Origin of the sequence: Ensifer sp. KUDG1 (assembly GCF_050434285.1) — a bacterium.
In the GTDB taxonomy this organism is placed as follows: domain Bacteria; phylum Pseudomonadota; class Alphaproteobacteria; order Rhizobiales; family Rhizobiaceae; genus Ensifer.
Window position 1 is genome coordinate 888,783 of record NZ_JBNDIG010000002.1, and the last position, 55,079, is coordinate 943,861.

Sequence of the window (55,079 nt, forward strand, 5' to 3'; positions counted from 1 at the left end):
TCTCGGAACCACCGTCGTCTTCGCGCATGAATTCGAGATAGCGGCGAAGGGCCTCGGCTTCCGAGCGCTCCGGCAGACGGCCGTCGGCCGTGGCCAGCATGAAAGAGAGGGGCAGGGCGCCTTTGGTCTTGGGGATCGAGACCGGCGTCAGCTTGGGCTCTTCGGTGCGCCGCGCCGAGAGCAACGTGATCGCTTCGTCGGTCGGACCATCGCCACGCACGCGTACAGACGGCTTCAGCGCTTCCGCCGCATAGGCCGCCGTCGTTGCGGATACAGTGACGATCTGAGTCACGTCTTTCCTGCCTTCCCGTTAGCAATCCATTCTTGTCGCTCAGTTTCACCTGAAGGCGGGTAAAAACTGGTGGTTGCATTTTAGGAAAACTCTAACGATGGTCGCCGCGACCCGTGCGGAGCGAGCCGGAACATTACTAATACTTGCGCGATCGCTAAAGTTAAAACACACTCGTTCTAATAGAAACGGGGAGGCTGTGATGACCGAGCGAAGCATGCTGGAATTCAGGGTGCGGGCCCTTTATCTCGCCCGTAATGTCAACGACCTCGACACGATGATGGCGCAACTCGATCCGGACTTTAGCTTCCGCATCGTCGGAAGCGGCAGGCTCGGCACGATGGCGCTGGCGGTCAACACACCGGAAACGGTGCGCGACAGTTTCACGGCGCTCGTCAACAATTGGGACCTGAGTGAGATGGAGATGGTCGGCTGCTATGCAGACGGCGATACCCTCGTCGTCCACCGCGCCGGCTTTGTTCGCTTCATCCCGTCGCAGTCCCGCGAGCGAACCGAAATCATCGACAAGTTCACGTTCCGCGACGATCGGATCGTCGACCTGACGGAGTTCGTCGATACCCTATTTGTCGCCGAAACGATCGGGCTGCTGAACGAGCCGGCCGTCGCCTAGTCCTCTTCGGCGCGCGACAGGATGAGCTTTTGAACCGCCGGCTCCTGGGAGCGAATGGCGTTCATCAACACGGTCAGTCGGCCACGCAGGCTGTGGACCTGGTCGAGCAGCCGCATGGCCACGTCGACGCCGTCGTCATTGACGCCCATGGGGCCCGTCAGATCCTGGATCAGCCGCGCGCGCGCAAGATCGGCATCCTCAAACAGCCAGCCGGCGTCGGCCTCCTGGGGCATCAGCCAGCGCTGCTCGACCCAGATGCGCAAAACCTTGACCTCGATATCCAGATGTTCGCAGAATTCACGGTCGTTCATAGGTCATCCTCCCATGCCCTTGCGCGCATCTTCCGTCTTGCCGGCGGCCCAGCCTTCGACGAAGGCGGAAAGCGCCGGGTCCGGGGCCTGCGGCAGCACGATCTTCAGGCTGACATAGGCGTCGCCATGGCCGCCGCCCGGCTTGTGCAGTCCCTTGCCCTTCAGCCGCAGCGTCTTGCCGCTGTTGGTGTGCGGAGAAATCGACACGTTGACGGCACCATCGATCGTCGGAACCCGGATCTTGCCGCCGAGCACTGCCTCGCTCAGCGATATCGGCACCTCGTAGCGCACGTCGTCACCATCGGTGGCAAAGAGCGGATGCGGACGGACGCGAATGTCGATCAGTGCGTCGCCGGCCGGTGCGCCGTCGCGACCCGGCTCGCCCTTGCCGCGCAGCCTCAGCGTCTGGCCGTCGCGCGTGCCGGGCGGAATGGTCAGGTCGAGCGCCGGTCCGCCGCCGGGCAGGGTGATCTGGGTCTTGGTGCCGTTCGCCGCGTCGAGAAATGCGATCTCCATCGAGAAATGGGTATCGCGACCGCGCTGGCGCTGCTGCTGTCCGCCCGCACGCCGCGAAAAGAAGCTCGAAAAGATATCGTCGGCTTCGGCAAAATCCGAAAAGCCATGCGCACTTTCGTAGCGTGCCCCCGTATCGCCGGATTGGGCATAGTCGCGGTAGTAGTGCCGGGGCGGCGTTTCCGCTCCGGTTTCGTCGATCTCTCCGCGATCGTATTTTCCGCGTTTGTCCTCGTCGCCAAGCACGGCATAGGCCGCTGAAACCGCCTTGAAGCGGTCCTCCGCGCCCTTGTCTCCCGGGTTGAGATCCGGGTGCAGCTTCTTGGCAAGCTTGCGATAGGCGCTCTGGATGTCCTTTTGCGTCGCGTCGCGGCTGACACCGAGCGTTTCGTATGGGCTCGTCATGCGATCTCCTTTGGGCGAGCGCGGATCGACCACGTTTGCCGTGCCTTGCCGGCGCATGCGTCTTCAATCGCTCGCCTAAGAGCATAGAGCAGATTTGCGCCCGCGACAGGGGCGAGACGCCGCGCGACTCCACCATTTCGCGAAAGAGGGCGGTCTGCTACAATCGGTCGCGCAAATGAGCGCTTAAGGGGCGGAACGCCCCGAAGCTTCGGGAGGTCGAAATGTCCGTCCGCCTGCAACTCGCGATCATGGTCGGCCTGATGGTCAACGCCATCCTGTTCGCCATCGGGATCCTCATCGTTCTTTCGGTGCCGGCCCTCACGGCCAACGCCAAGTATGCGATCCCGGTCGTGGTCGTCAGCTGTTTCCTCATCACGCCCTTCATCGCCTGGATCATGGCGCCGCGACTTCGGCTGCAATACTGGAGAGAGCGCGAACAGACGAACCGGCAGCATCCGATCTAGCGGCCCATTCATCCATTGTTGACCGTGTCCGGATTGTCGCCCCTTGGCGGGCGGCGGTCGATGCAGATTGCATCTTCAACGATCATACATTTTGTTATACCACCATTTTAGTACTTGTTTTCTAACCGGCTCCGCCGCAGATTCTCTCAAGTCTCAAGGACATAGCCGGAACGCAGGCCAGAAGGGGACCGACTTCATGAGAACGATCGTATTGCTGCTCACGCTCACCACGCTGGCCGCCTGCTCGCAAACCTACAATGGTCCGCCCCGGGTGGTCGGCGGCGATGGCGACTACTACCAGGGCATCGTTGCGCCGCGGTAAGTTCGATCGTTCCAATCGATCATTTAGGGTACCGCTCCCTAGGCGCGCGTCCGTCAGATGGCGCCCTTAACAAGGGCGCCGCATTCGGTGACCTCGGCTTGGGTCAAGTCCGCTCGTCGGTCCACGTCCAGCTACCATCCTCCCGGCAATCCAGCAGGGCACGGTAGAGGTCGCGCGTATCGCCTTCCTCGCCGTTGTTGATGCAGGTGATGGAACGCTCACAGAGAAGCCTCAGCGTATTGCGGAAGGTCTCGCGTCCAAGCGTAGCCTCGATCCGGTCGAGAAAGACATAGCGCGGCCTGGAAAGAAGCACCTTGGCGACCGCCAGGAGTTGCTGTTCGCCCAGGGACATCTCCCGATCCTGCTCCTTCTCCAGCCCCTCGGCGCCGTCGGCGAGCTCGTCGAGACCGAGGCTGCGCAAGACTTCCAGCACCTGGCGGTCGGAGAACCCGTCAGGATTTTCAGACGGCACCAGATACTGCCGAAGCGTACCCGGCGGCAGATAGGGCCGCTGCGGCAGAAACATCAGGTCGTCCGGGCGGTCGATCCGCCCGGCGCCGACGGTCGGAATCCCCGCAGTTGCCCGGAAGAGCGCAGCACCCGCAGTGGCATGCGGGCCAGAGATCAGCACCGGCGTTCCCATTGGGATCGACAGCGACAGATCTCGAAGAACCGTGTGGCCCGACGGTCCCAGCGTCACATGGTCGAAAACCAGATTTCCGTCCCGTTTGGCCAGTTCGACGCCGGAGACGCTGTGTTTTCGGCTCCGTTCGATCGCCTCGAGCAAGGCGCTCAGCCGCGAAACGACGGCGGCGAAATTCGAGATCGAGTTGAACTGCCGGACGATCAGCGAGAAGGCGCCGACAAGCATGGCAAAGGCCGCTCCGGACTGGGTGATGACCCCGAATTCGATTTCACCGCGCATGAAGGCCGGCGCGATGATCAGATCCGGGATGATCTGGATCATCCAGTTGTAGCCGCTGGTGAAATAGGCGAGGTTCCGGTTGACCGCAGTGATGATGCGGATGTTGCCAACCAAGTCATCGAGACGATGCAGCAGCCGCGTCTTCTGCTGCCCCTCGACGCCGGTCACCATCACCGCTTCGGCGTTTTCGCGCAGATGCATGAGGCTCGACCTGAAGCTCGCCTCCTTGTCGAGCCGCTCATAGTTCAGGCCGATCAGCGGACGCCCCAGCACGATCGTCATGTAAGAGCCGCAGGCGGCATAGAGCACGGCAACGGCAAACAGCAGCGGACTGATGGACCAGAGCACGCCCGAGAACGTCACCACCGTCAGCGTGCTGCTGAACAGCATGATGATGTAGGAGAGCGTGGTGACCGTAAAGGCCTGGATGTCCTCGGATATCCGCTGGTCCGGATGGCTCAGCGTGCCTGAGACCTCGAGCCGGTAGTAAGCCTCGTCTTCCAGATAGATGTCGACGGCGCGGCGGGTCAGGAATTCGCGCCAGAGCAACGCCAGCCGTTCCTCCACGAAGCGCGCAATGACGCCGACGACGGTCAGCACAGCAAAGACGCAGACATAGAAGACGGCTTGCCGGATGAATTCGTTCATCTGGCGCTCGGCGATCGCCGTCATGAAATTGCGGCCGACATAGTTGTTGACGACGTTGAGGCCGTTGAGGCCGAAGAGCAGCAGCATGATCCCGAAGAACATCAACCGGGCGCGGCCGCCAACTTCGGAGGTCAGGAAGATTCGGACAGCCCGTGCAAAGCGAAGTGCGGTTGTTCTGATCGGCACTGGCTGGCTGTCCATCAGAGTACCTTTGTTGCTTTGGCCGTCAGAGCCAGCCGCCGGAAAAGCCCGCCCGCCTTAGGCCCACCACCAACGGCTCACAGCGGCGCATGATGTTCCAGAGCAGCCCGGTCCTGTAGTTCTCGATCATCAGCACCACCGGCCCCTGGTCGATGCCGAAGTGGTAGGGGCTGACCCACCAGCCGGATTCGGTTCCCTCCACCGGAAAGCTTCTGTTGAAGGAGGGCTTGAAGCCGTAGAGCTTGGTCATGCCGAGGTTCATGCGGGCGCAGTTCCAGACCGTCGGGATGACGATCTCCGGCGCGAAGGGCAGGGAGGCGACCACCGCCCAGGGCGACACCGTGCCGTCATCCGGACCAAAGGGTGCGCCGCGGGCGATGTAGTCGAAGAACTCCCGCTCGACGCCGTTCACCATGCCCTTTGTCCAGCCCGGACCATCGCTTGCGGTGAAGCCCCAGCAATGTTCGCCGTAGCCAACGAAATTCAGCGGGTTGCGGATGGCATATTCCTGCTGGACGAAGGTGGCATGGCGACTGTTCTGGAAATAGTCGCTGTTGTGCTCGCGCATGAATTCGTCGCGGATGCCGCGGAAGTCGATCCACATGTGCGAGAGCTGGTGGGTGAAGAGCGGTCCCGAATAGAGCAGTTCGCGCCCGTAAAGGTTCCGCCAGTCGTAGCTTGCGGTGTAGGCGGTGTAGGCTTCCGGTGGCAGTGGATGGGTCGGCGAGCCGAGGCCGAGGATGTAGAGCAGCAACCCTTCGTCGTAACCGCGCCAGCGGTAGGGGATGAAGCCGTTTTCCGGCCGCCAGCCATGGGTCAGCGTCAGTCCGTGGTCGCAGGCCCAGTTCCAGTCGGCCCGTTCATAGAGCGCGTTGGCCAGTCGGCGAACTTCAGCTTCCTCGGCGCTGTCACCGTCGAAATAGGCGGCGACCGTCAATGCGCCGGCAAAGAGGAAGGCAGAATCGATCGTCGACAGTTCGCACTCCCACACCCGCCGGCCGGTCTCGATGTCGAGGAAGTGGTAGAAAAAGCCCTTATAGCCGGAAGCGTCGGGTTCCGGTCCTTGCGGGCATTCAAGGAGGAACTGCAGCCGTCGACGCGCGATCTTGGCGGCAAACTTGCGGATGACGATGCCGCGCTCGACCAGCACCGAGATCGTCGCGAGCGCCATGCCGACTGCGGCGATGCTTGCGGGTGCGTCTTCCTGCGTCTTGTCACGAACCAGGCCGTTGTCCGGGTTGGTGCAGTGGAGATAGTAGAGCAGCGTCGTGAACTGCAACCGGGCAAGATCCTGCTCGGTCGGCATCCGGTTCAGTTCGGGATCTGTCGACAGCAATTCCGACATGGCAGCCAGCCGCAATGACGATGAAGGTTCGTGTCACACGCGCGAGACGCTCCTTGCGGAGCGGTTCGCAGGCCCAGACGAGCCGGGCAGGGTGATTGTCAGCCCGGCCCACGCGCAAGCCTAGACGTTATCCCCTTCGGTCGATGTGCCAGCCTTGGCAGGCTGCGCCCCCTTGACGCCCCATTTCCAGCCGCTGATCGAAGGCATGTCGTCGCCATGTTTCTCGATGTATTCGCGGTGCTCGATCAGCTTGGCCTGGATCGCCTGCTTGAAGTAAGCCGCCCGCGCGCCGAGATGCGGCAGGCGGTCGATAACGTCGCCGGCCAGATGGAAACGATCGAGCTCGTTCAGCACCACCATGTCGAACGGTGTCGTCGTCGTGCCTTCTTCCTTGTAGCCGCGCACATGCAGGTTGCCGTGGTTGGTGCGGCGGTAGGTGAGGCGATGGATCAGCCAGGGGTAGCCGTGGAAGGCAAAGATGATCGGCTTGTCCCTGGTGAAGATGCCGTCGAAGTCGCGGTCCGAAAGGCCGTGCGGATGTTCCTCCGCCGGCTGCAGCTTCATCAGGTTGACGACGTTGACGACCCGGACCTTGACCTCCGGCAGGTGCTCGCGCAGCAGCTGGACGGCAGCAAGCGTTTCCAGCGTCGGAATGTCGCCGCAGCAGGCCATGACCACATCCGGCTCGCTGTTGGCGTCGTTGCTCGCCCAGTCCCAGATGCTCACACCCATGCTGCAATGGCGCACGGCCTGCTCCATCGTCAGCCACTGCGGCCCCGGCTGTTTGCCGGCGACGACGACGTTGACGTAGTTGCGACTGCGCAGGCAATGATCGGTGACCGACAGCAGCGTGTTGGCATCCGGCGGCAGGTAGACGCGGACGACCTCCGCCTTCTTGTTGACCACGTGGTCGATGAAGCCCGGATCCTGATGGCTAAACCCGTTGTGGTCCTGCCGCCAGACATGGGAACTCAGGAAGTAGTTGAGCGACGCGACCGGCCGGCGCCAGGGGATCTCGTTGCAGACCTTCAGCCATTTGGCGTGCTGGTTGAACATGGAGTCGATGATGTGGATGAAGGCTTCGTAGCAGGAGAAGAAGCCGTGGCGGCCGGTCAGCAGGTAGCCTTCGAGCCAGCCCTGGCATTGATGCTCGCTCAAGACCTCCATGATCCGCCCGTCGGGTGAGAGGTGATCGTCCTCCGGATAAATTTCGGCCATGTAGCAGCGGTCGGTAACCTCAAGCACATCCTGCCAGCGGTTGGAGTTGTTTTCGTCCGGGCTGAACAGCCGGAAGTTCTTCGCATCCATGTTGTTCTTCATCACGTCGCGCAGGAACTTGCCCATCACGCGCGCCGCTTCCACGGTCGTTGCACCCGGGCTCGGAACGTCGACGGCATAGTCCCGGAATGCCGGCATCTTCAGGTCGCGCAAGAGCAGGCCGCCGTTTGCATGCGGGTTGTCGCTCATGCGGCGATGTCCCGATGGCGCGAGCGCCGCAATCTCCGGCTTCAACCGGCCTTCGTCACTGAAGAGTTCTTCCGGACGGTAGCTCTTCATCCATTGTTCGAGGACGCGGATGTGCTCGGGCTTGTCCATCTCCCCCATCGGCACCTGGTGCGAGCGCCAGTAGTCCTCGCATTTCTTGCCGTCGATTTCCGGCGGGCAGGTCCAGCCCTTGGGCGTGCGGAAGATGATCATCGGCCAGGCCGGGCGCTTCAGATTGCCCCTGATGCGGGCATCGTCCCAGATCTGCCGGATTTCGGCCATCGCCGTATCGAGCACGTCCGCCAGTTGCTGGTGAACCTTTGCCGGATCATGTCCTTCGACGAAATAGGGCTTGTAGCCCATGCCCTCGAAGAACTTCTTCAGTTCGTCGTGCGGGATGCGGGCGAGGAAGCAGGGATTGGCGATCTTGTAGCCGTTCAGATGCAGGATCGGCAGCACGCAGCCGTCGCGGGCAGGGTTCAGGAACTTGTTGCTCTGCCAGCCGGTCGCAAGCGGCCCGGTCTCCGCCTCGCCATCGCCGACGATGCAGGCAACAACGAGATTGGGATTGTCGAAGGCGGCGCCATAGGCGTGGCTGAGTGCATAGCCGAGTTCGCCACCTTCATGGATGCTGCCGGGCGTTTCCGGCGCCACATGGCTCGGGATGCCGCCGGGAAAGCTGAACTGCTTGAACAGTCGCTGCATGCCTTCGGCGTCTTCGGCGATGTTCGGATAAAACTCCGTGTAAGTCCCTTCCAGGTAGGCATGTGCCACCAGAGACGGTCCGCCATGGCCAGGGCCGATGATGTAGATCATGTCGAGGTCGTCGCGCTTGATCACCCTGTTGAGGTGAACATAGAGCATGTTGAGGCCCGGCGACGTGCCCCAATGGCCGAGCAGGCGCGGCTTGATGTGCTCACGCTTCAGCGGCTCGCGCAGGAGCGGATTGTCGAGCAGATAGATCTGTCCGACCGACAGATAGTTCGAAGCGCGCCAATAGGCGTCCATCAGGCGGAGTTCGTCTGATGACAACGGTGCTGCTGATTTTCCGGATGCCGTCTCTTTCATCGATGCTGTTTCAGGCGAAACCATCTGAGCCTCCCGGTCAAAAGGACCTATGCTGAAATTCCCTCCAGCTTGCCGTCGCGCAAGCCATCGCAGTCTCTCGAATTCGCTACGGTCGTTGCTGTTTTTTCTGCGGCGGGCAGGATGGTGGAACGCTTGAAGTACGAACGACAGCAGCAGGAATACGCTTGCAGCGCCGCGGACACTTGCCGCGGCGGTCTCGACGCACATGTTATTGCGGATAGGGCTCGGCGTAGTGTTCGACCACGCCGCGGACACCACGCACGTTCTCAGCCAGAATGCGCGCCGCCTTGCGGCAATCGGCAGTCTCCACATTGCCCCAGAGGTGCACGATGCCGTCGGTGACGGCGACCTTGATATCCAGGCCCTCAAGGCCGGTGTTTTCGCCGATGCGCACCAGGATGCTGCGCCGGATGGCTTCATCGCCCGCCGCCGTCTCGTCCTGCTTTGCCGACAACACAGCCTGCAGCAGGTCGGCGCGGCTGACGATACCGACGACAAGGCCGTTCCGCAGAACCGGTATGCGCTTGATCCCGCGCTCCTGCATCACCGCCGCGACCCGCGCGACGGAGGCGTCCTCGTCGATGGTCACGGGATTGGCCGTCATGGCGTCACCGACCCTCCAGGAGGACCGGCGCACATAGGCGCTCGCCCGCTCGTCCGCGGCCCCGCTCGGGTCGGCGACCGGAATGCCGCCGCCAAGCTCGCTCCGGCGAATGAGATCGCCTTCGCTGATGACGCCCACCAGGGCTCCATCACCGTCGACCACGGGGAGGCCGCTTACATGATTGTCGAGCATGATCCGGGCTGCCTGCCTGACGCTGTTGTCAGGGGACAGCTTGACGACCGACGTCGTCATTACATCTTTAACGCGCATGTCGATCCCGCTCCCCAAAGGACTTGGCACCGTCATTACGCTGCGTAAGTTAGTCCCATCTCGTCGGTTCGACAACTAGTGGGTGGCAGAAAAGAGAGTGGCGGACAGGGTGGGATTCGAACCCACGGTACGGTTTCCCGTACGCTGGTTTTCAAGACCAGAGCCTTAAACCACTCGGCCACCTGTCCTTGCCTGAAGCAACGCTCGACGGCGCGCTGGGCACGGCGTTATTGCGCGAAGCCTTGGCGCTTTGCAAGAATTAACATGCATCGCTGAAAGATTTTCTCGAGCGCTTCGAAGAGCAGGCGCGGGCAGGGACCGCGTTAACCAGCCATAAACCATAACAAGCGAAATGCGGCGCCAGCCTGTGGATGAGTTCGCATTTTCGCCTTGATGATGTCATGAATACACACCTGTTCCGTTTCGGGACGCCGAGATTTCCGCTGGGGGTAAGCGGAAGGTTTCGAGTACGGCTTTATCGATCGATGTTGTGGGACAGATGACCTCCAGTAAAAATGCGGCATTTCTGGTCAAGGGATTGCGCCTTGCGGCTATTCCGGCGCTGTGCGTCGCGCTTACCGCCTGCGGCTCCACGTCGAACGTCAAGAAAACTGCGCGGAGCAAGGAGTACTTTCCTGAATCCGTCTATGGCGTGAAGGCAAGCCCCCGCGTTGCCACCGGCAACAACATCCCGAAGGGCGGCGGACGCTTTCAGGTTGGCAAGGCCTACCAGGTCAAAGGCAAGTGGTACCAGCCCAAGGAAGACTTCGGCTATAACAAGACGGGTATGGCATCCTGGTACGGCTCGGCCTTCCACGGGCGCCTGACCGCCAACGGCGAAGTCTACGACAAGGCGCATCTGTCGGCTGCCCATCCGACCTTTCCGCTGCCGAGCTACGCCCGCGTCACCAACATGGAAAACGGCACCTCGGTCATCGTGCGCGTCAACGATCGCGGCCCCTACGAATACGGCCGCATCATCGACGTCTCCTCGAAAACGGCAGACCTGCTCGACATCAAACGCAAGGGCAGCGCGCAGGTGAAAGTGCAATATGTCGGCCGTGCGCCGCTCGAAGGCAACGACATGCCTTACCTGATGGCGTCCTATGTCGAGAAGGGCCAGCGCGGCCCGAGTGTCATGCCAGAAGGCCAGATCGCAACCGGCGTGATGGTTGCGTCGAACGAGCCGTTCCGCAAGCAAAGCCTCGGCACGATCACCGTCCCGGCCAAGGCGTCGCTCGACGTCAGCGAACCGGTGACGGCAATGGCCGCCCCCGTGCCGCAGTTTGCCCAGCAGCCGGCGTCGTTCAACGAATTCGTCATGCTGCCGGAAATCGGCCCGATCCCGCGGGAGCGGCCGGAGTACATTCCGATGCCCAACGGCAACATGGCCTATGCGGCTGCCTATTACGAAGTTCGCGTCAGCGACGCCGAATCGCCCTTCGAAGCGATCATGGTCGACAAGAAGCAGCTGACGCCGCAAGTCATCGTCGACTACGCCAAGCGCCAGAAAACCAACGGTTCGGCCCGTTAACAGTTCTCGGCGTTGTGCCAAAATGACCACGCTGCTATGCCCGAGGGGAAACCGGAGTTTCCCATGCGCATGAAGATGCTTTCGGCCGCATTCCTGGGCCTTGCGTTGTTTGCCGGCGCCGCATTCGCGCAAACGCCGGCACCCGCCTTCGACACCAAGGCAAAGCAGATCTTGCTGGTCGATGCCGAAACCGGCACGGTGCTTTTCTCGCGTGCCGAAAACGACCCAATCCCGCCCGCTTCGCTTGCCAAGCTGATGACCATGGAGGTGGTCGCCGAGGCGCTCGGCAAGGGCGAGATCTCGCCCGAGACCCTCTACGACGTATCGGAACATGCCTGGCGGACCGGCGGCGCACCGGCCGGCACTTCCACGATGTTTGCCGCTCTGAAATCGCGCATCCGGGTCGCCGATCTCCTGCAGGGCGTCGCGGTTCAGCTTGCCAACGATGCCTGCATCATTCTCGCCGAGGGCATGACCGGGAGCGAAGGTGCGTTTGCCGAACGCATGACGGCGCGCGCACGTGAACTCGGCATGCCGGTTGCGACCTTCCGCAACGCGACCGGGCTGCCCGATCCCGGCAACAAGATCACGATGAGCGAACTGGTGACGCTCGTCCGCCATCTGCATGAGGCGCATCCCGATCTCTACCGGCTCTATGCGCAGCCGGAATTCGAATGGAACAAGATCCTCCAGCGCAACAAGAACCCGCTGATCTCGGCCAATATCGGCGTGGACGGCCTGGCGACGGGCTTTGCCGAAGGTTTCGGCTTTTCGCTTGCCGCATCGCTGCAGCGCGGCGACCGCCGCGTCTACCTTGCGATGGGTGGCCTTGAGACAGACAAGGAGCGCATCGAGGAGAGCCGCAAGGTGCTTGATTGGGCGATGACCGCCTTCGAGAAGAAGCGGATCTTCACCGATGGCGAAGCGATCGGCGAGGCGGCCGTCTATGGCGGCGATGCATCTCACGTCGCGCTGGTGGCCGGCGGCCCGGTCGACGTGCTGCTGCCGGTCAACAATCCCGAGCGGCTGACGGCGCGTATCGTCTATAAGTGGCCCTTGCGGGCGCCGGTATCGGCCGGCACGGAAGTCGGCGTCGTCAAACTGTGGAACGGCGAGAAGCTTTTGCGCGAAGTCCCGGTCAAGACGGCCGGCGCGGTGGGGCAGGGAACCCTGACGAGCCGCGCGGTCGACGCCCTGCAGGAACTGCTTTTCTTCTGGCTTTAGGCCGTGGGCGCAATGCCGGCGCAGCAATGCGTCTGCCAAATCGTCACCTGACGGTTTCGCCCGGAGAACCAATCGGCTAAACAGGGCCAAATCGCATGCCGATACGGGAAAGCATGGTGTCGCTGAAAAAAGGTCTGTTCGTTACATTCGAAGGTGGGGAAGGTGCCGGCAAGTCGACGCAGCTCCGCCTTCTGGCCGAATCCCTGCGCGCGCGCGGCTACGAGGTGCTGACGACGCGGGAGCCCGGGGGCTCTCCCGGCGCCGAGGCTGTGCGTCACGTGCTGCTTTCGGGGGCTGCGGAAGCCTTCGGGGTCAGGATGGAAGCGATTCTTTTTGCCGCAGCCCGCAGCGACCATGTCGAAGAGGTCATCCGGCCGGCGCTCGACAAGGGCACGATCGTGCTTTGCGACCGCTTCATGGATTCCTCGCGTGTCTATCAGGGAATTACCGGCAATCTCGAACAAAGCTTCGTCGAGAGCCTCGAGCGCGTGGCGATCAACGGTGTCGTGCCGGACCGCACGGTGATCTTCGACCTGCCCGCCAGTGTGGGCCTCGAGCGGGCGCAACGCCGCGCCGGCGACGACAATCCAGATCGTTTCGAAAAGGAACAGCTGGAGACCCACGAGAAGCGGCGCGACGCCTTTCTCGACATTGCCAGCCGCGATTCCGAGCGGTGCCGGGTGGTGGACGCGACGCAGCCGGTCGAGGCGATCGCCGCCGAGGTGCTTTCTCTTGTCGAAGCGCTTCTGCCGCACGGCGACGGCACGGATACGTCCGCCGAGGAAGTCGTGTCATGAGCGAAAGAGCCGGCGTCCTCGATGGTGCCATTGCGCCCGCGGAGAACAATCGCCTGTTCGGCCATGAGCAGGCGGAAGCCTTCCTGGCGCAGAGCTACCGCTCCGGCAAGGGGCACCACGCGATCCTGATCGAAGGACCGGAAGGGATCGGCAAGGCCACGCTTGCCTTCCGTTTTGCCTACCACATCCTGAAACACCCGGAGCCGGCCGATGCGCCAGAAGCACTTGCCGACCCGGACCCGAGCTCGGCGATCGGCAGGCAGCTCGCCTCCGGCGCCTCACACAATCTCCTGCACCTGACCCGCCCGATCGATGAAAAGACGGGCAGGGCGAAGGGGGCAATCACCGTCGACGAGGTTCGGCGCGCCGGCAAGTTCTTCAGCCAGACCTCCGGCACGGGCAATTGGCGCATCGTCATCATCGATCCGGCCGACGATCTCAATCGCAATGCGGCCAACGCCATCCTGAAGATCCTCGAGGAACCGCCGCGCCGCTCGCTGTTCCTGGTGCTGACGCATGCGCCCGGGAAACTGCTGCCGACGATCCGCTCGCGCTGCCTGCCGCTGCGGTTGAAGCCGCTCGACGCAGCACCGCTCGGCCAGGCATTGGCGCATCTCGGTTTCGATCTCGAGGGCGAGAATGCCGGGCGCATCATCGCTGCCGCCAGCGGCAGCGTCGCCGAGGCGCTGAAGCTGATCAATTATGGCGGCCTGGAAATCGCCGCGACCTTCGAGGGCATCCTTGCGGGGCAGGGACCGGCTGTCCGAAAGGACATGCACAAGCTCGCCGACGCCCTCGCCGGCAAGGACAGCGAAACGATCTTCGATTTCTTCCAGGCCCTTGCCAGCGACCGCATCATGCGCGAGGCGCGCGACGCGGCCGTTTCCGGCGACATCATGCGCGCCGAGCGCTTCGCCCGGCTGTCAGCCACCGTAACCGAACGGCTGACCGTCAGCGACGCCTATAATCTCGACCGGAAGCAGACCATCCTGTCTTTGCTCGACGATATGAAGGCGGCGCTATAGCGTCGGCTGAAAACGCCATTTGCGCTCGATCGCCGCGTGAAGGTCGAGCTTGTGATGCTGCGCGAAGAGCAGCACATGCCCGAGAAGGTCGGCGGTCTCGTCGGCCATCTGTGTCCGGAGATCGTCCGGAGATTTCCCCTGGGATCGGCCGCGGCCGCTGAGCTTGTTCCACGCCTGGGTCAGTTCACCCATTTCCTCCTGCATCTTCAAGATGAACCAGTCGGGATCGCGCTCGATCCCGTGCGCGGCGGCATAGCCGGCCGACGCGGTTTCAAATTGGCTGCCAAGTTGATCCAGCACGACTCATCCCCTCCCAAATTGTTTCCGTTTTGTTCTATGCCCTGCACGCGAAGCGCGCAAGGAGAGGGCGCTGTCGGCGCTTGTTCCGGCCGGGCTTTTCATGGATCGCATGTTTCTTCCTTCAAGCGTATGCGCTAAGAGCGTGCGTAGCTTAATCCGAGATAGATCGAATCCGCCTATGAGAGACACGTCCCCCTTCTACATCACGACAGCGATTTCCTACCCGAACGGCAAGCCGCATATCGGCCATGCCTATGAACTGATCGCGACGGATGCCATGGCGCGCTACCAGCGCCTCGACGGACGTGAGGTTTTCTTCCTGACCGGCACGGACGAGCATGGGCAGAAGATGCAGCAGACGGCCCGCAAGGAAGGCGTGACGCCGCAGGAGCTTGCCGACCGTAACTCGTCGGAATTCCAGAAGATGGCGGTCGCCCTGAACGCATCCAACGACGATTTCATCCGCACGACCGAGGAGCGCCACCACAAGGCGTCGCAGGACATCTGGATCCGCATGGGCGCGGCGGGCGACCTCTACAAGGACTCCTACGCTGGCTGGTACTCGGTTCGCGACGAAGCCTACTACCAGGAAAACGAGACCGAGCTGCGCGCCGACGGCGTGCGCTACGGGCCGCAGGGAACGCCGGTCGAGTGGGTCGAAGAGCAGAGCTACTTCTTCAAGCTGTCGGAATACCAGGACAAGCTGCTGAAGCATTACGAAGAGAACCCGGACTTCATCGGTCCGGCAGAGCGCCGCAACGAAGTGATTTCCTTCGTGAAATCCGGCCTCAAGGATCTCTCGGTTTCGCGCACCACCTTTGACTGGGGCATCAAGGTGCCGAACGATCCCAGCCACGTCATGTATGTCTGGGTCGACGCGTTGACGAACTACATCACCGCCACTGGTTATCTCGACGATCCGAAGGGCCCGCGCGCCAAGTTCTGGCCGGCGAACATCCATGTGATCGGCAAGGACATCATTCGCTTCCACGCGGTCTATTGGCCGGCGTTCCTGATGTCGGCCGGCCTGCCGCTGCCCAAGCGCGTCTTTGCGCACGGCTTCCTGCTCAACAAGGGCGAGAAGATGTCGAAATCGCTCGGCAACGTCGTCGACCCGTTCAATCTCGTCGAGCATTTCGGCCTCGACCAGATCCGCTACTTCTTCCTGCGCGAAGTCTCCTTCGGCCAGGACGGCAGCTACAGCGAGGAGGGGATCGCCACCCGCATCAACTCCGACCTCGCCAACGGCATCGGCAACCTTGCCAGCCGTTCGCTGTCGATGATCGTCAAGAACTGTGACGGCCAGCTGCCCGTGTGCGGCCCCTTGACCGACGAGGACAAGGCGATGCTGGCGGCTGCCGACGCGCTGCACGAAGTCACCCGCGACGAAATGGGCAAGCAGATGATCCACCGGGCTCTGGCGGCGATCATTGCCGTCGTTTCCGAGACGGACCGCTACTTCGCCGGCCAGGAGCCCTGGGCGCTGAAGAAGACCGATCCGGCCCGCATGGGCACCGTGCTTTACGTGACGGCCGAAGTCGTGCGCCAGATTGCCATCCTGCTGCAGCCGTTCATGCCGGAATCCTCGGCCAAGCTGCTCGATCTGGTGGCTGCCCCGGCCGACAAGCGAGACTTTGCGGCACTCGGTGAGGCGGGACGCCTCGTCTCGGGCACGCCGCTCGAGGCGCCGAAGCCGGTCTTCCCGCGCTACGTGGCACCGGAAGCGCAGTAAGGCATTTTGAGCATGCTGATCGATACCCATTGCCATCTGGACTTCCCCGACTTCGAAGCGGAGCGTGATGCCATCGTCGCGCGGGCGCACGAAGCCGGTGTCGAGCAGATGATCACGATCTCGACCCGCGTAAAGCGGTTCGAGACGATCCTCGCGATCGCCGAAAGCTATCCGAACGTCTTCTGTTCCGTCGGTACCCATCCGCACAATGCGGACGAGGAACTGGATATCACAACCGAGGAGCTCGTCAGGCTTTCGGCCCATCCGAAGGTGGTGGCGATCGGCGAGGCGGGTCTCGACTATTTCTATGACAACGCACCGCGTGAGGCCCAGATCGAAGGCCTGCGCCGTCACATAGCGGCCGCCCGCGAGACCGGGCTGCCGCTCGTCATTCACAGCCGCTCGGCCGATGACGACATGGCGGCGATCCTGACCGAGGAGACCGGGAAGGGGGCCTTCCCTTTCCTTCTGCACTGCTTCTCTTCCGGTCCGGAGCTTGCCCGCATCGGCGTGGAACTCGGCGGTTACGTGTCGTTCTCGGGCATTCTGACCTTCCCGAAATCCGAAGAGCTGCGCGAGATCGCCAAGACCGTGCCGCATGACCGGATGATCGTCGAGACTGACGCGCCGTATCTCGCGCCCAAGCCGTTCCGCGGCAAGCGCAACGAACCGGCTTACGTCGCCCATACGGCCGCCGTGCTTGCTGAGACGATCGGCGTGACCACCGAGGAGATTGCAAGGATCACCACGGAGAATGCTTTCCGCGTCTTCTCCAAGATGCCGAGGCTCTGACGTGGCGTTCCGGCGCGCCTTCACCATTCTCGGCTGCGGCTCGTCACCAGGCGTGCCGCGTATCACCGGTGACTGGGGCGCCTGCAATCCTGAAAACCCGAAAAACCGGCGCATGCGCGCGGCCTTGCTGGTCGAGCAGATCGCGCCCGACGGTGGCAGGACGAGCGTCGTCATCGACACCGGACCGGATTTTCGCGCGCAGATGGTCGCAACGAATGTGCGCCACATCGATGCGGTGATCTATACCCATGCCCATGCCGACCATCTGCATGGGATCGACGACCTGCGCGGCTACGTCATCGAAAACCGGAGGCGGGTGCCGATCTGGGCCGATGCCTATACGATGGGCCGCATTCGCGAAGGGTTTGGCTATTGCCTGGAATCGCCGCCAGGCAGCGGCTATCCGCCAATCGTCGAGCCGCACATCATTCCCGATGACCTGTCGCCGGTGGTGATATCGGGCGCCGGCGGGCCGATCGCGTTCCGGCCGCTGATGCAGTTTCACGGCAACATCCACTCACTCGGCTTCCGCATCGGGGACTTTGCCTATTGCAGCGACGTCAGCGATTTTCCCGCAGAAACCGTCGCCAAGCTCGGTGGCCTTGATCTGCTGGTGATCGACACGCTGCAATACAAGTTCCACCCGAGCCATCTGTCGCTGGTGCAATCGCTCGGCTGGATCGAGCGCCTCAAACCGAAGCGGGCGGTGCTGACGCACATGCACGTGCCGCTCGACTACGACACGGTGCAAGGCGAGACGCCTGATCATATCGAGCCGGCATACGACCTGATGCGGCTCGAATTCGATGTTGACGATCCTGCGTTCAGCGCCTAATTCAGATTAGAATAAATATCTAATATACTGATTTATTTCGCGAAATATGGTGTCAGGTTGGCGCGAATGCGATCCAGAACCGTCGCACCCGACAGATCCGGAACAAAGCGCTGGCCGGTGATCTTCTCGAAGGCTTCGATATAGACCGCCGAGGTCTGCTCGATGAGATCGACAGGGATTTCCGGGATCGCATCCTTGTAGGGATCGCAGCGCGCGGTGACCCAGGCGCGCACGAAATCCTTGTCAAAACTCCTGGGACGTTCGCCGCGCTCGAAGCTTTCCTGGTAGCTGTCAGCGATCCAGTAGCGGCTGCTGTCCGGCGTGTGGATCTCGTCGGCGAGAATGATCGTGCCGTTTTCGTCGGTTCCGAACTCGTACTTGGTATCGACGAGGATCAGGCCGCGCTCGGCGGCGCGCTCTTGGCCGCGGGCAAACAGTGCGAGCGCATATTGCCAGACGGTGTCGAGTTGCTCCTTCGTCAGCAGTCCTTGCTCGAGGATCGCCTCAGTCGAAAGCGGCTCGTCATGGCCGCCGTCGAACGCCTTGCTGGTGGGCGTGATAATCGCCTGGGGCAGTTTCTCGTTGTCGCGCATGCCGTCCGGCAAGGTGATGCCGTACATCTCGCGCTCGCCGTTGCGGTACTTGGTCAGGATCGAGGTGCTGGTGGTTCCGGCGAGATAGCCGCGCACGACGACCTCGACCGGCAGAATGTCGAGCCGCTTGCCGATGACGACGTTCGGGTCCGGATAGCTGACCACATGGTTCGGGCAGATGTCGGCGGTTTCCTCAAACCAGTAGCGCGCCGTCTGGGTCAGCACGTGACCCTTGTTCGGGATCGACGTCAGGATGACGTCGAAGGCGCTGAGGCGGTCCGTCGCGATAATGATGCGATTGCCATCGGGCAGGTCGTAGTTTTCGCGAACTTTGCCTTTGTAGCGGTTTGGCAGTTCCGGAATGAAAGCATCTGAAAGAACGCGCAATTCGCTCATCGCATCTGGCCTTGAAAATGAGGTGTTCGGTGCAGGAACGCTAAGCAGGCTAGAAAGGCTGGGTCAAGCTCGCCAAGGCAACGTTACGCCGCAATCCATGCTTTCCGGCACATACGTTAGTTCCATAATCTATCTTATGTGATCTTTGTATGTAGCCGCAAAGTTAAAGTGTCCTGATCCTGCAAAGTTGAAATATAGCTCCCCCGGGTTTTGGATGAGATGGCTCTAACGGTTGGCCCCGCATGGGGAGTTCGTTCCGTATCGCGCGTGGAACTGCAACATCTTCTGGACACTGTTTATCTCTGTCCTCGCGACTTTGCCTTTCTTGAAGGAAAGAAGCGCGGCTGGTTTTCCCGTGCAGTTTCTACGGACCGCTTTCATCACAGGACCATCGATGAAAACATAATGGTTCAGATCGACACAGTTGGCGGATGCCGAAACTATGAAGTTGCCTTCGCTGTCGCAGCTTTCCGTGTAACGATAATTTTTGGCGGTCGCTTTCAGGCGATCCAAAGCTGCCGCCTCGCTGAAAGTATCCCAGAAAACGTAACCGCCAACGGCCATGAACACGAAGAGCGTGCTTAGCCTTAGAAGGCCTCGAGCGACCGTCGGCGATTCTTCATCCTCGTGCATTCATGCTCCCAGCGCTTGCCCAAAGCGCGCCCTCATCACTTGCGTCACGTCCCTGTCTCTCGGGCCGCTTCGAAAGCGGTACGCTCTTCCATGTAGGCCGATGGGTAGGTCTTTCATCATCGTCTTTCGCCAGGCTTCCTGCTCGGCGTTGATCAGCGCCAATTCCCAAACACAGGCAATGACCGGTCTCCGTGTCGCATCCATTGGCTCAGAAGCCGAATAGAGCTTGCGATAATTGTGCTGACACAGGACCGAGCCCTGTATCCACCAGTGCGCAGAGATGGAGATACCGAGGCTGCCGGGATGGATGATGACAAAGCCGAGGCCGTTGCTGTCGCCCTCAGCCGCCACGCGCGGAATCACGTCCCGTCGGACGAATGACTGAGCGAGCACCACCATCGCATCATCGACGTGGCGGCCATCGGCTGCCAGACCATAGGCTTTGAGCTTGAGACCGCCGATGTCCCAATCGCCCAGGTTGGAAACATCACGTGGGCGGTAAACCTCGATCGTTCCGGCATTCATCGGCACGCTCCCATCGATACATTTGTCTCCCACCACCTTGGGTGGCGACATTCAGGGAAAAACGACGAGCTGCCAAGGGGGGCAGCAAATAGTGGCAATGCATCGCGTGGAGACGCTCAACCGGGCAACCTACCCCGGCTCAGCTCCTTTCAGTTCCTTGACCAAGCGTTCCGCCGGACCAAAGTCGGTTATCTCCATCCCGGCGGATTGGAACCCCAAGGACCGATAGAAGGAAATCGCATATCCGCCGGATGTCACCCACATCTTGAGCGCGCCCGCACTGGACGCACGCTGCTCCGCTTCCGCCAGCAGCAGCTTGCCGATGCCGCGTCGCCATGCACTCGGATCGACAAAGATAGCGTCCAGCTCTGCAGATTCGCTGGACATGGGCAGCACAGTACAGAAGCCGATGACCTCACCGTTCGCTTCGGCAACCAGCGAATTCGGGAGATGTTCCTCGGCGATCCCGAAGACATCAGGATTGTCGAGAAGTTCCTTGTGGTGATCGCCGGTTGCCAGCGAAGCAAGGCGCTGCACCTCTTCGAGGCGATCGTGATCGGCTTTGGTTGCCTGGCGAAGTGTTGGCCGCATGACTGGTCCCATTGAAGTGAGCCTGAATGGTTGGAAGGCTCTGCATAGCCGAAATCGTGCATGCTACGCGGGCACTCAGCGCCCCCTACCCGCATTAGGCGCCATGATCGCCTTGACAACAAAAATTGTCAAGGCGATCATGGCCGCATGCTCGATCTCGACGTCATAGATGCGCCGGCCGCTGCCGCGCTTGCCCTGGAGCCGATCAAGGCCCGTTTGCTGGCGGAACTTGCCGCGCCTGCATCGGCTGCTGCGCTGGCTGTGCGGGTGGGCCTGACGCGCCAGAAGGTCAACTACCACCTGCGTGCGCTTGAGGAGCACAAGCTGATAGAACCGGCTGAGGAACGCCGCTGGGGCGGGCTGACCGAGCGGCTGATGGTCGCAACCGCCACATCCTATGTGGTTTCGCCGGCGGCGCTGGGGCCGATCGCCGCCGATCCCGGGCGCAGCAACGATCGGCTGTCTGCGAGCTATCTGGTCGCACTGGCGGCCCGCATGGTCCGCGAGGTCGGCGGGTTGTTGCGCTGCGCCCGGGCGCAGGACAAGCGGCTGGCGACGCTGTCGATCGACACCGTCATCAATTTTCGCTCGCCCGCGGAGCGCGCCGCCTTTACCGCCGATCTCGCCCAGGCGGTGAGCACGCTTGCTGCACGCTACCACGATGAAAGTGCTCCGGGAGCCCGGCCGCACCGGCTCATCATCGCCTCCTACCCTGCGCCAAGAGATGACGGCGCAGCCAACGGCGACCCCAACGACACCAACTCCTGAAAGGATATCCCATGCCTATCAAGAAGGATGGCAGCGGAAAGCGCTGGGTTGAAATGGAACTGATCGTGCCCGGCTCACCCGAAAAGGTCTGGCAGGCGATCGCAACCGGCAGCGGCAACAATGCCTGGTTCACCAAGACGGAAATCGACGAGCACGTCGGAGGCAGGATCGCCTTCGACTTCGGTCCGAACGGCGCCTCGACCGGTGAGGTGACGCATTGGGAGCCACCTGCCCGCTTCGCCTATGTGGAGCGCGAGTGGAGCGAAGGCGCGCCGCCGGTTGCAACCGAAATCACCGTCACGGCGCGTTCCGGCGATCGCTGCGTGCTGCGCATGGTGCATTCGCTGTTCACATCGAGCGACGACTGGGACGACCAGTTGGAAGGGTTCGAGGGCGGATGGCCGGCGTTCTTCGAGATCCTGAAGATCTATCTTGCGCATTTCGCCGGCGAGACGGCGGCCAGCAGCTTTGCCATGGTTTCCAGCGGGAAACCGGAGGCCACGGTCTGGGCACGCCTGACCGAAGCACTGGGGCTTGTCGGCGCCAATGTCGGCGAGGAGCGCAGCACGCCACCAAAGCCCGAACGCCTTGCCTGCATCGTCGAACGGGTGCAGCAGGACGCCAAGCAACGCTATCTGCTGCTGCGCCTGAAGGAACCCGGAGCTGGCATCGCGCTCATCGGGACCTATTCGACCGGCGATGGCACAAACGCCAGCATCGCACTCTATCACTATGGAGACGATGCCAAGGCGCGGGCAAAAGACAGCGAGCCGAAATGGCAGGAATGGATGGCGACGACCTTCAGCTAGGTCGACTTCCCCGGCGGTTGGCGCTCCGCTCGTTTGCACATTGGCAACGGGCGCCTCGCCGCCGCCGGCCCTATGCAAGCCGTTTTGCCAGACATCACTAACTTATGATTCCTGATGTAATACTTTCATATATAGAAATAATACCTTGATTTAAACAGTTTATATAAACCAATCGGATGCATTATTCGAAACGGCAACCAATGCTCCTGTTTCCAAAAGCCGTGACTGTCCTAGTCTTCCATTGCAGCTATGGAGATCGGCGATGTTCAGGAGCTTTGCAATCACACTCGGCATGATGGCGCAACTGGCAGCCGTGACCGCGGCGCGCGCGGACGAACCCGTCGATACGGCGCGGACAATCATACGAGAACAGATCGCTGCCTTTCTGCAGGATGATGCGGAAACCGCCTACTCCTTCACCTCACCTGCGGTGCGCGGCAAATTTCCCGACAAGGCAAGCTTCTTCGAGATGGTGAAGCGCGGCTACCAGCCCGTCTATCGGCCTGGCAACTTCGCGTTCGGCCGATCGAAGGTGATTGGCGACCAGGTGCTGCAGGAAGTTCTGATCTCGGCGCCCGACGGCAAGGATTGGACAGCAGTCTACGAACTCGTGAAGCAGCCGGATGGCAGCTACAAGATCAACGGCGTGATGATTTTGCAGTCGGCGTCGGGACCGGCGATCTGAGGCACCGGTCCGTTGGCGGCCATCAGACGGGGGGAAGGTCCCCTCGCCGCCAAGTTTCCTGGGTTTCGGCCATGAAGTCGGCGAAGCGGCCTTCGTCGATCGCCAGCCGGATGCCGGCCATCAGTTCCTGATAGTAGGCCAGATTGTTCCAGCTGAGCAGCATGCCGCCGAGCGATTCGTTCGAGCGGATCAGATGGTGCAGGTAGGCACGCGAATAGTCGCGCGTTGCCGGGCACGAGGACTGCTCGTCGAGCGGGCGCATGTCTTCGGCGTGGCGCGCGTTGCGCAGGTTGATGCGGCCGTGGCGCGTGAAGGCAAGGCCGTGGCGTCCCGAGCGGGTCGGCATCACGCAGTCGAACATGTCGATGCCCTCACCGACCGAGCGCAGGATGTCGTCAGGCGTACCGACGCCCATCAGGTAACGGGGCTTGTCCACCGGCATGATCGGGCAGGTAATGTCGAGCATGCGCAGCATCACCTCCTGCGGCTCGCCGACGGCGAGCCCGCCAACCGCATAGCCCTTGAGGTCCAGCCCCTTCAGCGCTTCGGCCGAACGCTCGCGCAGCTTCGGGATATCTCCGCCCTGCACGATGCCGAACATCGCCTTGCCCGGCTGGTCGCCAAACGCGACCTTGCAGCGCTCGGCCCAGCGCAGCGACATTTCCATCGCGCGCTCGATTTCCTTTGGCTCGGCCGGCAGCGCCACGCATTCGTCGAGCTGCATCTGGATATCGCTGTCGAGCAAGCCCTGGATCTCGATCGAGCGCTCCGGCGACATGTGGAAGAGCGCGCCGTCGACATGGCTCTTGAAGGTGACGCCCTGCTCGTCGAGCTTGCGAAGGCCGGCAAGCGACATGACCTGAAAGCCGCCACTATCGGTGAGGATCGGGCCCTGCCAGCGGATCAGCCCATGCAGACCGCCAAGGCGCGCGACGCGCTCCGCGCCTGGACGCAGCATCAGATGGTAGGTGTTGCCGAGAATGATGTCGGCGCCGAGATCCTTGACCTGGTCGAGGTACATCGCCTTGACCGTACCAACGGTACCAACCGGCATGAAGGCCGGCGTGCGGATCGTGCCGCGCGGCATGGACACTTCGCCGCGACGGGCCTTGCCATCGGTCTTGAGAAGCTTGAACTGGAAGGTCTCGGTCATCTAGTCTTTCCGGAAAAGCAGGCTGGCGTCGCCATAGGAATAGAAGCGGTAGCCGGTTTCGATCGCATGCGTGTAGGCCGCGCGCATCGTGTCCAGGCCACTGAAGGCCGAAACGAGCATGAACAGCGTCGATTTCGGCAGGTGGAAATTGGTCATCAACATGTCAACCGCGCGGAAGCGGTAACCGGGCGTGATGAAGATCCCCGTCGGACCGGACCAGGACTTGACAGTGCCGTCTTCCGAGGTGGCGCTTTCGATCAGCCGCAGTGAGGTCGTGCCGACGCAGACGATGCGGCCGCCCCTCGCCTTGACGGCATTGAGCTTTTCGGCCGTGCGGGCGTCGACGTGGCCGATCTCCTGGTGCATCACGTGGTCGTCGGTATCATCCGCCTTGACCGGCAGGAACGTGCCCGCGCCCACATGCAGCGTCACGAAATGCCGTTCGATGCCGGCCTCGTCGAGCTTGGCGAACAGGCGGTCGCTAAAATGCAACCCAGCGGTCGGCGCCGCAACGGCGCCTTCCTCGCGGGCATACATGGTCTGGTAGTCGGCACGGTCCTGCGCATCTTCGGCGCGCTTGGAGGCGATGTAGGGCGGCAAGGGAATGTGGCCGACCGCCATGATCGCCTCGTCGAGCGAGGGACCGGAGAGATCGAAGCGCAGCGTCACTTCGCCGGCATCGCCCTTTTCCTCGACGGTCGCGTCGAGCGTTCCGAGAAAGCAGCTCGAGCCGCCGTGGCCGAAGGCAATGCGGTCGCCGACCTTGAGGCGCCGTGCCGGGCGGGCGAAAGCCTTCCAGCGATCGGGTGCGACCCGCATATGCAGCGTCAGCGATACCTGCGTCGCGATCTCTTCGCCGCGCCGGCGGATGCCTTCGAGCTGGGCCGGAATCACCTTGGTGTCGTTGAAGACAAGCGCGTCGCCTTCCCTGAGGAACGACGGCAGGTCGAGCACGCCCTTGTCCGCCAGTACGTCGGCGCTATCGGGACGCACCACGAGCATGCGGGCGCTGTCGCGCGGGCTTGCGGGCCGAAGCGCAATCGAGGTTTCCGGGAGGTCGAAGTCGAACAGGTCTACGCGCATCGTTATCTTCAGACAAAGAAAAACCCGCCCCGGCGCAGTTGGCGACCGGGGCGGGTTCGTGCATTAGCGCAAATCAGGCGTCTGCGGCAACCCGCATCGTGACGATCGAGTCTGGATCACGCACCGGCTCGCCGCGCTTGATCTTGTCGATCGTTTCCATGCCTTCGATGACCTGGCCCCAAACGGAGTACTGCTTGTTGAGCCAAGGCGCATCGGTGAAGCAGATGAAGAACTGCGAGTTGGCCGAGTTCGGCATCTGGCTACGGGCCATCGAGCACGTACCGCGAACGTGGCTGACGTTCGAGAATTCGGCCTTCAGGTCCGGCTTGGAGGAGCCGCCCATGCCGGCGCGAGCCGGGTTGAAATGCTCGCCGCCGGTCTTGCCGTACTGGACGTCGCCGGTTTGAGCCATGAAGTCCTCGATCACGCGGTGGAACACCACGCCGTCGTAGGCGCCTTCGCGGGCCAGTTCCTTGATGCGGGCGACGTGCCCCGGAGCGACATCAGGCAGAAGCTCGATGATGACCTGGCCCTTGGTGGTCTCCAGGATGATCGTGTTTTCCGGATCCTTGATCTCGGCCATGGGTTTTCTCCTTCTGTTGATTTTACTTGCCGACCTTGACGCTGATCATGCGGTCGGGATCGGTGACGGAGCCGTTGTTGGCGTCGTCGCCGAGCTTGATCTTGTCGACGTTCTCCATGCCGGAGACGACCTTGCCGACGACCGTGTACTGGCCGTTGAGGAAGTCGCCCGGGGCGAACATGATGAAGAACTGCGAATTGGCGCTGTTCGGGTCCTGCGAGCGGGCCATGCCGACCGTGCCGCGCTCGAACGGAACGTCCGAGAACTCCGCCGGAATATCCGGACGCGACGAACCGCCGGTACCGGCAGCCTGCGGTTGGTAGCCGTTTTCCATGTCGCCATACTGCACGTCGCCGGTCTGGGCCATGAAGCCCTTGATCACGCGGTGGAACGCGACGTTGTCGTATTCACCGGCGGCGGCCAGCGCCTTGATCTGCTCGACATGCTTCGGTGCGATGTCGGGGCGCAGCTCGACGACGACCGGGCCGTCCTTGAGCGTGATCGTCAGGAAGTTGTCTGCCGATTGTGCAAACGCCGTTCCCGTAAAGGAAGCAAGCGCGATGGCGCCGGCGAAAGCGAGGTGGAGGATTTTCATGATTTCTCCCTGCGTGGTGAATTGGGGCCGCCCGTCAGGGGCGGCGTTTGGCCTGCAGTGCTTCGTAAACGGACTTGGGCACGAAGGCACTGACGTCGCCGCCCATGGCCGCGATCTGGCGGACCAATGTGGCCGTAATGGGCCGTGATGCCGTGCCTGCCGGCAAGAACAAGGTCTGGATATCCGGCGCCATCTGCCGGTTCATCCCGGCCATCTGCATCTCGTAGTCGAGGTCGGTGCCGTCGCGAAGGCCGCGCACCAAAAGCTTCGCGCCGCGCTCGCGGGCCGCATCGACGACCAGATTGTCGAAGGAGACGACGTCGATGTCGCCTGCCCTGTCCGGCAGAAATTCCTGGAGCGAACGGCGGATGAGTTCGGCGCGTTCGTCGAAGGAAAAGAGCGGCGCCTTGCCCGGATGGATGCCGATTGCAACGATGACTTTCGCCGCCACGTTCAGCGCCTGCACGAGCACGTCGAGATGCCCGTTCGTCATCGGATCGAAGGAGCCGGGATAAAATGCCGTGGTCATCGCACCTGTTTCCGTTTGGTGAAGCCTTTTGTCACGGACGGCGACGGATCGCAAGAGTTGTACGGCGCTTGGCCCTGTTCCCTGGGAAACAGCGGGCCAGAAAGAATGAATGCTAGATGAATGCCATGTTCAACGGTGCTTCACACCAAAGACGTTAAGTGTAGCGCCAGTAACAACGGAACTTTTTTGAACGTACCGCCGTTTAGGATGCGAAAGGATTACGGCTATGGGACTTGCTCTGTTTTCGATGGCGATGTTTTTCGCGATGATCTTTGCGACGATACATGGACTGCGCAACGAGTCCCGTGACCGGCGCGAGCGCTACGCGACCCAGAAGATCTTCCGTTGATGGAGGGCACTATGGCCACCCTGTTCATGATCGCGGCAGCGGTCACCAGTCTCGTATTCTTGATCGACTTTGCCCGGACGATACGCGACCTCCAGCGCGATCGCCAGGGTTCGGAACGGCTCGACGGTTTCAACGTCTAGCGGTTCCAAAGCTTCGTAAACGAAGCGTGGTAGTAAGCGGCCGTCGTTCCCTTCCCCTGAGGCGACCGCCATTGTAAGCCGGACGGCATCCCCTGCCCGTCCGGCTTTTTCTTTGCGTTCGGCAGCCCCGCGTTCGCCTTGTTACTCTGCCACCTGCTTGGCAGCGGCTTTGGCCTCCAATGTGCCCAGCATCCGGAAAAAGCGCCAGTTCAGCAGCACCGCAGCTGCGGCAAGGCCGAGCACGAAGCCGAACCAGACGCCGATCCCGCCGAAATTGAACAGAAAAGCGAAGGCCCAGGCGCAGACGAAGCCGATCGGCCAATAGGAAATCAAGGCCAGCAGCATCGGCACCTTGGTATCCTTGAGGCCGCGCAACATGCCGGCGGCGATCGCCTGCATGCCGTCGACGAGCTGGAATGCGCCGGCGATCACGATGAGCGGCGCTGCGAAGGCAAGCACTGCTGCAGCATCAGGGCGGGCGGTGTCGAGATAAAGGGCGGCCAGTTGGCTCGGGAAGAATGCGAAGATGGCGCTGCCGACCATGGCAAAGCCAGCGCCGAGCACCAGCGAAGCGATCGCCGCGCGCCTGACGCCCAGGAGGTCACCGCGGCCATAGGAGAGACCCACGCGCACCGTGGCCGCCTGCGCCAGCCCCAACGGGATCATGAAGGCGATCGAGGCGAATTGCAGGGCGATGCCGTGGGCCGCAAGTTCGACCGTACCGATCGTGCCCATCAGCAGCGAGGCGACAGTGAAGAGGCTGACCTCGGCAAGGATCGTCAGCGAAATCGGAATTCCGAGAAAAACGACTTCACGGAAGGCAACCCAGTCGGGCCGCCAGAAGCGGACGAAGAGTTCGTACTGGTTGAGCTCCGGCTTGCTCTTGATATAGGCAATCGTCAGCGCCGCGCCGAGCACGGCGACGCCAAGCGCTGCAACCGCCGCACCGAAGATGCCGAGTTGCGGGAAGCCGAAGTGGCCGAAGATCAGCACGTAGCAGAGCGCGGCATTGAGCACGAGCGTCGCCAGCGTGACGTAGAGAATGATCCCGGCCCTCTCCAGGCCACTCAGGAACGCCCTCAGCACCATGAAGATGAGGCCGGGGAAGATTGCCCATTGCGCGATGCGGACATATTCTCCCGCAAGCGCTGCGACCTTGGGCTGTTGGCCGGCAAATAGCAGGATCGGCTCGGCCATCCAGAGGATGGGCGCAGTCAGAAGGCCGTAAAGCATCACCACCCACATGCCCATGCGCACCGAGCGGCGCACCGAAACCTTGTCGCCGCGACCGACGGCCTGTGCCGCCATCGGCACCACCGCATTGGCAAATCCGTTGCCGAAAACATAGACGGTGAAATACATCTGGGTCGCCAGGATGATGGCCGCGAGCTCGGTGGCGCCGAGCTTGCCGACCATCAGGACGTCCGTCGTGTTGATGGCGAGCTGCGCCAGCTGCGCACCGATGAACGGCACGCCCAGATAGAAGCTCGCGCGATAGTGCGTCCGCCAGGAATTGTCGGTCGTCAACGATATCGGGCTCGCATTCGCGGTCAGCATGGCAGATTCCTGGCAGTCAATGCGGCCCCGGGCCGCAACCGAAGATCGGGGGGAGGAATCCGGAAATAGAATACCGTCGGGCAAAGAGCCAGCCGCAAGGGCGAGGTTGCTCAAACTTTCATCGATAGATCACGGAAATTGATCAATTTCCGTGCAGTCGCGGCCGCTCCATCGCCTCTGGCTCTTCCGGCGCTGCGGCGTCGGCCGGCTCGACGTTCTCCGCGCCCTGTGGTCCGACCGCCCTGCTTCTCGGTATCTTCAGGAAGAACACGATAAGCGCGCCGACGAGGAAGCAACTGGCGAGTGCATAGGGCGCGCCGGCAAAGGCGACGGGCGCGGCAGGGCTGGTGAAATAGCCGAAGGCCTGGGTGAAGATCAGCGGACCGATGATCGTGGTGATGCTGCCGATGCTGGTCAGCGCGCCCTGAAGCTCGCCTTGGGCCGACGGCGGCACGTGGGCCGCGGCGATACTGCGCAGCGGCGGATCGGCGAGGCTTTCGAGCGCGGTCGCGATGATCACCGCATAGATCATCCACCCCTGCCAGGCGCCGGCATAGCCGATGGCTCCGAGCGCGGTGAAGGTCAGGCCGAGCACGGCCGTGCGCCACTCCCCAAGCCGCGGCACCACGCGCGGCAGGATGACGGCCATGACGAAGGCACCGCCGATACCGAAGATCCCGAGCGAAAGTCCGATCTGCCCCTCGCTCCAGCCGTAGCGGTAGCTGGAAACGAAGGACCAGACGGCCGGATAGACCGAATGGGCAAGCCAGAAGAGAAAGAACACCAGCCCCACCCAGCCGATGCCGGGGTAATTGCGCATCTGCTTGAGGGCGCCGAGCGGGTTGGCGCGTTTCCACTCGAACCGGCGGCGGTTGGCGCTGTCGAGTGTCTCGGGCAGCAGGAATACGCCAAGGATAAAGTTGACGAAGGACAGCGCTGCCGCGCCGTAGAACGGGACCCGCGGGCCGAGTTCGCCAAGCAGACCGCCAAGCACCGGCCCGAGCGCGAAGCCGGTACCAAAGGCAATGCCGATCAGCCCGAAATTCTTGGCGCGATTTCCGTCGTGGCTGATGTCGGCAATGTAGGCCGATGCCGTGCCGAAGCTCGCGCCGCTGATGCCCGCGAGCACGCGGCCGATGAACAGCATCCAGTAGCTGGTGGCGAGCGCGCAGATGAGATTGTCGAGCGCGAAGGTGAAGACCGATGCGAGCAGCACCGGGCGGCGGCCGAAGCGGTCGCTGAGATTGCCGATCAGCGGCGCGAAGAGAAACTGCATGGCCGCATAGACGAGCAGCAGCCATCCGCCGTCGATCGCCGCCTCGCTGACATTGGCGCCCGTCAATTCTTCGAGGTAGGCCGGCAGCACCGGCACGATGATCGCGATGCCGATGATATCGAGAAACAGAATGAGGTAGACGAGGAACAGGCCGCGTCGCACAAATTTCTCGTCGCGCATGCGATCCCTCCCCGGCGGCCTGCCCCGGGAAAAGAGACAGAACGTGAACAACGCTACCAATTTAGGTGTAACGGATCATTTCGCACGAAACAATCCGTGAACGTCTCAAATTATCTGATGGGACTATCGCAATGGTTGATACGTCAGGCAGCGTACAGCCTGTGCCTCAGCGATGGTCCCGCCGCTGTTCGCGCTTCAGAAAGTCGACGAAGGCGCGCAACGGCGCCGGCATGTGCTTGCGGCTTGCATAATAGAGAAGCGGGCCGGAGAAGCTCGTCGTCCACGCCTCAAGGATCGGCACCAGGCGCCGTGCGGCAACCGCAGGCGCGATGAACTCCTCGAAGGTCCGGATCACGCCAAGACCGTCGATGGCCGCCCCGAGTTCGAGATCGATCGTGTTGGCGGTGACGACGGCCGGCGGCGCGATCGTCAGCGCCGCCTCGCCCTCGCCGAACTCCCAGGGAAGCGAGAAGCCGCTGGCGAAGCGGTGGCGAATGCAGGCGTGTTCAAGCAGGTCGCGCGGATGGCCGGGCACACCGCACCTGGCGAGATAGTCCGGTGCCGCGGCCGTAACGTAACGCTGGCGGCTCGGCCCGATCGGGATGGCGATCATGTCACGCTCGACGCGTTCCTCGTAGCGGATGCCGGCGTCAAAGCCTGCGGCGAGGACATCGACGAAGCCGTCATCCGCCGTCACCTCCAGCGAAATTGCCGGGTGCTCGCGCAAGAACCGGCCGATGATCGGTGGTAGTATTTCGCGGGCGACGATGGTCGGAACGTTCAGTTTCAACGTTCCCGCCGGACTGTCGCGCATCTCGTTGACCTGATCGAGCGCGCCGGCGATCTCGCCGAGCGCCGGCGTCAACCGGTCAAGCAGCCGCGTACCCGCCTCCGTCAGGGTCACGCTGCGTGTCGTGCGGTTGAGCAAGCGCACCTGCAGTTTCGCTTCAAGACGGCGGAGCGCCTCGCTCAGCGCCGACGCGGAAACGCCGCGCTTCTTCGCAGCCGCGCGAAAGCTGCGGGCTGCGGCAACAGCAGTGAAGGCATCAAGGTCGGCAAGCGGCAAATCGTTCATTGTGCGGAATTTCGTACAAGTCGTTCGGTTGAGATCGGATTATCGCACGGCGCCGAACGAAGTAAACAGAACACAGAGCAAGCGGCCGGCTGTTTTTCGGCCTTGTCGAAGGAGAACGAAGATGGATTACGTTTCACTCGGAAAGACCGGTCCCTCGGTTTCGGCGCTCGGCCTCGGCTGCATGGGCATGTCCGGCATGTACGGCCCCGCGGACCGAGCCGAAAGCATTGCTACGATCCATGCCGCGCTGGAGGCCGGCATCACGTTGCTCGACACCGGCGATTTCTACGGCATGGGTCACAACGAGATGCTGATCGGCGAGGCGCTGAAAGACGGGAAGCGCGACAAGGCGCTGCTGAGCGTGAAATTCGGCGCGTTGCGCGATGCCGCCGGGAACTGGTCCGGCTACGATTGCCGCCCCAAGGCCGTTCGCAACTTTCTCGCCTACACGCTGCAGCGGCTCGGCATTGACCATATCGACGTCTACCGCCCTGCCCGCCTCGACCCGGATGTGCCGATCGAGGACACCATCGGCGCAATAGCCGATCTGGTGAAGGCCGGTTACGTCAGGCACATCGGCCTCTCGGAAGTTGGGGCCGAGACCATCCGGCGTGCGGCCGCCGTGCATCCGATCGTCGACCTGCAGATCGAGTATTCGCTGATTTCACGCGGGATCGAGGACCAGATCCTGCCGACCTGCCGCGAACTCGGTATCGGCATCACCGCCTACGGCGTGCTTTCACGTGGACTGATCAGTGGCCACTGGCAGAAAGGTGCGGCCGCCAAGGGCGACTTCCGCGCCATGAGCCCACGGTTTCAGGAAGGCAATATCGACCGGAACCTCGCCCTCGTCGACGCTTTGAGGCAGATCGCCGATGGCAAGGGCGTATCAGTCGCGCAGATCGCGATCGCCTGGGTCGCGGCCAAGGGCAAGGACATCATACCGCTCGTCGGCGCGCGGCGGCGCGATCGACTGGCGGAGGCGCTGGCGTCGCGCGACGTCCATCTCAGTGCAGACGATCTGGCGGTGATCGAACAGGCGGTCCCGAAGAATGCCGCAGCCGGGGCGCGCTATCCGGAGGCCCAGCTCGCCCATATGGACAGCGAGCGCTAAGCCACAAACGAAAGGGCCGGCTGTCGAGCCGGCCCTTTCGTTGATTCCGGTTGAAAGAAATCAAACCGCGCCCGAGAACGTATCGCAGGCCGTCATCTTGCCGCTGTCGAAGCCGCGCTTGAACCAGCGCATGCGTTGTTCGGACGTGCCGTGGTTGAAGCTTTCGGGAACGACATAGCCCTGCATGCGCTTTTGCAGCGTGTCGTCGCCGATCTGCGTGGCGGCATTCAGCGCCTCTTCAAGGTCGCCCTGTTCGAGCAGGCCCTTCTGCTGGGTGTACTTGCCCCAGACGCCGGCGAAGCAATCCGCCTGCAGCTCGACGCGCACCGACATCTGGTTGGCTTCGGTCTCGCTCATCGACTGGCGCATCTGGTTGAACTTCGGCAGCACGCCGATCAGGTTCTGGACATGGTGGCCGACCTCATGCGCGACCACATAGGCCTGGGCGAAATCGCCGGCCGCATCGAACTTCTGCGCGAGTTCGTCGAAGAAGCTCATGTCGAGATAGACCTTGCGGTCGCCGGGGCAATAGAACGGCCCGGAGGCGGCCGAAGCAAAGCCGCAGGCAGAACGCACCTGGCCACGGAAGAGCACCATCTTCGGCTCCTCATACTGCTGGCCGTTCGCCTGGAAGATGCCGTTCCAGGTGTCTTCGGTCTCGGCAAGCACCGTCGCCATGAACTGCTTCATTTCCTCTTCCTGAGCCGTGCCCTGCGGCGCCGGCGAGCCGTCGCTCTGCTCGAATCCCGGCATCTGCACCTGGCCACCGCCGCCTTCCAGCACCTGCAGCATGTCGATGCCCATGGCCTTGAGGATGAAGTAGAGGACGACGAGGAAGATGATCGTGCCGAAGCTCATGCCGCCGCCGGCGCGCCGCATGCCACCGCCACCGGTCGGCATGCGAAAGCCGCCACCGCGCCCGAACGGATTTCCGCCGCCGGGGCTCGCGCCGCGCTGGTCTTCGATATTGTCGGATTGGCGGCGGCCCTTCCATTCCATGATCTGTCCTCCCGGCCTCTGAAAGGCGTTGTCGGTTTGCTCTTTTATAAGACGGCCCTAACGTCGTTGTAAAACGCAATCGCGACCCGTAAGTTCGCGATCTCACCAATCTTTCTGCTGCGACGGGCAGATCGCAAAAGCGCCGACGGCAAGCGGGCAGCTGGACTCATCAGCCGTCCGCTTTGAGCAACCGCGACCGCCTTGACGCAAACCCGCTTTGCCGGTCCTATTCGCAATCGTGCAGGGGCGAGGAGGCACGGTGATGAAGGCATTGCGGCTCGAAGGTATCGGTCAGTTGCGGGTCGTAGAAGTGCCAAAGCCCTCGCCCGGCCCTGTCGATCTGCTGGTACGCGTCGAGGCCTGCGGCGTCTGCGGTACGGACAGGCATCTGCTGCACGGCGAATTCCCCTCCAGCCCGCCAGTCACGCTCGGCCACGAATTCTGCGGCATCGTCGAGGCCGTCGGAAGCGGTGTTTCCGATATCGCAATCGGCGCCAGAATCACCGGCGATCCCAACATCGCCTGTGGCACCTGTCCGCAATGCAGTGCCGGGCGCATCAATCTCTGCCGCAATCTCCGGGCGATCGGCATCCATCGCGACGGTGGTTTTGCCGAATATGTGGTGATGCCGCGCAAGCAGGCACATGAAATACCACTGAGCCTCGATCCCGTGCATGGCGCCTTCTGCGAGCCGCTTGCCTGCTGCCTGCATGGCGTGGATATCGCGGGCATCCGCGCCGGCTCCTCCGTCGTCGTTCTCGGCGGCGGCGTGATCGGCCTGTTGGTGGTGCAGCTCGTCCGTCTCGCCGGCGCGACAACGGTTATCCTGTCGACAAGGCAGGCGGCCAAGCGCCGCCTTGCCGAAGAGGTCGGCGCGACGGCGACGGTCGATCCTTCCTCTGCCAATATCGTCGAGCAGATCGCCGGCGACACCGGGCTCGTTCCCGGCGGGGTCGATATCGTCATCGAGTGCGCCGGCGTTGCCGAAACCGTCAGGCAGTCGACACGGCTTGCCAGGGCCGGTGGAACCGTCGTGATTCTCGGCGTCATGCCGAAGGGCGAGACCGTGGAAATCGAACCGTTCGACATTCTCTTTCGCGAACTGCGGGTGCTCGGATCCTTCATCAACCCCTTCGTCCACCGCCGTGCGGCAGACCTTGTCGCCACCGGCGCCATCGAGGTCGACAAGCTGATTTCGCGGCGGGTAACGCTCGGCGAAGCGGCCGACGTCATTGCGCATCCGCCGGCCGCCGGAGAGGTCAAGGTTCTCGTCATCCCCGGCCGCGCCTGACATTCGCAGCACTGTTTCGCCGCGCGCAGAGCGCGCTGCGTGGCCAGAGGTGCGCAAATATGGCTGGTTCCTGTCGATTCCGGAATTTTCGGGGTTTCGCTTGCAGAAACATTTGCCTATAAGCCGCTTCTAGCCTGAAAAGACCCATCAATGCGTGCCCGGCCGGTGACCTCCCACCTCGGCCGGTTTTTCGCGCAGCTAGAAACGGATGATCGACCATGCCGAAGCGCCAAGATATCAAGTCCATTCTTATCATCGGCGCGGGGCCGATCGTCATCGGTCAGGCTTGCGAATTCGACTATTCCGGCACCCAGGCCTGTAAGGCGCTGAAGGAGGAAGGCTACCGCGTCATCCTCGTCAACTCCAACCCGGCAACGATCATGACCGATCCGGGCCTTGCCGACGCAACCTATGTCGAGCCGATCACCCCTGAGGTCGTCGCCAAGATCATCGCAAAGGAGCGCCCGGACGCGCTGCTGCCGACCATGGGTGGCCAGACCGCGCTCAACACGGCGCTGTCGCTGCGCCGCATGGGCGTTCTCGACCGCTACAATGTCGAGATGATCGGCGCCAAGCCGGATGCCATCGACAAGGCCGAAGACCGCGCCCTCTTCCGCGAAGCCATGGCAAAGATCGGCCTGGAGACGCCGAAGTCGCGTCTCGCCAACGCCACCGACATCAAGGACCATGACCGCAAGACGCACGAGGCCGAGCGCGCCGAACTGAAGAGCCGGCTTTCGGGCGCGGAGCTCGACAAGGCGCTCGACGACCTCGAGAACCAGTGGAACCTTGGCGAAGGCGACCGCAAGCAGCGCTACATGAACCATGCGATGGCAATTGCCGCGCAGGCGCTCGACGATGTCGGCCTGCCCGCGATCATCCGTCCGTCGTTTACGCTCGGCGGTACTGGCGGCGGCATTGCCTATAACCGCACGGAATTCTTCGACATCGTCGGCAGTGGCCTCGATGCGTCGCCGACCACCGAAGTGCTGATCGAAGAATCGGTGCTCGGCTGGAAGGAATACGAGATGGAAGTGGTCCGCGACACCGCGGACAACTGCATCATCATCTGCTCGATCGAAAACATCGACCCGATGGGCGTGCACACCGGTGATTCGATCACCGTTGCCCCGGCGCTGACGCTGACCGACAAAGAATACCAGATCATGCGCAATGCCTCGATCGCGGTTCTGCGCGAGATCGGCGTCGAGACTGGCGGCTCGAACGTTCAGTTCGCCGTCAATCCGAAGGACGGCCGTCTCGTCGTCATCGAAATGAACCCGCGCGTTTCGCGCTCTTCGGCTCTGGCGTCGAAGGCGACCGGCTTCCCGATCGCCAAGATCGCCGCGAAACTCGCCATCGGTTACACGCTCGACGAACTCGACAACGACATCACCGGCGGCGCGACCCCGGCCTCGTTCGAACCGTCGATCGACTACGTCGTCACCAAGATCCCGCGTTTTGCCTTTGAGAAGTTCCCTGGCGCCTCGCCGGTTCTCACAACGGCGATGAAGTCGGTCGGCGAAGTCATGGCGATCGGCCGCACCTTTGCCGAATCGCTGCAGAAGGCGCTGCGTGGCCTTGAGACCGGCCTTACCGGCCTCGACGAAATCGAAATCCCCGACATGGACGAGAACGGCGATGGCCGTAACGCCATTCGTGCCGCGATCGGCACGCCGACCCCGGACCGCCTGCGCATGGTTGCCCAGGCGCTGCGCTTTGGCATGAGCGAAGAGGAAGTCCACGAGGCGAGCAAGATCGATCCGTGGTTCATCGCCCAGTTCAAGGCGATCGTCGACATGGAAGCGCGCATCCGCGAGCATGGCCTGCCTGTCGATGCCGAGAACCTGCGCATGCTGAAGGCCATGGGCTTCTCCGATGCCCGCCTGGCAACGCTCGGTGGCAAGCGCCCGAAGGAAGTGGCGGAACTGCGCAATGCGCTCAATGTCCGCCCGGTCTACAAGCGCATCGACACCTGCGCTGCCGAGTTCGCCTCGCCGACCGCCTACATGTACTCGACCTACGAGACGCCCTTCGTCGGCGCCGCTCGCTCGGAAGCCGAGGTTTCCGAGCGCAAGAAGGTCGTCATCCTCGGCGGCGGTCCCAACCGCATCGGCCAGGGCATCGAGTTCGACTACTGCTGCTGCCACGCCGCCTTCGCGCTGAAGGATGCCGGCTATGAAGCGATCATGATCAACTGCAACCCGGAGACGGTTTCGACCGACTACGACACCTCCGATCGCCTCTACTTCGAGCCGCTGACGGCCGAAGACGTGATCGAGATCATGCGCGCCGAGCAGGAAAAGGGCGAACTCGTCGGCGTCATCGTGCAGTTCGGTGGCCAGACGCCGCTGAAGCTCGCCGAAGCGCTCGAAAAGAACGGCATCCCGATCCTTGGCACCGCGCCTGACGCGATCGACCTTGCCGAAGACCGCGACCGCTTCCAGAAGCTCCTGATGAAACTCGACCTCAACCAGCCGAACAACGGCATCGCCTACTCGGTCGAGCAGGCTCGCCTCGTCGCTGCCGAGATCGGCTTCCCGCTGGTCGTGCGCCCGTCTTACGTTCTCGGCGGCCGCGCCATGCAGATCATCCATTCGGAAAGCATGCTGCAGAGCTACCTGCTCGACACGGTTCCGGGCCTCGTTCCCGAAGACATCAAGCAGCGCTATCCGAACGACAAGACCGGTCAGATCAACACCCTGCTCGGCAAGAACCCGCTGCTCTTCGACAGCTACCTGACGAACGCAACGGAAGTGGACGTCGACTGCCTCTGCGACGGCAAGGACGTGTTCGTTTCGGGCATCATGGAGCACATCGAGGAAGCCGGCATCCACTCGGGTGACAGCGCCTGCTCGCTGCCGGTTCACACGCTCGACAAGGACATGGTCGACGAACTCGAGCGCCAGACGGCGGCCCTCGCCAAGGCGCTCAATGTTGGCGGCCTGATGAACGTGCAGTTCGCCATCAAGGACGGCACCATCTACGTGCTTGAAGTGAACCCGCGCGCCTCGCGCACCGTGCCCTTCGTCGCCAAGACCATCGGCGCGCCGATCGCCAAGATCGCCGCCCGCGTCATGACAGGCGAAGCGCTCGATGTCGCGATCGCCGCCTATGGCGAAAAGCCGGATCCGCGCAACCTCAAGCACATCGCCGTCAAGGAAGCGGTCTTCCCGTTTGCACGCTTCCCCGGCGTCGACACCCTGCTCGGCCCGGAAATGCGCTCGACCGGCGAAGTCATCGGCCTCGACACCGACTATGCGCTCGCCTTCGCCAAGTCGCAGCTCGGCGCCGGCGTCGACCTGCCGCGCGATGGAACGGTGTTCGTTTCGGTGCGCGACGAGGACAAGACCCGTGTGCTGCCGGCAATCCGCATCCTCGTCGATATCGGCTTCAAGGTGATGGCGACGGGCGGCACGGCCCGCTTCCTCGGTGAACACGGCATTGCCGCCACCAAGATCAACAAGGTCCAGGAAGGCCGTCCGCATGTCGAGGACGCGATCCGTAACCGTCACGTCCAGCTCGTCTTCAACACCACCGACAGCAACAAGGCGATCTCGGACTCCAAGTCGCTGCGTCGCGCGACACTGATGCAGAAGGTGCCCTACTACACGACCATGTCGGGTGCGGAAGCGGCTGCCCATGCCATCAAGGCTCTGAAGGCCGGCAGCCTCGAAGTGCGCCCGCTGCAGAGCTACTTCAAGGCCTAAGAACGAGAGCGGCGCGCGAAACCTTCGCGCGCCGCCGTCATGCCCGAGGACTGTTGTGCTTCAACAGCCCGCTCTCCGCTGAACGCCGCATGAACGACCGGTTCAGCCTGTATTCCCCCAGCACATGTTTCTATGACCCTGCGCACAGAGAGATCGGCGGCTTCGCCGGCGGGCGCGACATGGGGCAAGATCGTGCAACTCTATTTCTTTGATTTGCTGTGGGGCGACGAGCACTTCGTCGATGAAGACGGTATCTGCCATTTCGACGAGGGATCGGCCCTCTATTACGGCCAGCGGGTCGCGGACAAGATCGGTCGCGATGCGGATTATGGTTCGTTGAAGGTCCAGGTCCTCTCCAGCAACCGCAAGCTGCTGGCAACGATCGTGCCCTCCATCGGCCGCGGCGCCGAACAGCGGGCGTTGCTTGCCCGCCGCCACGTCGGCGCGTCTCTGTCAGCTGCAGCCTGAAGCAGTACCAAGAGCAAAGCGCGGGAACAGCCATCCTGCGCTTGATCGCACTGATCAGTCTGCCGCCAGGGCCTCGGCAGCCGTTCTGCCCCGATCACGACGCGCGTGGCTCGCTGCGAGCCGCACGGTTCTGACACCCAAATACAGAGAAGCCGTGGAGATCAGGAACGCGACGACGAAGACCGTGAACAAGGCGGCGTGCATCGTGGCAACGTTCGCCTGCTCGTCGAAACCGCGAAGATTGGCCGTCAGCCCGCAGATCGCCGCGCCGATCGCATAACCGGCCGACTGCAATGTCGGCAGAAACGCCGAGGTCTTGTCCCGCTCTCCTCGCAAGGAGACGTCCATCATCAGTTGGCTGAGCGTGCCCCACGATATGCCGAACCCTGCGCCAACGGCGATCTGGCTCGGGAAGACCAGCCGGTAATCGTCGATCGCGAAGGCGACCATCAGGCCAGCAAGCCCGAGACTGAGAAGCGCTGGACCCGCAGGGATCAACTTCACGCGCAGAGCGTGAGAGTGCAGGCTTGCGACGGCGATTGCGGTCACGCTCCAGGATATCGCCATCAGTGCTGCGGAAAAGCCAGCGGCCGTAGGGCTGAAACTCCAGACATGTTGCAGGCCGTAGATGAGATATACCGAGCCGGACGCCTGAGCGAGGGGCATCAGCAGCACCACCCAAAGCCCGGTGCCGAGCGGTTTTGTGAGCTGAAAAGCACCGGCGGGCAGGATCGAATGCTCTGCCCGGCGGTCTGTTGCGACGGCCGCCCAGAGGATGGTCAGCGCCGTTGCCAGCGCCGCCGCCATCAGGGGGACGCTGCTCGCCGTATTTGAGACCGATATCAGCAATATGCCGGAACCGACCACGGTTAGCCGCAGAAGCGGAATTGGGCGAGGCGTGTCGCTCGATGGCACCTTGCGTGCCGGCACGATCAACAGAACGAGCGCGACGAAGATGACGGTTGCGGGAACATTGACGGCGAAGGCCGCCCGCCATGACCAGTATTCCGTCAGGAAGCCGGATACGAGCGGGCCGCCAAAGGCCGCCGTTGCCCAGACGATGGCCTCGGCTCCGAATACCTTCGGGACCAGGCGCGGCGGGAAGAGTTCGGGGATCAGCGCGTAGCAGACCGCTGCAATGATCCCCTCGCCGAATCCTTGAAACACACGACCGGCGAGGACCTGCGGCATGCTGCCGGCGGCAGTCGCGACGAGGGTGCCGACGACAAAGATGAGCGCGGCCGCAATCAGCGTCCCGCGTGCGCCAAACCTGGACTTGAGCGTGGCGGCAACAGCGCCGCCGAGAATGGCAAAGACGAGATAGAGCGTGACGGCCCAGGACAACAGCGTAGCGCCGCCGATCTCTTCGACGGCTGTGGGCAGCGCGGTCGCTACGAAAAACTCGTTGAAGGCGAACAACGCGACTCCGAGGCAAAGGGCAGCCGTCGTCGCCAGATAGTCTGGCCGCAGCAGTTCGCTCCAGCGGCCGTCCTCCTGAAGTGCGGTATCGCCTTCGCCTGCCTTCGTTTCGTCCCTCGCCAGAACCATGCCCAACGTTCCTCGTGCTATCTCTTCGGAACACTTCTGTTACGACCTCAACCGCAGTTGAGGTAAAGCGCTTTCTGCGCAGCTTGCCACCCCGTCGCCTCCCCCACAAGTTGCAGCGGCATTTCAGGGTTCGGTGGACGACGGCGAAATATCTGGCTTTCGCGCTTCCGTTTCTGCTATAACGAAGGTTCGAAGTTTCGGACGGTTCCGGCGTTTGCGCGCCGGAGACCGTTTTCTTTTGCGTTGGCGCCGCCCAAAGGGCGGCGCCTCGTGCTTGATGAAGGACATTGAAATGGTCGAAAAAGTGCCGATGACCCAGGGCGGATTCGTCAACCTGCAGGAGGAGCTGCGCTGGCGCCAGCAGGAAGAACGACCGCGAATCATCGAGGCGATTGCCGAAGCCCGTGCACATGGCGACCTGTCGGAAAATGCCGAGTACCACGCTGCCAAGGAAGCGCAGAGCCACAACGAAGGCCGCATCACCGAGCTCGAAGACTTGATCGCCCGCGCGGAAGTCATTGATCTCTCGAAGATGTCCGGCTCCAAGATCAAGTTCGGCGCCAAGGTGAAGCTCGTCGACGAAGACACTGAAGAGGAAAAGACCTACCAGATCGTTGGCGACCAGGAAGCCGACGTGAAGGCCGGCCGCATCTCGATCTCGTCGCCGATCGCCCGCGCGCTGATCGGCAAGGAAGTTGGCGATTCCATCGAAGTGAACGCCCCCGGCGGTTCCAAGGCCTACGAGATTCTTGCCGTCAACTGGGGCTGATCAGCCCCAGACAGGGGCGAAGTCTTCCTTCGCCCCCTTTTCTCTTTCTCCCAAAGACGATCATTGCTCGCGCAAGGAGTGCGCTTTCGTGGCCGATATCCGGAACGTCGAGGTCATCGCTCCCAATTTCAAGCGTCGTCTCTCGGGCGTGACGTCTACCATCATCCAGTTGATTCCGATCCAGCGCGCGCTCGGCGAAAAGATCGCCGTGCTTGGTCCGGGCCTACCTGACACCCTGCCCTCGATCCGCTTCCGCGATCTTCTGCGTCTGTGGAGTGCACCGGACGGACGGCCCTGCCGGGTCTGGCATGCGCGCCGCAATGTCGAGATGCTGCCGGCGATCGTGCTGCGCGACCTGCTCGGCATGAAGCTGAAGATCGTCTTCACCTCCGCTTCTCAGCGCCGCCACACCGGCTGGAGCAAGTTCCTGATTTCGCGCATGGACGCGGTGATCGCGACGAGCGGCAAGACCTCCGCCTATTTGCAGGTGCCGAACACGGTCATCCTTCACGGCATCGACACCAAGCGCTTCCAGCCACCGGCCGACGCAGGTGCGGCCAAGGCCGCGCTCGGCCTGGATCCGGCGCAAAAATATGTCGGCTGCTTCGGGCGAGTGCGCAAGCAGAAGGGCACCGATCTCTTCGTCGATAGCATGATTGCGCTTTTGCCGTGCCGGCCCGGCTGGAGTGCCATCGTCGCCGGTCGCGCGACCGGCCCGCACGTGGCGTTCGAGAACGAACTGAAAGAGCGGGTTGTAAAGGCCGGGCTTACCGATCGAATCCGTTTCGTTGGTGAACATACCAACATTCCGGACTGGTACCGCGCGCTCGACCTTTTCGTTGCGCCGCAACGCTGGGAAGGTTTCGGGCTGACGCCGCTCGAAGCGATGGCAACGGGCGTGCCCGTCATCGCAACCGATGTCGGCGCATTTTCGGAACTGGTCGTCGTCGGCGAGCAGGAAACCGGCACGGTGATCGCCGCCAACGATCTGCAGGCGATGGTCGAGGCGACTGCCGGCTTCATGGACGATGATCACCGCCGGAGCTTGGCTGGCGCCAACGGTCTAGGCCTAACCCGCGCATCTTTTGCGATCGAGGGCGAGGCCCGCGCGATCAACGCCGTCTATGAACGCCTGATGCGTCCCTGACAGGCTGCCACCGCGTGGCAGCCCCGCACTAAACTCTCTTAGCGCTTCGAAGCGAAGAGTTTCAGATAGGCGTCGGTAATCGCCTGCTTCGAGAACTGGTTCATCAGCGTCTCATGGCCGCGTTCGGCAAGACGTTCGCCCAGCGAGGGATCGCCCGCGATCCGGTCGATCGCCTGGGCAAAGCCGTCGGCGTCACCGATATCGACCATCAAGCCGTTTTCGCCGTCGCGCATGAACCATTGCGGTCCTTCCGATCGGCTGGACACGACAGGCGTGCCTTGCGCCCAGGCCTCGAGGATAACGTTGCCGAGCGGCTCATGGCTCGATGCCATGACGAAGATATCCGAAGCAGCAAGGAAAGGCCGCGTGTCCTTCTGCCAACCGGCAAAGCGAACGCGCTTCGACACGCCGAGGTCGGCAGCGAGCTTTTCCAGGTTTGCCCGCTCCTCGCCGTCACCCACCAGCCAGAGATAGGCATCCGGCACCTTGGCGATCGCCTGGATCAGGGTGTGGAAACCCTTGCGCGGAACGAAGCGCCCCATCGACATGACCACAGGCACGTTTTCAGGTGTGTCGAGCGTTGCGCGGCTGATCGGCGCGACCCGCTCGGTTCCGGTGAAGTTGGAAATCACCTCGACGTCGCGCTTCCAGCCGATCTTGCGCACATGCTCGGCGATGCCCGGCGTGTTGCAGACGAGGCAATCGGTGTTGCGGAAGTAGTCGAGCCGTAGCGGATAGTCGCCGAGACGCGAGATCTTGATGCAGCCCTTGTAGTTGGGCATCAGGCGGCTGGCGCGCGGCATCCAGGCAAAGAGCGCGTCGGGCTTTTCGCGCCGCGCCATGCTGCTGACCTTCATCGGCAAGAGAATGCGATCGAGCGACAGGTTGCGGAAGTTGCTTTCGATGATGCGCGTCGCGCCCTCGATGTCCTTCCGCCAGATGCGTCCCGGCCGGATGACCGAGGTCTGCTCGACCCCGCGCTCGCCGAGCGCGTTGACCAGGTGGACGAAGAAGCGCTCAGCGCCGCCGTCCTTGCCGAAGTGAAAATGCATGACTTTCATGGAAACCTCACCGCTGGTTCTGCCGCCGATCCATGTCGTCATGGTTCGGGTGGCGTTTCAGCGCGTGCCTCTGATAGATCTTGGCGGCAGTCAGGAAAGCGTAGACCGCCCCCGTCATCGCCTCGATGAAGCCTGGAAAGCCGCAGCGCCACAGGCCGTTACGGAAATAGAGCCGGAGGAAATAGAGCGGCGGGCTGAACAGCATCTTGTAGGGCCGCGCCGACTTGCCGGCGGCGAACTGCTGGTCGGCCTTGAGCGTCGAGTACTTGTTTTCCTTGAGGATCTGCTCGTCGATGATCAGCGGCCGGTAGTGCAGCAGACTGCCCTTGGGGGCAGCGCCGACCGCGCCATCCGGCACGATGCCTTCGTGGACCTTCTGATTGAGGTCGTAGCGGCCCCTGCCCTGGCGGATCAGCCGCAGGTTCCGTCGCTCGTGCGCGCGCTCCGGCGTGTAGCCGTAGCCGATCAGGTAGGGCCTGCGCGCGACGCGCCAGCCAACCGTCTCCGGTGGCGCATCGAGCAGTGACGGCAGCAGCGCCTTCAGCGGTTCGTCCAGGCGTTCGTCGGAATCGATGTTGAAGCACCAGGGCTGCGTGCATTGATCAAGCGCGAACTGCTTCTGGCCGGCATAGCCCCGCCACGGCTCATGCAGGAAACGGATCGGCCAGCCCTTGTCGATATAGGACTGCACGAGTTCCGGCGTTCCGTCGGTCGAACCGGAATCGACGATGACGATTTCTGAGCATTGCTCGAGGCTCTCGATGCAATTGCCGAGATAGGCTTCTTCGTTCTGGCAGATGATGAAGGCGGACAGCGGAAGCTTGTTCATGGGCAGGCCTTAGATCTGGACGAGGCCGATATCCTTGACCTGGCGAATGGTCAGCATCGTGCGCACCGTATCGACGCGTTCGTTGGCCGTCAGCACTTCGATGACGAAATCCTGGAAAGTCGTGAGGTTTTCGGCGACACAATGCAGGAGAAAGTCGCTTTCGCCGGAAACCGTCCAGGCCTGCCGGACGATCTGCCATTCGGCGGTGGCGGCGGCGAAGGCCTTGAGATCGGCTTCCGACTGGCGCTTCAGGCCGACCATGCAGAAGGCGACGAGATCAAAGCCGAGCGCCGGAGCGTTCAGCAGTGCGTGATAGCCCTTGATGACGCCCGTCTCTTCGAGCTTGCGCACGCGCCGCAGGCACGGCGGCGCGGAGATGCCGACCCTTTGCGCGAGATCGACATTGGTCATCCGGCCATCACGCTGGAGCTCGCGAAGGATCTTGAGATCGATAGCGTCGAGCTCGACTTGTTTCGTCATGAACGTTCGTCCTTTTCGTGGTGACTTTGAGCGCGAGGCAAAGTCGAAAACTTGTGTCTGCCGATGGTGAGGTTGCCCCGATCGTGGGCGACGTCGACTGATGCGTCCCTATCCCGGCGCTGCCGCGATCGTCTCGGTCGAGATTTTCGGCAAGGCGCGCTCGTCAAGGGCAAGGTCGTCTCGAGTCGGTGCGTGGCCGAGCGCAGCGCGTTCGCAGTGCAACCATGCACGGCCGGCATTCAACCCCATATGCTTCTCCAGCAAAGTGAATCCGCGTGAAATATCGTCAAACCCGCTGGACAACAAGCAGCCCGGCCGACTATTCGCGGGAAAACGGCGTTGGCGATGCCGGCAGATGTGCAAATAGAGGTGGACATCGTCAGAAGCGACACGAAGTGCGCTCCACTGCCGCCGCGCGCTCCGGCGCGAGACGCGGATCGATGCCGGGCCGCCCCCTGTGCCTTAAGCGCGTCATCTGGTGGCAAAACCGGGCTTCAGGCTCAAGCACTTGTGTGTATCAGGCTGTGCGCTCTTGAAAGTCATGGTGGGGAATACCTAAAGTATGGAACGATTTCCCATTGACGCAATGGAATCGGATGGGGACGCAATCCTCTCCGATGAACGAAGGACAAGATTATGACTGCCCGTCACGTGAAAGTGCTGATCATCGGCTCCGGCCCGGCCGGCTACACCGCCGCCATCTATACGGCGCGCGCCATGCTCGAGCCCGTGTTGATCGCCGGCATGGAACAGGGCGGCCAGTTGATGATCACGACGGACGTCGAAAACTACCCGGGCTATGCCGATCCGGTCCAGGGCCCTTGGATGATGGAACAGATGCTGAAGCAGGCGACCCATGTCGGCGCCGAGATCGTCAACGATCTCGTGACCGATGTCGACCTGTCGGTTCGTCCGTTCCGCATCAAGACCGACAGCGGCAACGACTGGACGGCGGACGCACTGATCATCGCCACCGGCGCCAAGGCCAAGTGGCTCGGCATCGAGACCGAACCGACCTTCATGGGCTTCGGCGTCTCGGCCTGCGCCACCTGCGACGGCTTCTTCTATCGCAACAAGGATGTGATCGTCGTCGGCGGCGGCAACTCGGCCGTCGAGGAGGCGCTCTACCTGTCGAACCTCGCCAAGACCGTGACCGTCGTTCACCGTCGCGATTCCTTCCGCGCCGAGAAGATCCTGCAGGAGCGCCTGTTCGCCAAGCCGAACGTCAAGGTGATCTGGGATCACGAGGTCACGGAATACCTGGGCGCACCGGCCAAGCCGCCTATGCCCGCTTCCGTCAACGGCGTGAAGCTGCGCAACACCAAGACCGGCGAAACCTCCGACATGGTCACTGACGGCGTGTTCGTCGCAATCGGTCATGCGCCTGCGGTCGAACTTTTCAAAGGCAAGCTTCGGCAGAAGTCCAACGGCTATCTCTGGACCGCAGCCGATTCGACGGCGACCGACGTGCCCGGCGTTTTTGCCGCAGGCGACGTGACGGACGACATTTACCGTCAGGCGGTTACCGCGGCCGGCATGGGCTGCATGGCAGCGCTTGAGGCCGAGAAATACCTGGCGGGTCATATGCCCGTCGCAATTGCAGCCGAATAGAAGCTGCGAATCGGGGTGGTGCCGCTGAGGCACCTCGCCCGTGTGGGAACAGATGCATCAGCCACGCCCGGAAGACAGGACCCCGTCTTCCGGAGTGGTTTCTTATGGGGGACTTCATGTCGCTGGACTGGGACAAACTGCGCATTTTTCACGCGGCGGCCGAGGCTGGGTCGTTCACCCATGCGGCAGACAAGCTTCATCTTTCGCAGTCCGCGATCAGCCGGCAGGTCAGCTCGCTGGAGCAGGATGTCGGCATCAAGCTGTTCCACCGTCATGCGCGCGGCCTGATCCTCACCGAACAGGGCGAGATCCTCTATCGCACCGCGCATGAAGTGCTGATGAAGCTCGAAAGCGTCAAGGTCCAGCTGAGCGAGACGACCGACAAGCCGAGCGGCAAGCTGCGCATTACCACCACGGTCGGTCTCGGCCAGGGCTGGCTCACTGACAAGATCCAGGAATTCATGTCGCTGCACCCGGAGGTGCAGGTTCAGCTCATCCTCGACAACGAGGAACTGGACGTGAACATGCGCCATGCGGACTGTGCCATCCGCCTGCGTCAGCCGCAGCAGTCGGATCTCATCCAGCGCAAGCTCTTCACCGTGCACATGCACGTCTATGCAGCTCCGTCCTACATCAACAAGTATGGCGAGCCGCAGTCGGTCGAGGATCTCGACAACCACCGCATCATCACCTTCGGCGAGCCGGCGCCGAACTATCTGCTCGACGTGAACTGGCTTGAGATCGCCGGCCGCGATTCCGACAATCCGCGCGTGTCGCATCTGCAGATCAACAGCCAGACCTCGATCAAGCGCGCCTGCCTGCTCGGCATCGGCGTCGCCATGCTGCCCGACTATATCGTCGGCCGCGACCCTGGCCTCATCCAGCTGCCGATCAGCGCCGACATCCCGTCTTTCGATACCTATTTCTGCTATCCGGACGAGATGAAGAACGCAGCCAAGCTCAAGGTCTTCCGCGACTACATCGTCGCCAAGGCCCGCAACTGGAACTTCTAGCGCGCTCCGCGCGAATGCTCATTTTCCGAGCATTTTCCCGAGTGAATGCCAACCTTCTGTTTTTGCATCGATATTACCAATGCGCCGGCACAATTGTGCGGCGCATTTTTATTGTGCGCCGCAGAAATAGGCAGGGATGCGTGCATGACATGGCTGTCATGCACAGAAAATGATTGTTGCGCGCCCAAAAAAGCAGCATACCAAACTCAGCTGATGCATCTTTGGTGGCTTCTCCTCCCAGTGCCACCGCAGCAGCTGTTCCCCTCTGGAGGTTTAATTACCTTCACAACTTATAAGGGCCCAAGTCATCTTGTGGCCCTCTTTTTTTGTCTACTGTTAGATACAGGCGAACCGTGATGAAAATCACAGCCGGCTATTGAAAGCCGATACTTCGCTTCCCATATTAAAATGCAGCTGATGCATTCTTGGTGGCTTCTCCTCCCCGCCACCGCATTAGCTGTTCCCCTCTGGAGGTTCTTATTACCTTCACAACTACAAGGGCCCAAGTTTTCTTGAGGCCCTCTTTTTTTTGCCTGCAGCACGCTCACGGTCTTGTGATTTGAATATCGTGTTTTAGCGATACATCTATCGATAAACCACGATACGGCGATATACGATGGACCGAGACGAAATCCTCAAGGCGCTTGCCCATCCCGTGCGGGTCAACATCCTCGCCTGGCTGAAGGAGCCGCAGCGCCATTTTCCGAGCCAGGAGCATCCGCTCGATCTCGGCGTATGTGCCGGCCAGTTCGAACGCTGCGGCCTGTCGCAGTCGACCGTTTCCTCGCATCTCGCTGTGCTTCAGCGCGCCGGCCTGGTGACCACCCGCAAGGTTGGCCAATGGATTTTCTACCGCCGCGATGAAGAGACGATCGCCGCCTTCCTCAAGAGCCTCGGCGATCTCTAAGACGCACCTTCTCCCCAAGCAGACCTCCTCCCTGAAAGGACCTCCCATGGCCTCGCTTTTCGACCCCATCACCATCGGCGACATCGCGCTGAAGAACCGCGTCGTGATGGCGCCCCTGACCCGCAACCGGTCGCCGGGCGCTGTTCCGAACACCCTGAACGTGACCTATTACGAGCAGCGTGCGACGGCCGGCCTGCTGATCACGGAGGGAACGGCAATCACCCAGCAGGGCCAGGGCTATGCCGACGTGCCGGGCCTCTATACGCCGGAAGCGCTCGACGGCTGGCGCAAGGTGACGGACGCAGTGCATGCCAAGGGCGGCCGGATCGTTGTCCAGATGTGGCATGTCGGCCGCATTTCGCATGATTCGCTGCAGCCGGGCGGCGGCAAGCCCGTGGCCCCGTCGGCCATTCGCGCCAAGTCCAAGACCTATCTGGTCAATGCCGACGGTACCGGTTCCTTTGCCGAAACCTCCGAGCCGCATGCGCTGGAGATCGCCGAGATCAAGGCGATCGTCGAGGACTATCGCAAGGCTGCGCGCGCCGCGATCGACGCCGGCTTCGACGGCATCGAGATCCACGCGGCCAACGGCTATCTCATTGACCAGTTCCTGCGCTCGGGTTCGAACCACCGCACGGATGCCTATGGCGGTTCGATCGAGAACCGCGGCCGCTTCCTGTTCGAGGTCATGGATGCCGTGACGAATGAAATCGGCGCCGGCCGGGTCGGTATCCGCCTTTCGCCTGTCACCCCCGCCAACGATGCCTTTGATCCGCAGCCGCAGCAGGTCTTCGGCCATGTGGTCAAGAATCTCGCCCGCTATCCCCTCGCCTATATCCACATCATTGAAGGCGCGACCGGCGGCCCGCGCGACCACCAGCAGGGCGACCAGCCATTCGACTACGACGCCCTGCGTTCGACCTATGTCGCCGCTGGCGGCAAGGCTGCCTGGATGACCAACAATGGCTATGACAGGGCGCTCGCCGTGAAGACGGTCAAGGACGGCGAAGCCGACCTCGTCGCCTTCGGCAAGCCGTTCATTGCCAATCCTGATCTCGTCGAGCGGTTGAAGCGCGATGCGCCGATGAACGCGCCGGATCAGGCAACCTTCTATGGCGGTGGCGCCAAGGGCTATACCGACTATCCCGCCCTTGAACAGGTCGCCTGACACTCCCACATGGCAATGCTCCGCCTCCTTGGCGGAGCATTTGTCCTTGGGAATGAAGAGCTTATGTTTTCGCTATATTCAGAGAAATGGTCATTGCATCCTGACGGCGACGTCATCGTAACCCCCTCCAGCCGTCTTTACCCCGTCCGCTATCGCGGCCAGCAGGCGATGCTCAAGGTCGCCGAGGACCCGGAAGAGAAGTATGGCCGCCTGCCGCTGCTCTACTGGAACGGGCAAGGCGCTGCCAAGGTCTATGAAGCCGATGGCGACGCGGTACTGATGGAGCGCACGGACAGCCGGCGCAACCTCTTCCACATGGCGATGACCGGAAGCGACGAGGATGTGACGCGCATCATCTGCCGCACTGTCGCCGCGCTTCATGCGCCGCGCTTAACACCGGTTCCCGGCGATCTCGTGCCGCTCGACAGATGGTTCGCCTCTCTGGAAACGGCTGCTCCCGCTCAAGGCGGGCTCTTTGCCCGCGCGCTCGAGGCGGCGAAAAGCCTGTTAGCCGATCCCGAACCGCCGGTCGTCCTGCATGCCGACGTGCACCACGCCAACATCCTCGATTTCGGCGACCGCGGCTGGCTGGCGATCGACCCGAAACGCGTGCTCGGCGATCGCGGCTACGACTACGCCAACCTCTTCTGCAATCCGGAACTGCCCCTAGTTACCGCTCCGGGCCGGCTGCAGCGGCATCTGCCCATCGTCGCCAAGGAGACCGGGCTTCACCCGCACCGTATCCTCACCTGGGTGCTTGCCTATGCCGGGCTTTCCGCAGCCTGGTTCCTGGAAGACAACGACGAATTCGGCGTCGAGAACGACCTCGAAATGGCGCGGATCGCCATCGCCGAACTCGACCGCTAAGCTCACCCCGTCCGCAACAGAACGACGGCGTAGATACAGGTCTCTCCGCCGTCATTGCGGAAGACACAATCCTGCGGCGGGCCGAGCTCGAGGCAATCCCCGACGCCAAGCGTATGGATCTCCAGCCCTTCCACGAAGGTCAGGCGCCCTGCACTCACCCATATCCACCGGCGATGGAGCGCATAGGCGGATGCCGGGATCGGCACCTCGGCGCCGGCCGGAAGCTCGACCTCGACCAGCTCGAGCGGCAGGTCCGACATCGGCGACACGTGGCGCCGGAGGTAGCCGGTCTGCGGATCGCGCCACACCGCCTGATCCTGGCGTCGCGACAGCCTGCCCTGGCTCATCTCGGCCCGCGCGATCAGGCTGGACATGGTGAGACCAAACGCACCGGCGAGCTTTGCCAGTAGCGTCGCCGTCGGGCTGCTGTCGCCCCGCTCAACCTTGTGGATCATCGCGCGCGAGACGCCGGAGCGCTCCGAAAGATCGCTCAGCGACCAGCCGCGCGCCTCTCTTTCCAGACGAATTCGTTCACTGAGCCGTTGATCCAGACTGTCTACTTTAGTATTCATATCGTAGTCATATAGTGAACGAATGCGAGGAGCAAGCATGCTGATCCGGGCGGCCATCCAAGACGATCTGCCAATCATCTGCGACATCTACAACGACGCCGTGGCGAACACGACGGCGATCTGGAACGATACCCTGGTCGATGTCGCCAATCGAACAGCCTGGCTGAAGGCGCGCACGGACGCGGGTTATCCGGTGCTGGTGGCAGTCTCGGACGAAGGCGATGTCATCGGCTATGCGTCCTTCGGCGATTGGCGCGCCTTCGATGGCTACCGCCACACGGTCGAGCACTCCGTCTATGTTCACAAGGATCGGCGCGGTGGCGGCATCGGCCGGAAACTCATGGAAGCGCTGATCGCCGAGGCCGAACGGCTGGGCAAGCATGTGATGATCGCCGGTATCGAGTCGGAGAACGCAGCCTCGATCCGCCTTCATGCCCAACTGGGTTTCGAGGATACCGGCCGACTGCGCGAGGTCGGCACGAAGTTCGGCCGCTGGCTCGACCTGACATTCATGCAACTGGTGCTCCAGGCGGGCTCGCCGCGCTAAGCCGCGGCGTCGCCTCGACAATGGTCGTTTGTCGAGGCGGCGGGAGATGCTATGAACCTTCAAGGACTGTTTCTGGAAACATTTTGACGTGGGTCTTCGGCAGAAGGTCAGATCGGGTGCCTGGGCACGTGTCGCGAAAGCGGCACTGGCGCTGGCTGTCAGCATTCCGTCGCTGAGCGCCGTCCCCGCGGCGGCTCGTATCGATGATCTCGCCCCACAGCCCAAATGCGTCTATTCCGGCCCGTCGGCTACCGACCCCGCCAAGTCGCTCTGCATCAGCAAGGAAAACTTCGCCCGCGATATCTGCGGCGTGATCGACCACTATGCGGCCGTCAACGACCTGCCCGCGGCTTTCTTCGCCCGCCTGATCTGGCGCGAAAGCCTGTTTCGGCCCAATGCCGTCAGCCCCAAGGGCGCTGAAGGCATCGCGCAATTCATGCCGGGAACGGCGAAGATGCGGGGGCTCAACAACAGCTTCGATGTGGTCGAGGCGCTCGGCAAGTCGGCGGAATATCTGAACGAACTCAAGTCGCGCTACGGCAATCTCGGCTATGCGGCTGCCGCCTACAATGCCGGCGAGAACGGGCTCGAGCGTTTTCTCGAGGTCGATTGGCTGCCGGCGGAAACGCGCAACTACGTGCTTGCGATCACCGCTTACAGCGTCGAGGACTGGCGCGACAATCCGCCAAAGATCCTCGACCTGACGCTCGACAAGAACAAGACCTTCATCGACGGCTGCGTGGCACTCGCCAGCACCCGCAATCTGCGCGACATCGAGGTGATCGACGAGGCGGAATGGGCGCCCTGGGGCGTGCAGCTTGCCGCGCATTTCCAGAAGTCGGTGGCGCAGCGATTGTTCGTCAGCGCAGTCAAGCGGTTGCCGGAGCCGATCCGCAGTGAGAAGGCGCTTCTCCTGCGCGAACGCAATGCCAGCTTTGGCCTCAGGATCCGCTACGCCGCACGCATCGGCCGCGAGACCCAGGCGGACGCAAACAAGCTTTGCGCCACGATTCGCAAGAGCGGCGGCGCTTGCCTCGTCTTCCGGAACTGACCGGTATCAGGGCCCAGCCGAAATCGATCCTCGACATGGACGCGCCCTAGCCTGTGGCACGCCCTTGTGGAAGCGCCGGCCGGTCGCTCAGGCAACCAAGCCCGCGGAGCGTCGTTGCGACAGCCTCGTCGATCGGCGTGTGCGGCTCTTCGCCGAGCACGGCAAGCAGCCGCTCGTTCGGCATTCTCAAGGGTTCGCGCCAGAGATAACGCATCTTGCGCAACTCCCTGAAGAGCGGAACGAAGGGCGACGCCAGGTCGATCAGCCACCACGGGAAGGCGCGGACGGGAAGCGCGGGCTTGCCAACGACCCGGCGGATCGCCGCAATCATCTCGGTGCCATTGCGGTCGAGGAAGCCCTGCATGTGGTAGACGGCGAAAGGCGGCAGGTCCTCGGTGCGCTCGACAAGGCGGATCATGGTTTCGGCCACATCGGGCAGATAGGCCCATTGATGGCCGATGCCTTCGCGGCCCGGGTAGGAAATCGCGCCCAACGGTTTGCCCGGTTTCACCAGCCCTTGCGAAAACCAGTTATTGGCCGCACCGGGACCGAAGAAGTCGCCCGCCCTGACGATGATGACGCCGACACCCGCCTCCGACGCATCCTTCAAGCGACGCTCCATCTCCTTGCGAATCTGGCCCTTGTCGGTGTCCGGGTTCTGCGGTGCGTCCTCCGTCAGGACGGGAAAGGCGTCGCGGCCGAAATTGTAGATCGTTCCTGGCAAAAGGATGCGTGCACCGGTGGCCTTGGCAGCAGCGATCGTATTGTCGAGCATCGGCAGCACCAGGGTGCCCCAATTGCGGTAGCCAGGCGGATTGACCGCGTGCACGATCAGATCGACGCCTTCGGCAGCAGTGCGAACGTCGCCCGCGTTCATGGCATCGCCTTGCCGCCAGTCGAACGCCGGCTCGGTCTGCGCCGCCGTCGCGGCGTTCCGGTTCAAGGCACGCACCTGCCAGCCGCGGCTGTGGAGCCCGCGTGCGACGGCGCTGCCGATGCCGCCCGTCGCGCCGAGCACCAGCACGCGTCTTGCTCTCTCCTGAATCTCGGTCATGTCTCGCTCCATCCGTTTCAATGAAGGCAGCATCAGGCATTCACGAGCTAAACGGAATTGCCGAAAAATCTTGCTCAGCTATACTGAAATCCATGAGCAAGATGGATTTGAGCTGGGATTTCTACCGAACGTTCCTCGCGGTGCTTAAGGAGGGATCGCTGTCGGCCGCCGCTCGCGAGCTTGGCCTGACGCAGCCAACCGTTGGCCGTCATGTGGACGCCATGGAAGCCGCGCTCGGCTATCCGCTCTTCGTGCGCTCTCCGCACGGCCTGTTGCCGACCGATGCCGCGCTGGCGCTCAAGCCCTATGCCGAGACGCTCGCCGCGACATCGGCTGCGCTCTTGCGCGCCGCGTCGAGCCAGCGCGATACGGTCAGCGGCACAGTGCGCATCAGTGCCAGCGAAGTCATCGGCATCGAGGTGCTGCCGCCGATCCTTACAGAGCTGCACGAGGCCTATCCGGAGCTGACGATCGAACTCTCCGCCTCGGACATGGTCGAAGACCTTTTGCGCCAAGAGGCCGATATCGCCGTGCGCATGGTGGCACCCGCGCAGGATGCGCTGATCGCCCGCCATCTCGGCGCGGTTCCCTTGAGCTTTCATGCCCACCGCCGCTACATCGAGCGACGCGGTATGCCGCAGACACTGGCCGAGCTTAGCGATCACAGCCTGATCGGCTATGACCGCGAGACGGCGGCGATCCGGGCGATCGTCGCCCGCTCGCCGGAACTGCCGTCGACATGTTTTGCGCTGAAGGCCGATAGCAACCTTGCCCAACTGGCCGCGATCCGCGCCGGCTTCGGCATCGGTATCTGCCAGAACGGGCTTGCGGCACGCGATCCCGATGTTCTACCGGTGCTGCCGGAACTGTTCGAGATGAAGCTCGACACCTGGCTGGTGATGCACGAGAACCTGAAGACGGCGCCCCGCTGTCGCGTCACGTTCGACGCACTTGCCGCGGGGCTGCGGGCCTATATTCGTGGCACTGCGCTCGCAGACGCGAATACCGAGTTCTGATTTCAGGCAGCTCCCGCCGACGGCTCGATACCGCCCCACGAAAAAGCCCGCCAAAATGGCGGGCTTTCTGTTTCCTTGGCACTTCAAGTGAAGCGCTTAATCCTCGGATTCGGCTGGCGTTTCCGGCACACCGTTTTCGATGCCGGCTTCTTCGCCTTCCTCTTCATCGCTCTCCGGCTCGCTGATGCGCTCGACCGATACGACCTTCTCATCCTTGGCGGTGGAGAAGATGGTGACGCCCTTGGTCGCGCGGCTCGCAAGCCGGACGCCATTGATCGGCACGCGGATCAGCTGGCCGCCATCGGAGACGAGCATGATCTGGTCGTTGTCTTCGATCGGGAAGGCAGCGACAAGAACGCCGATTTCCGTCGTCTTCGAGGTGTCGGTGGCACGGATGCCCTTGCCGCCACGGCCAGAGGTGCGGAAATCGTAGGACGACGAGCGCTTGCCGAAGCCCTTCTCCGAGACCGTCAGCACGAACTGTTCGCGTGCCTTCAGTTCCTCGAAGCGTTCGTTCGACAGTTCTCCGCCGTCGGCGACTTCCTCGCCAACCAGAGCGATTTCTTCCTCGTCGCCGTTCGTCGCCCGACGTTCCG

The 55,079-nt window shown here is 62.4% G+C and carries 57 protein-coding genes and 1 tRNA gene (2 of these 58 cut by a window edge); 29 read left to right on the top strand and 29 right to left on the bottom strand.

The window, feature by feature from the left end; translation table 11 throughout:
* Positions 1-292, bottom strand: the 5' portion of a protein-coding gene (locus tag M2267_RS09860) for a hypothetical protein (RefSeq protein WP_429114302.1). It extends 65 nt beyond the left edge of the window; the window shows 292 of its 357 coding nt (coding positions 1-292); it begins with the start codon at positions 290-292; the stop codon falls past the left edge of the window.
* Between the two features lie 199 nt (positions 293-491).
* Between M2267_RS09860 and M2267_RS09865 the strand changes: the two genes are divergently transcribed.
* Positions 492-920, top strand: coding sequence for a nuclear transport factor 2 family protein (locus M2267_RS09865; RefSeq protein WP_429114304.1), 429 nt, complete (start codon positions 492-494; stop codon positions 918-920).
* On the opposite strand, the gene M2267_RS09870 is transcribed toward M2267_RS09865, so the two are convergent.
* On the bottom strand, positions 917-1,231 hold the full coding sequence (locus M2267_RS09870) for a chaperone modulator CbpM (RefSeq protein ID WP_043614393.1): 315 nt from the start codon (positions 1,229-1,231) through the stop codon (positions 917-919). The genes M2267_RS09865 and M2267_RS09870 overlap by 4 nt on opposite strands.
* Positions 1,232-1,234: 3 nt before the next feature.
* Positions 1,235-2,149: a DnaJ C-terminal domain-containing protein gene (locus tag M2267_RS09875; protein WP_429114305.1), complete on the bottom strand. Its 915-nt coding sequence runs from the start codon at positions 2,147-2,149 to the stop codon at positions 1,235-1,237.
* 221 nt (positions 2,150-2,370) lie between these two features.
* Here M2267_RS09875 and M2267_RS09880 point away from each other — a divergent pair, with 221 nt between their 5' ends.
* Both M2267_RS09880 and M2267_RS09885 read left to right on the top strand, forming a co-directional pair.
* Positions 2,371-2,613 (top strand): hypothetical protein, encoded by a 243-nt coding sequence (locus M2267_RS09880; RefSeq protein WP_043614390.1) that lies wholly within the window; start codon positions 2,371-2,373, stop codon positions 2,611-2,613.
* A 196-nt stretch (positions 2,614-2,809) separates the two neighbouring features.
* Positions 2,810-2,935, top strand: a complete 126-nt coding sequence (locus tag M2267_RS09885) for a hypothetical protein (protein ID WP_429114308.1) — start codon at positions 2,810-2,812, stop codon at positions 2,933-2,935.
* A 103-nt stretch (positions 2,936-3,038) separates the two neighbouring features.
* On the opposite strand, the gene M2267_RS09890 is transcribed toward M2267_RS09885, so the two are convergent.
* From M2267_RS09890 to M2267_RS09910, 5 genes are all read right to left on the bottom strand, one after another.
* The gene (locus M2267_RS09890; RefSeq protein ID WP_429114310.1) at positions 3,039-4,709 is read right to left on the bottom strand and encodes an ABC transporter ATP-binding protein/permease; all 1,671 of its coding nucleotides are present in this window, start codon (positions 4,707-4,709) and stop codon (positions 3,039-3,041) included.
* Positions 4,710-4,734: 25 nt separating this feature from the next.
* Positions 4,735-6,054: a glucoamylase family protein gene (locus M2267_RS09895; protein ID WP_429114311.1), complete on the bottom strand. Its 1,320-nt coding sequence runs from the start codon at positions 6,052-6,054 to the stop codon at positions 4,735-4,737.
* Between the two features lie 120 nt (positions 6,055-6,174).
* Positions 6,175-8,631 (bottom strand): phosphoketolase family protein, encoded by a 2,457-nt coding sequence (locus M2267_RS09900; RefSeq protein WP_429114313.1) that lies wholly within the window; start codon positions 8,629-8,631, stop codon positions 6,175-6,177.
* 205 nt (positions 8,632-8,836) lie between these two features.
* Positions 8,837-9,502, bottom strand: coding sequence for a CBS domain-containing protein (locus M2267_RS09905; RefSeq protein ID WP_043614380.1), 666 nt, complete (start codon positions 9,500-9,502; stop codon positions 8,837-8,839).
* A 98-nt stretch (positions 9,503-9,600) separates the two neighbouring features.
* A tRNA-Ser gene (locus M2267_RS09910) sits at positions 9,601-9,690 on the bottom strand.
* A 311-nt stretch (positions 9,691-10,001) separates the two neighbouring features.
* On the opposite strand from M2267_RS09910, the gene M2267_RS09915 reads away from it, so the two are divergent.
* The 4 genes from M2267_RS09915 (at position 10,002) to M2267_RS09930 (ending at position 14,082) form a co-directional block, all read left to right on the top strand.
* Positions 10,002-11,036, top strand: coding sequence for a septal ring lytic transglycosylase RlpA family protein (locus tag M2267_RS09915; protein WP_429114316.1), 1,035 nt, complete (start codon positions 10,002-10,004; stop codon positions 11,034-11,036).
* A gap of 63 nt (positions 11,037-11,099) precedes the next feature.
* A complete protein-coding gene (locus M2267_RS09920) occupies positions 11,100-12,260 on the top strand; it encodes a D-alanyl-D-alanine carboxypeptidase family protein (RefSeq protein WP_043614378.1) in 1,161 nt (386 codons plus the stop codon).
* A gap of 116 nt (positions 12,261-12,376) precedes the next feature.
* A complete protein-coding gene (tmk, locus tag M2267_RS09925; RefSeq protein WP_371258852.1) occupies positions 12,377-13,057 on the top strand; it encodes a dTMP kinase in 681 nt (226 codons plus the stop codon).
* A complete protein-coding gene (locus tag M2267_RS09930; protein ID WP_429114320.1) occupies positions 13,054-14,082 on the top strand; it encodes a DNA polymerase III subunit delta' in 1,029 nt (342 codons plus the stop codon). Before tmk ends, M2267_RS09930 begins: the two co-directional genes overlap by 4 nt.
* On the opposite strand, the gene M2267_RS09935 is transcribed toward M2267_RS09930, so the two are convergent.
* Positions 14,077-14,382: a pyrophosphatase gene (locus M2267_RS09935; protein ID WP_429114322.1), complete on the bottom strand. Its 306-nt coding sequence runs from the start codon at positions 14,380-14,382 to the stop codon at positions 14,077-14,079. The two genes, M2267_RS09930 and M2267_RS09935, sit on opposite strands and share 6 nt — an antisense overlap.
* A 178-nt stretch (positions 14,383-14,560) precedes the next feature.
* Here M2267_RS09935 and metG point away from each other — a divergent pair, with 178 nt between their 5' ends.
* The 3 genes from metG to M2267_RS09950 are packed head-to-tail and all read left to right on the top strand — an operon-like array spanning position 14,561 to position 17,741.
* Positions 14,561-16,114 carry a methionine--tRNA ligase gene (gene metG / locus M2267_RS09940; protein WP_429114324.1) on the top strand — a complete coding sequence of 518 codons (1,554 nt, stop codon included), beginning with the start codon at positions 14,561-14,563 and terminating at the stop codon, positions 16,112-16,114.
* Positions 16,115-16,126: 12 nt separating this feature from the next.
* Positions 16,127-16,906, top strand: a complete 780-nt coding sequence (locus M2267_RS09945) for a TatD family hydrolase (RefSeq protein WP_043614368.1) — start codon at positions 16,127-16,129, stop codon at positions 16,904-16,906.
* Position 16,907: 1 nt separating this feature from the next.
* On the top strand, positions 16,908-17,741 hold the full coding sequence (locus M2267_RS09950) for an MBL fold metallo-hydrolase (protein ID WP_043614365.1): 834 nt from the start codon (positions 16,908-16,910) through the stop codon (positions 17,739-17,741).
* A 32-nt stretch (positions 17,742-17,773) separates the two neighbouring features.
* Here M2267_RS09950 and M2267_RS09955 read toward each other — a convergent pair whose 3' ends face one another.
* The 4 genes from M2267_RS09955 to M2267_RS09970 all read right to left on the bottom strand — a co-directional run bounded on the left by M2267_RS09955 (position 17,774) and on the right by M2267_RS09970 (position 20,479).
* Positions 17,774-18,721: a phosphoribosylaminoimidazolesuccinocarboxamide synthase gene (locus tag M2267_RS09955; protein WP_429114525.1), complete on the bottom strand. Its 948-nt coding sequence runs from the start codon at positions 18,719-18,721 to the stop codon at positions 17,774-17,776.
* 234 nt (positions 18,722-18,955) lie between these two features.
* Positions 18,956-19,363, bottom strand: coding sequence for a hypothetical protein (locus M2267_RS09960; RefSeq protein WP_429114326.1), 408 nt, complete (start codon positions 19,361-19,363; stop codon positions 18,956-18,958).
* Positions 19,364-19,888: a hypothetical protein gene (locus M2267_RS09965; RefSeq protein ID WP_429114328.1), complete on the bottom strand. Its 525-nt coding sequence runs from the start codon at positions 19,886-19,888 to the stop codon at positions 19,364-19,366. It lies immediately after the preceding gene.
* Between the two features lie 129 nt (positions 19,889-20,017).
* Positions 20,018-20,479 (bottom strand): GNAT family N-acetyltransferase, encoded by a 462-nt coding sequence (locus M2267_RS09970; protein WP_429114331.1) that lies wholly within the window; start codon positions 20,477-20,479, stop codon positions 20,018-20,020.
* Between the two features lie 147 nt (positions 20,480-20,626).
* Between M2267_RS09970 and M2267_RS09975 the strand changes: the two genes are divergently transcribed.
* The 3 genes from M2267_RS09975 (at position 20,627) to M2267_RS09985 (ending at position 22,741) form a co-directional block, all read left to right on the top strand.
* Entirely contained in the window at positions 20,627-21,247 is a 621-nt protein-coding gene (locus M2267_RS09975; protein WP_429114334.1) for a helix-turn-helix domain-containing protein, read from the top strand.
* An 11-nt stretch (positions 21,248-21,258) separates the two neighbouring features.
* Positions 21,259-22,056, top strand: a complete 798-nt coding sequence (locus M2267_RS09980; protein WP_429114337.1) for an SRPBCC family protein — start codon at positions 21,259-21,261, stop codon at positions 22,054-22,056.
* 262 nt (positions 22,057-22,318) lie between these two features.
* Entirely contained in the window at positions 22,319-22,741 is a 423-nt protein-coding gene (locus M2267_RS09985; RefSeq protein WP_043614349.1) for a DUF4864 domain-containing protein, read from the top strand.
* Positions 22,742-22,763: 22 nt separating this feature from the next.
* Here M2267_RS09985 and tgt read toward each other — a convergent pair whose 3' ends face one another.
* From tgt to coaD, 5 genes are all read right to left on the bottom strand, one after another.
* On the bottom strand, positions 22,764-23,894 hold the full coding sequence (tgt, locus tag M2267_RS09990; RefSeq protein WP_043614346.1) for a tRNA guanosine(34) transglycosylase Tgt: 1,131 nt from the start codon (positions 23,892-23,894) through the stop codon (positions 22,764-22,766).
* Entirely contained in the window at positions 23,895-24,977 is a 1,083-nt protein-coding gene (gene queA / locus M2267_RS09995; protein ID WP_429114342.1) for a tRNA preQ1(34) S-adenosylmethionine ribosyltransferase-isomerase QueA, read from the bottom strand. It lies immediately after the preceding gene.
* Positions 24,978-25,050: 73 nt separating this feature from the next.
* Positions 25,051-25,560, bottom strand: coding sequence for a peptidylprolyl isomerase (locus M2267_RS10000; RefSeq protein ID WP_043614341.1), 510 nt, complete (start codon positions 25,558-25,560; stop codon positions 25,051-25,053).
* Positions 25,561-25,582: 22 nt separating this feature from the next.
* On the bottom strand, positions 25,583-26,155 hold the full coding sequence (locus tag M2267_RS10005) for a peptidylprolyl isomerase (protein ID WP_043614338.1): 573 nt from the start codon (positions 26,153-26,155) through the stop codon (positions 25,583-25,585).
* Between the two features lie 34 nt (positions 26,156-26,189).
* Positions 26,190-26,684, bottom strand: a complete 495-nt coding sequence (coaD, locus tag M2267_RS10010; RefSeq protein WP_043614335.1) for a pantetheine-phosphate adenylyltransferase — start codon at positions 26,682-26,684, stop codon at positions 26,190-26,192.
* A 226-nt stretch (positions 26,685-26,910) separates the two neighbouring features.
* Here coaD and M2267_RS10015 point away from each other — a divergent pair, with 226 nt between their 5' ends.
* Both M2267_RS10015 and M2267_RS10020 read left to right on the top strand, forming a co-directional pair.
* Complete coding sequence (locus M2267_RS10015) at positions 26,911-27,033, top strand: hypothetical protein (protein WP_255380879.1); 123 nt, start codon at positions 26,911-26,913, stop codon at positions 27,031-27,033.
* Between the two features lie 11 nt (positions 27,034-27,044).
* On the top strand, positions 27,045-27,173 hold the full coding sequence (locus M2267_RS10020; RefSeq protein ID WP_256364279.1) for a hypothetical protein: 129 nt from the start codon (positions 27,045-27,047) through the stop codon (positions 27,171-27,173).
* Between the two features lie 141 nt (positions 27,174-27,314).
* Here the strand turns inward: M2267_RS10020 and M2267_RS10025 are convergent, their stop codons facing one another.
* The 3 genes from M2267_RS10025 to M2267_RS10035 form a co-directional block, all read right to left on the bottom strand.
* Positions 27,315-28,730 (bottom strand): MATE family efflux transporter, encoded by a 1,416-nt coding sequence (locus tag M2267_RS10025; protein ID WP_429114349.1) that lies wholly within the window; start codon positions 28,728-28,730, stop codon positions 27,315-27,317.
* A 142-nt stretch (positions 28,731-28,872) separates the two neighbouring features.
* On the bottom strand, positions 28,873-30,186 hold the full coding sequence (locus M2267_RS10030; protein ID WP_429114352.1) for a TCR/Tet family MFS transporter: 1,314 nt from the start codon (positions 30,184-30,186) through the stop codon (positions 28,873-28,875).
* A gap of 166 nt (positions 30,187-30,352) precedes the next feature.
* Positions 30,353-31,261 (bottom strand): LysR substrate-binding domain-containing protein, encoded by a 909-nt coding sequence (locus M2267_RS10035; RefSeq protein ID WP_429114355.1) that lies wholly within the window; start codon positions 31,259-31,261, stop codon positions 30,353-30,355.
* 121 nt (positions 31,262-31,382) lie between these two features.
* Here M2267_RS10035 and M2267_RS10040 point away from each other — a divergent pair, with 121 nt between their 5' ends.
* On the top strand, positions 31,383-32,375 hold the full coding sequence (locus tag M2267_RS10040; protein ID WP_429114358.1) for an aldo/keto reductase: 993 nt from the start codon (positions 31,383-31,385) through the stop codon (positions 32,373-32,375).
* A 60-nt stretch (positions 32,376-32,435) separates the two neighbouring features.
* Here M2267_RS10040 and ypfJ read toward each other — a convergent pair whose 3' ends face one another.
* A complete protein-coding gene (gene ypfJ, locus M2267_RS10045) occupies positions 32,436-33,374 on the bottom strand; it encodes a KPN_02809 family neutral zinc metallopeptidase (RefSeq protein ID WP_043614325.1) in 939 nt (312 codons plus the stop codon).
* Positions 33,375-33,636: 262 nt separating this feature from the next.
* On the opposite strand from ypfJ, the gene M2267_RS10050 reads away from it, so the two are divergent.
* From M2267_RS10050 to M2267_RS10060, 3 genes are all read left to right on the top strand, one after another.
* Complete coding sequence (locus tag M2267_RS10050; protein ID WP_429114361.1) at positions 33,637-34,665, top strand: zinc-dependent alcohol dehydrogenase family protein; 1,029 nt, start codon at positions 33,637-33,639, stop codon at positions 34,663-34,665.
* Between the two features lie 218 nt (positions 34,666-34,883).
* Positions 34,884-38,375, top strand: coding sequence for a carbamoyl-phosphate synthase large subunit (gene carB, locus M2267_RS10055; RefSeq protein ID WP_429114364.1), 3,492 nt, complete (start codon positions 34,884-34,886; stop codon positions 38,373-38,375).
* Positions 38,376-38,507: 132 nt separating this feature from the next.
* On the top strand, positions 38,508-38,843 hold the full coding sequence (locus M2267_RS10060) for a hypothetical protein (protein ID WP_429114366.1): 336 nt from the start codon (positions 38,508-38,510) through the stop codon (positions 38,841-38,843).
* A gap of 54 nt (positions 38,844-38,897) precedes the next feature.
* Here the strand turns inward: M2267_RS10060 and M2267_RS10065 are convergent, their stop codons facing one another.
* A complete protein-coding gene (locus tag M2267_RS10065) occupies positions 38,898-40,391 on the bottom strand; it encodes an MFS transporter (RefSeq protein WP_429114369.1) in 1,494 nt (497 codons plus the stop codon).
* Positions 40,392-40,683: 292 nt separating this feature from the next.
* Here M2267_RS10065 and greA point away from each other — a divergent pair, with 292 nt between their 5' ends.
* Together greA and M2267_RS10075 are read left to right on the top strand one after the other, a co-directional pair.
* Positions 40,684-41,160, top strand: a complete 477-nt coding sequence (gene greA / locus M2267_RS10070) for a transcription elongation factor GreA (RefSeq protein ID WP_034791305.1) — start codon at positions 40,684-40,686, stop codon at positions 41,158-41,160.
* Between the two features lie 88 nt (positions 41,161-41,248).
* Positions 41,249-42,307, top strand: a complete 1,059-nt coding sequence (locus M2267_RS10075; protein WP_429114372.1) for a glycosyltransferase family 4 protein — start codon at positions 41,249-41,251, stop codon at positions 42,305-42,307.
* A 38-nt stretch (positions 42,308-42,345) separates the two neighbouring features.
* On the opposite strand, the gene M2267_RS10080 is transcribed toward M2267_RS10075, so the two are convergent.
* From M2267_RS10080 to M2267_RS10090, 3 genes are read right to left on the bottom strand one after another with little or no spacing between them, the layout of a single operon-like run.
* Positions 42,346-43,368 (bottom strand): glycosyltransferase, encoded by a 1,023-nt coding sequence (locus tag M2267_RS10080; protein WP_429114374.1) that lies wholly within the window; start codon positions 43,366-43,368, stop codon positions 42,346-42,348.
* A 7-nt stretch (positions 43,369-43,375) separates the two neighbouring features.
* Entirely contained in the window at positions 43,376-44,197 is an 822-nt protein-coding gene (locus tag M2267_RS10085) for a glycosyltransferase family 2 protein (RefSeq protein WP_429114377.1), read from the bottom strand.
* 9 nt (positions 44,198-44,206) lie between these two features.
* Positions 44,207-44,677: an Lrp/AsnC family transcriptional regulator gene (locus tag M2267_RS10090; RefSeq protein ID WP_043614306.1), complete on the bottom strand. Its 471-nt coding sequence runs from the start codon at positions 44,675-44,677 to the stop codon at positions 44,207-44,209.
* 636 nt (positions 44,678-45,313) lie between these two features.
* Between M2267_RS10090 and trxB the strand changes: the two genes are divergently transcribed.
* The 5 genes from trxB to M2267_RS10115 all read left to right on the top strand — a co-directional run bounded on the left by trxB (position 45,314) and on the right by M2267_RS10115 (position 50,243).
* On the top strand, positions 45,314-46,288 hold the full coding sequence (trxB, locus tag M2267_RS10095) for a thioredoxin-disulfide reductase (RefSeq protein WP_034791290.1): 975 nt from the start codon (positions 45,314-45,316) through the stop codon (positions 46,286-46,288).
* 116 nt (positions 46,289-46,404) lie between these two features.
* On the top strand, positions 46,405-47,301 hold the full coding sequence (locus tag M2267_RS10100) for a LysR family transcriptional regulator VtlR (RefSeq protein WP_043614622.1): 897 nt from the start codon (positions 46,405-46,407) through the stop codon (positions 47,299-47,301).
* 616 nt (positions 47,302-47,917) lie between these two features.
* Positions 47,918-48,208: an ArsR/SmtB family transcription factor gene (locus M2267_RS10105; protein ID WP_043614302.1), complete on the top strand. Its 291-nt coding sequence runs from the start codon at positions 47,918-47,920 to the stop codon at positions 48,206-48,208.
* Between the two features lie 46 nt (positions 48,209-48,254).
* Positions 48,255-49,376: an alkene reductase gene (locus M2267_RS10110; RefSeq protein ID WP_429114381.1), complete on the top strand. Its 1,122-nt coding sequence runs from the start codon at positions 48,255-48,257 to the stop codon at positions 49,374-49,376.
* Positions 49,377-49,439: 63 nt separating this feature from the next.
* Positions 49,440-50,243, top strand: a complete 804-nt coding sequence (locus M2267_RS10115) for an aminoglycoside phosphotransferase family protein (RefSeq protein ID WP_429114384.1) — start codon at positions 49,440-49,442, stop codon at positions 50,241-50,243.
* Positions 50,244-50,245: 2 nt separating this feature from the next.
* Here the strand turns inward: M2267_RS10115 and M2267_RS10120 are convergent, their stop codons facing one another.
* Positions 50,246-50,815: a helix-turn-helix domain-containing protein gene (locus M2267_RS10120; RefSeq protein ID WP_429114386.1), complete on the bottom strand. Its 570-nt coding sequence runs from the start codon at positions 50,813-50,815 to the stop codon at positions 50,246-50,248.
* Positions 50,816-50,852: 37 nt separating this feature from the next.
* Here M2267_RS10120 and M2267_RS10125 point away from each other — a divergent pair, with 37 nt between their 5' ends.
* Together M2267_RS10125 and M2267_RS10130 are read left to right on the top strand one after the other, a co-directional pair.
* A complete protein-coding gene (locus M2267_RS10125) occupies positions 50,853-51,362 on the top strand; it encodes an N-acetyltransferase family protein (RefSeq protein WP_429114389.1) in 510 nt (169 codons plus the stop codon).
* An 88-nt stretch (positions 51,363-51,450) separates the two neighbouring features.
* Positions 51,451-52,413 (top strand): lytic transglycosylase domain-containing protein, encoded by a 963-nt coding sequence (locus M2267_RS10130; protein WP_429114391.1) that lies wholly within the window; start codon positions 51,451-51,453, stop codon positions 52,411-52,413.
* Positions 52,414-52,459: 46 nt separating this feature from the next.
* Here M2267_RS10130 and M2267_RS10135 read toward each other — a convergent pair whose 3' ends face one another.
* Positions 52,460-53,467, bottom strand: coding sequence for an NAD(P)H-binding protein (locus tag M2267_RS10135; protein ID WP_429114392.1), 1,008 nt, complete (start codon positions 53,465-53,467; stop codon positions 52,460-52,462).
* A gap of 101 nt (positions 53,468-53,568) precedes the next feature.
* On the opposite strand from M2267_RS10135, the gene M2267_RS10140 reads away from it, so the two are divergent.
* The gene (locus M2267_RS10140) at positions 53,569-54,483 is read left to right on the top strand and encodes a LysR family transcriptional regulator (RefSeq protein ID WP_429114527.1); all 915 of its coding nucleotides are present in this window, start codon (positions 53,569-53,571) and stop codon (positions 54,481-54,483) included.
* 96 nt (positions 54,484-54,579) lie between these two features.
* On the opposite strand, the gene gyrA is transcribed toward M2267_RS10140, so the two are convergent.
* A protein-coding gene (gyrA, locus tag M2267_RS10145) for a DNA gyrase subunit A (protein WP_043614278.1) crosses the window boundary here: on the bottom strand, positions 54,580-55,079 show its 3' portion. The gene runs 2,281 nt beyond the window's last position; only the last 500 of its 2,781 coding nucleotides appear in the window; its start codon lies off the right edge, out of view; it ends in the stop codon at positions 54,580-54,582.

Excerpts from the sequence above, each read along its gene's own strand:
- M2267_RS09865 (WP_429114304.1), top strand. The coding sequence starts at position 492 with ATGACCGAGCGAAGCATGCTGGAATTCAGGGTGCGGGCCCTTTATCTC.
- M2267_RS09870 (WP_043614393.1), bottom strand. The coding sequence starts at position 1,231 with ATGAACGACCGTGAATTCTGCGAACATCTGGATATCGAGGTCAAGGTT.
- M2267_RS09875 (WP_429114305.1), bottom strand. The coding sequence starts at position 2,149 with ATGACGAGCCCATACGAAACGCTCGGTGTCAGCCGCGACGCGACGCAA.
- M2267_RS09880 (WP_043614390.1), top strand. The coding sequence starts at position 2,371 with ATGTCCGTCCGCCTGCAACTCGCGATCATGGTCGGCCTGATGGTCAAC.
- M2267_RS09885 (WP_429114308.1), top strand. The coding sequence starts at position 2,810 with ATGAGAACGATCGTATTGCTGCTCACGCTCACCACGCTGGCCGCCTGC.
- M2267_RS09890 (WP_429114310.1), bottom strand. The coding sequence starts at position 4,709 with ATGGACAGCCAGCCAGTGCCGATCAGAACAACCGCACTTCGCTTTGCA.
- M2267_RS09895 (WP_429114311.1), bottom strand. The coding sequence starts at position 6,054 with ATGTCGGAATTGCTGTCGACAGATCCCGAACTGAACCGGATGCCGACC.
- M2267_RS09900 (WP_429114313.1), bottom strand. The coding sequence starts at position 8,631 with ATGGTTTCGCCTGAAACAGCATCGATGAAAGAGACGGCATCCGGAAAA.
- M2267_RS09905 (WP_043614380.1), bottom strand. The coding sequence starts at position 9,502 with ATGCGCGTTAAAGATGTAATGACGACGTCGGTCGTCAAGCTGTCCCCT.
- M2267_RS09915 (WP_429114316.1), top strand. The coding sequence starts at position 10,002 with ATGACCTCCAGTAAAAATGCGGCATTTCTGGTCAAGGGATTGCGCCTT.
- M2267_RS09920 (WP_043614378.1), top strand. The coding sequence starts at position 11,100 with ATGCGCATGAAGATGCTTTCGGCCGCATTCCTGGGCCTTGCGTTGTTT.
- M2267_RS09930 (WP_429114320.1), top strand. The coding sequence starts at position 13,054 with ATGAGCGAAAGAGCCGGCGTCCTCGATGGTGCCATTGCGCCCGCGGAG.
- metG (WP_429114324.1), top strand. The coding sequence starts at position 14,561 with ATGAGAGACACGTCCCCCTTCTACATCACGACAGCGATTTCCTACCCG.
- M2267_RS09945 (WP_043614368.1), top strand. The coding sequence starts at position 16,127 with ATGCTGATCGATACCCATTGCCATCTGGACTTCCCCGACTTCGAAGCG.
- M2267_RS09960 (WP_429114326.1), bottom strand. The coding sequence starts at position 19,363 with ATGCACGAGGATGAAGAATCGCCGACGGTCGCTCGAGGCCTTCTAAGG.
- M2267_RS09965 (WP_429114328.1), bottom strand. The coding sequence starts at position 19,888 with ATGAATGCCGGAACGATCGAGGTTTACCGCCCACGTGATGTTTCCAAC.
- M2267_RS09970 (WP_429114331.1), bottom strand. The coding sequence starts at position 20,479 with ATGCGGCCAACACTTCGCCAGGCAACCAAAGCCGATCACGATCGCCTC.
- M2267_RS09975 (WP_429114334.1), top strand. The coding sequence starts at position 20,627 with ATGCTCGATCTCGACGTCATAGATGCGCCGGCCGCTGCCGCGCTTGCC.
- M2267_RS09980 (WP_429114337.1), top strand. The coding sequence starts at position 21,259 with ATGCCTATCAAGAAGGATGGCAGCGGAAAGCGCTGGGTTGAAATGGAA.
- M2267_RS09985 (WP_043614349.1), top strand. The coding sequence starts at position 22,319 with ATGTTCAGGAGCTTTGCAATCACACTCGGCATGATGGCGCAACTGGCA.
- tgt (WP_043614346.1), bottom strand. The coding sequence starts at position 23,894 with ATGACCGAGACCTTCCAGTTCAAGCTTCTCAAGACCGATGGCAAGGCC.
- queA (WP_429114342.1), bottom strand. The coding sequence starts at position 24,977 with ATGCGCGTAGACCTGTTCGACTTCGACCTCCCGGAAACCTCGATTGCG.
- M2267_RS10000 (WP_043614341.1), bottom strand. The coding sequence starts at position 25,560 with ATGGCCGAGATCAAGGATCCGGAAAACACGATCATCCTGGAGACCACC.
- M2267_RS10005 (WP_043614338.1), bottom strand. The coding sequence starts at position 26,155 with ATGAAAATCCTCCACCTCGCTTTCGCCGGCGCCATCGCGCTTGCTTCC.
- coaD (WP_043614335.1), bottom strand. The coding sequence starts at position 26,684 with ATGACCACGGCATTTTATCCCGGCTCCTTCGATCCGATGACGAACGGG.
- M2267_RS10015 (WP_255380879.1), top strand. The coding sequence starts at position 26,911 with ATGGGACTTGCTCTGTTTTCGATGGCGATGTTTTTCGCGATGATCTTT.
- M2267_RS10020 (WP_256364279.1), top strand. The coding sequence starts at position 27,045 with ATGGCCACCCTGTTCATGATCGCGGCAGCGGTCACCAGTCTCGTATTC.
- M2267_RS10025 (WP_429114349.1), bottom strand. The coding sequence starts at position 28,730 with ATGCTGACCGCGAATGCGAGCCCGATATCGTTGACGACCGACAATTCC.
- M2267_RS10030 (WP_429114352.1), bottom strand. The coding sequence starts at position 30,186 with ATGCGCGACGAGAAATTTGTGCGACGCGGCCTGTTCCTCGTCTACCTC.
- M2267_RS10035 (WP_429114355.1), bottom strand. The coding sequence starts at position 31,261 with ATGAACGATTTGCCGCTTGCCGACCTTGATGCCTTCACTGCTGTTGCC.
- M2267_RS10040 (WP_429114358.1), top strand. The coding sequence starts at position 31,383 with ATGGATTACGTTTCACTCGGAAAGACCGGTCCCTCGGTTTCGGCGCTC.
- ypfJ (WP_043614325.1), bottom strand. The coding sequence starts at position 33,374 with ATGGAATGGAAGGGCCGCCGCCAATCCGACAATATCGAAGACCAGCGC.
- M2267_RS10050 (WP_429114361.1), top strand. The coding sequence starts at position 33,637 with ATGAAGGCATTGCGGCTCGAAGGTATCGGTCAGTTGCGGGTCGTAGAA.
- carB (WP_429114364.1), top strand. The coding sequence starts at position 34,884 with ATGCCGAAGCGCCAAGATATCAAGTCCATTCTTATCATCGGCGCGGGG.
- M2267_RS10060 (WP_429114366.1), top strand. The coding sequence starts at position 38,508 with ATGACCCTGCGCACAGAGAGATCGGCGGCTTCGCCGGCGGGCGCGACA.
- M2267_RS10065 (WP_429114369.1), bottom strand. The coding sequence starts at position 40,391 with ATGGTTCTGGCGAGGGACGAAACGAAGGCAGGCGAAGGCGATACCGCA.
- greA (WP_034791305.1), top strand. The coding sequence starts at position 40,684 with ATGGTCGAAAAAGTGCCGATGACCCAGGGCGGATTCGTCAACCTGCAG.
- M2267_RS10080 (WP_429114374.1), bottom strand. The coding sequence starts at position 43,368 with ATGAAAGTCATGCATTTTCACTTCGGCAAGGACGGCGGCGCTGAGCGC.
- M2267_RS10085 (WP_429114377.1), bottom strand. The coding sequence starts at position 44,197 with ATGAACAAGCTTCCGCTGTCCGCCTTCATCATCTGCCAGAACGAAGAA.
- M2267_RS10090 (WP_043614306.1), bottom strand. The coding sequence starts at position 44,677 with ATGACGAAACAAGTCGAGCTCGACGCTATCGATCTCAAGATCCTTCGC.
- trxB (WP_034791290.1), top strand. The coding sequence starts at position 45,314 with ATGACTGCCCGTCACGTGAAAGTGCTGATCATCGGCTCCGGCCCGGCC.
- M2267_RS10100 (WP_043614622.1), top strand. The coding sequence starts at position 46,405 with ATGTCGCTGGACTGGGACAAACTGCGCATTTTTCACGCGGCGGCCGAG.
- M2267_RS10105 (WP_043614302.1), top strand. The coding sequence starts at position 47,918 with ATGGACCGAGACGAAATCCTCAAGGCGCTTGCCCATCCCGTGCGGGTC.
- M2267_RS10110 (WP_429114381.1), top strand. The coding sequence starts at position 48,255 with ATGGCCTCGCTTTTCGACCCCATCACCATCGGCGACATCGCGCTGAAG.
- M2267_RS10115 (WP_429114384.1), top strand. The coding sequence starts at position 49,440 with ATGTTTTCGCTATATTCAGAGAAATGGTCATTGCATCCTGACGGCGAC.
- M2267_RS10120 (WP_429114386.1), bottom strand. The coding sequence starts at position 50,815 with ATGAATACTAAAGTAGACAGTCTGGATCAACGGCTCAGTGAACGAATT.
- M2267_RS10125 (WP_429114389.1), top strand. The coding sequence starts at position 50,853 with ATGCTGATCCGGGCGGCCATCCAAGACGATCTGCCAATCATCTGCGAC.
- M2267_RS10135 (WP_429114392.1), bottom strand. The coding sequence starts at position 53,467 with ATGACCGAGATTCAGGAGAGAGCAAGACGCGTGCTGGTGCTCGGCGCG.
- M2267_RS10140 (WP_429114527.1), top strand. The coding sequence starts at position 53,569 with ATGGATTTGAGCTGGGATTTCTACCGAACGTTCCTCGCGGTGCTTAAG.